The organism is Nocardioides sp., from assembly GCF_035503875.1.
Lineage (GTDB): Bacteria > Actinomycetota > Actinomycetes > Propionibacteriales > Nocardioidaceae > Nocardioides.
Genome location: NZ_DATJTA010000091.1, coordinates 1 through 54,058 on the forward strand (window position 1 = coordinate 1; position 54,058 = coordinate 54,058).

The window sequence follows — 54,058 nt, forward strand, 5'->3', positions numbered from 1 at the left end:
CGGGTCGGCACCACACTCACGCCGGGTCGGCGGGAGGGTGGGTCAGCCGAGCTCGGTGACCTCGTCGGCCCACTTCCCCAGCAGCTGGGGAGAGAGGCGCTGGCGCAGCTTGCCGAGCTCCTCGCTGACCGCGGCCAGCACCTCGACCATGCCGATCGACCCGTCGCGGGCGGCGGCGAGGTGGGCGGCGGTCAGGGCCGCGTTGCGGATCGAGCCACCGGAGAGCTCGAAGCCGTTCGCGACGTGGTCGAGGTCGAGGTCGCCGATCGGGGCGCCGGCGAGGCTGCGCGTCCAGATCCGCGCACGGTCCTCCGGCCCCGGCATCGGGAACGAGATGGTCGCGTGGATCCGGCGCAGGAACGCGTCGTCGATGTTGCCCTGGAAGTTCGAGGTGAGGACGACGAAGCCGTCGTACGTCTCGAGGCGCTGGAGGAGGTAGGACACCTCCATGTTGGCGTAGCGGTCGCGCGAGTCGGAGACCTCGGAGCGGCTGCCGAACAACGAGTCCGCCTCGTCGAAGAGCAGCAGGTAGTCGCCGGAGTGGGCCGCGGAGAAGATCTCCTCGAGGTTCTTCTCCGTCTCGCCGATGTACTTGCTCACCAGCGCCGAGAGGTCGACGCGGAACAGGTCGACGCCGAGCTCGTGGGCGATCACCTCCGCGCTGGTGGTCTTGCCGGTGCCCGAGGAGCCCGAGAAAAGCGCGACGATGCCGGGGGAGGGGTAGAGCGGCAGGCCCCAGCCGGAGTGCACGACGTCGCGGTTGCGGTAGCGGTCGACGAGGGAGCGCAGCCGGCGCTCCTGGGCCGGCGGCAGCACCAGGTCGTCCCAGGTCGCGCGCGCCTCGACCCGGCGCGCGTGCCGCAGCAGCGAGCCGGACGCGAGCCGGCGCAGGGCCTGGATCGGGTCGGGTACGTCGAGAACCCGCATGGCGTCGACCTGGTCGGCCGTCGGGCGCCGGGCGGTCGGGGGTGCGTCGCCGTACGCCCGGGTCCACTCGTCCTCGGTCACCGGCGACGCTGCGGCTCGCACTTCGGTCCAGGACTGATGGCTGAGCGACTCCAGCGCCAGCGGGTCGGCCGAGCAGAGGGCGATCGGCAGGTGTGCCGCCCGCTCCAGCCACCGGCGGCCGGTGGTGCCGAGCGGCGCCGGGCGCTCCGGGTCGGGGGCGGGCACGTCCAGCACCAGCCCGACGCCGGCCGTGGTCGCCTGGGAGACGACGGCGACCCAGGCCCGGTCGGTCGCGGGCAGCGCGGTGACCAGGAAGCCGAGGCCGGCGGTCGCTGCTGCTGCCGCCTGGGTACGGCGGACCCGGTCGGCGCCGACGACCAGCACCCGCATCGAGCCGTCGGGGTCGTCGGACATGATCGCGTCCGCCGCTGGGGGCAGGTCCGGGTCGAGGGACAGGTCGCCGAGCAGCGCCCAGGCGGTACGCCGCGTCAGCTGCACCCGGGCGCCCCCGAGTGAGCCGGTCGGCTCGAGCTCGATCAGCGCCGCCGAGCGGAGCTGACCGTCGTCGGCCAGCGCGGCGGCGCCGGCGTCGCCGAGCATGCGCCGTACGGCGCTGAGGGTGAGCGGCTGCCGCAGCAGCGCCGCGGCCTGGTCGTCCAGCTCAGCGGTCGCCACGATGGCGAGGACGGCGGCGGAGGTGTCGGTCAGGCCGGCGTACCGGGTGATCCGGGCGAACGGGGAGGTGCCGTCCAGGTCGACGACCAGCGCGGCGTGCGCCTTCTCGATCGCCTCCTCGAAGGCGGAGGCGACCGCCTCCGGTGACGCGGACGGGGAGCCGGGACGACCGGTCAGCGAGCCGATCTCGGCCGGCGAGAGGAGGCCGGCTCCTGGGGCGGGGTCGAGGGCGGCGACGAGGGCGGACCGCTCGACGACCAGGCGCCCGTAGCGCTCCCAGCCCTCCATCTCAGCGCTTGCCGCCCCTGCCTCGTCCGGCGACGGCGCGCTTGCCGACGACCAGGTTGACCGCCTGGGTCATCAGCAGGGCAGCCGCCTTGTCCACCGCCGCGCCCACCATGGGCGCCTTCAGGGCCGCCGTCATCGACGACTTGCCGGGACCGTTGACGAAGTTGACGAACATCTGCACCGCGGCGCGCACCTCGTCGGGGGACATCTCGTGGTCCTGGAAGCCGCCGACCAGGGCGGACTCCAGACTGTGGTTCCAGCTGCTGGAGAGGTTGTCGCTCAGCGCCTTGCGGACCGCGTCGTCCTTGCAGTCGGCGAGCTTGGCGGTCAACGTCTCGGTGGTGATCTTGTTCGCCGTCCCGAGGTTCGCGAACTGGAGGTTCTGCAGCTGGGTCCGCAGCTTCGGACGACCCGTGATCTCGGCGCCGCCGACCTTCTCCCGCCGGGCGGTGCTGCCGTCCCACTTGTCGACCAGCTGCCCGGCCTGGTCGGCTGCCCGGATCGCGTCCTGCACCTTGAGGAACCGGGTCACGGTGGCGGCGATCTCCGCGGGGCTCAGCAGCCCGGTCAGCGCGGCCTTGATCGACTCGGGTGAGATCTGCAGCAGCCGCTCGGCGAACGGACGGTCGATGGACTCGGGCATCCCGCGGTAGTTGTGGGCCCCGAGCTGGGCGCCGTCCTCGTGGGTGGTCCCGGTGAAGTCGGCGCCGAACGCCATGTCCAGGTCGATGCCGGTGACGCCGGTGACGGCGCCCGTCTGCTGGTCGGTCTCGATGAAGTAGTTGCCGGAGTGCCGGTCGAGCTGACCGGCGATGACGTCGAGGATCTGCAGCTTGTTGATGGAGCGCTGGAGCACCTCGTCGTCCAGGTTCACCGCCCCCGGCCCCATCGCCTTGGTGTGCTCGGTGCCGAACCCGTAGGTGAGCTTCGAGGCGGCCGTGCCCTTCGCCTTCTCCAGCACGGTGCCCATCTTGGCCTTGCCCTGAGGGTCGGTGTGGACGGCGAACTCGGCGCGGGCCGTCACGTCGGCGCCGAGTAGCTGGTCGAGGCGGTAGAGCGCCACGGACCGGGCGCCGTAGTTGGGGTCGGCGCGCTGGATGCCGCTGTCGATCTCGTGCAGCTGGGCGAGGCCGTTGTACCCGTGGTCCTCCTTGAAGAAGCCCGAGAACGCGACGTCGTCGCCGCCGTGAGCGCTGCCCTCCACGGTGTAGTTGAGCTCCTGGACGGTGTTGACCCCGCCGCGGTCCTGCTCGCCCGAGGAGGTCAGCTTGCCGTCGGAGAGTCCCAGGCTGGCCGTCCAGGCTGCGGAGTCGGAGGACGTGAGCAGGTTGATCTCGTTGCCGATCCGGGGGGCCAGCATGGCGACCGCCTGGCGCCGGCCGGCCTTCGTCCGGTTGTCGGTGTCGTAGGCCGACGAGCTCTTCTGCTTGGCGTTCTGCTTGTCGTCGTCGTTGCTCGAGCGCCACTCCGCGATGTGCGCCTGGACCTTGGTGAGGATCTTCAGCAGGCCCTGCTTGGCCTGCATGAGCGTGGCTGCGCCGGGATTCTTCCCGGAGTTGAGCAGTACCGCCTCGGACGCCTCGTACGCCTTCACCCCGGCGACGATCTTGTCCCAGTTGGTCAGCTTCCCGACGAGCTTGCGAACGCCGCCGCTAGTGGTGCCGCCGCCCTGCGACTCCAAGGCCTGAGCGGTACCGCGCAGCTTGCGTCGTACGCCGCCGTCTTGGCGCGTGTGTGCGATCTCGTGGGCGAGCACGCGCTTGCCCTCGGTCGTGCCGGGGGAGAACTCGCCCTTGTCGAAGAAGATGTCGCGCCCGGTCGTGAAGGCCCGTGCCGACATCTGCCGGCTCAGCCCGGCGGCCCGCTCGTCGGTGTGGATGCGGACGTCGGCGAGGCTGTGGCCGAAGCCCGCCTCCATCTCGCGGCGGATGCCGGCCGGCAGGACCGATCCGCCGCCGCGAGCGCCCTCGATGGCCGCCGACGAGCTCGAGTCGAGGTCGCCTCCGGCCGCGCCGACCACCTGCCCCGCTCCGGGAGTACGACGGACGCCGCGGTCCGCCTCGTGCTCGGCGCACTCGTGCTCGGCGCCCTCGGACTCCGCCTCGTGGCCCGCCAGACGGGCGAGGACCCGGTCGGCGACCCGGTCGGCGTCCAGCTCCTCGCGGTCGTCGACCGCCCCGACCCGCAGACCACCGGAGGCCGGCTGCTCGTACTCGGAGCTCTCGTGCTCGGAGGTCTCGTGCTCGAGGGAGGAGTCCTCGACGAGCCGGCGGAGGGGATCCCCCAGAAGCGGTCGCGCGTACTGGGTCCGGGGCATGGGGATCCCTCCTTCTCCCGAGACTGTCGGAACGCTAGCGAAAGGTCGCAGGCTCGGGGTGGGCTTTTCGCGGACTTTTACCCGGCGCGGGCGCGGCGCCGTTTTCGGCCCTGGGGGCTCGGGCACAGTTCCTGGCATGCATCTCGGGCGTCACCTGTTCCTGTCCCTCCTCGCCCTGGCGGTCGCCGGCGGCGTCCTCGCGCCCGCCGGCCCCGCGTCCGCGGCGACACCCACGACGCTGGCCGTGTCGGCCGCCGCCCGGCCCGCCGACGCGGACGCCGTCGTGCAGCTCGACCTCCGGACCTCCGCGGGCGCTCCGGTGCCGGGCGCGACGCTGGCCGTGGAGCGCCAGGTCCGGGGCGCGTGGCAGCCGGTCGGGACGCTGGTCACCGACGCCGCTGGCCACGCCCAGGTGTCCGCCCGGGTCAGCCGGGTGGCCGCCGACAACCTGTTCCGGGCGTCGTACGCGGGCGACCCGACGTACGACCCCGCGACGGGGAGCGGCGCGATCCCGATCACCCGGCGCCCGACCCGGCTGCTGCTGGACGCTCCGCGGCGGGTCGTCGACGGGCGGGCCGTCGCGGTCCGGACCCGGTGGCGCACCACCGACGGGAAGCCCGTGGTCGGGGGCCGGATCACGCTGCTGCGCAAGGCCCCGGGCCAGCGGCGGTGGCGGCGCGCGGCGACCCTGACGGCCGACGCGCAGGGCCGCGCGAAGCTCCGGGTCCGGCCGCGCGCGGACTCCGTGTGGATCGCGAAGGGCGCGACCAACGACTGGGTGCGCGGCGACACCAGTCCCCGGCGTCGCATCGACAACCGCCCGCCGGGCCGCCGGGTCTCCCTGCCGAAGGGCGCTCCCCGACCCCGGGTGAGCCTGCCGCGCCAGCAGCGCGCCGCCGGCCGCGGCCCGAACGTGTCGATCTCCCCGCTCTCCGACGCCGTGTGGAGCTCGATGACCGGCCGCTCCTGGCACGCCGGCTGCCCGGTGGGGCGCGCGGGGCTGCGCCTGGTGCGCGTCAACTACTGGGGGTACGACGGCTACCGCTACCGCGGTGAGGTGGTCGCCGCGACCGACGCCGCCGACAACATGGCCGGCGCCCTGGCGGAGATGTACCGGCGCAAGCTGCCGATCCGCGCGATGTACCGCGTCGACCGCTTCGGCTGGTCCGGCCGGCTCGGCGGCGCCGACGACTACCGCTCGATGGCGGCCGGCAACACCTCCGCGTTCAACTGCCGCTCGGTCGTCGGCCGGCCCGGGGTGCGCTCGCCGCACTCCTATGGCCGCTCGCTCGACGTCAACCCGTGGGAGAACCCGTACCACTCCCGCCAGGGCGTCGTCCCCAACCGCTGGTGGGTCGGTCACGCGCACCCGCTGGTGGCCTGGCGGTCGCGTTCGCACGCCGTCGTCCAGGTGATGGCCCGGCACGGGCTGCGCTGGACCTACGGCACCCGCGACGCCCATCACTTCGACGTGGTCGGATCCGCCCGTCGGGCCGTCAGCCCCGAGCTCAGCCCGCGGCTGCTGCATCCGCAGTGCGAGGGTTTCGTCTGCGACTAGGTGGGGATCTTAGAGCGGGCGGGGAGCGACCCCGCCCGCTCCTCGGAAGGTCTCCATGCCACGTACGCCCGGCCGGCTCCCAGCCGCCCTCCTCGCCATCGTCACCACCCTGCTCGTCGCCGCCGGCCTGCTGGTCGCCTCACCCGCGAGTGCCGACACCCCCGGCTGGGTGACCGGGCGCGTCGTCGACGAGGCCGGCCAGCCGGTGGCCGGTGCCTCCGTGTCGTTCCGCGAGTCGGAGATGGCGGGAGGCTACGGCGTCACCACCGACGCCGACGGCCGCTTCGACAGCCGGGACAGCCCGTATCTCGACCTGGTCCCGGGGGACTACATCGTCAGCGCCTCGCTGTGGGGCATCGATCTCGACGACCCCGTCTACTACAACCAGGACACCGTGGTCTCGGTCACGGCCGGCGCGGGCACCACCCACAACGTGACCCTCGTCGAGCGGCCCTCGGTCGTGGTCACGGTCCTGGACGCCGCTGGCGACCCGCTGGTCCGCGCCCCCATCGGGCTGCAGGTCCGGAGGCCCGACTTCATGAACGGGTGGTGGGGACCACCCCAGTTCGGCCCGAACGAGACCGATGAGACCGGCCGCTACCGCATCACCGACTCGTTCAGCGAGGTGAAGGTGTCCGCCGGTCTGCCCGATGGGCACGGCGGCCCCGAGGTCGAGGAGTGGTACGACGGCACGTACGCCGTCGCCGAGGCCACGACGTTCACCTTCCCCGCGGGCGTCGCCAAGCGCCGCGACGTGACCATCCGGCTCGGTGCCGCTCCGACCGCCGTCCAGACCGCCACCCCCACCGTCACCGGCGTGGCCCGCGTCGGCCGCCGCCTCACGGCCGCGCCGGGCGCCTGGGGACCGACCGGTGTCGCGCTGTCGTACCAGTGGCTCGACCGCGGCTTCGAGATCGAGGGCGCGACCGGTCCGACGCTCACCGTCCCCGCGTCCGTCGAGGGCGGACGTCTCTCGGTGCGGATCACCGGCAAGGTCCCGGGGCAGCCCGCGATCGAGCGCACGAGCACCGAGACGGCCGTGGTGCTTCCCTCGGACGGATCCACGGACCCCGAGCCGGAGCCGGAGCCCGAGCCCGAGCCCGAGCCCGAGCCGGAGCCCGAGCCGGACCCGGAGGTCGTCGCCGGCACCCCGCAGATCTCCGGTACGCCGCGCGCGGGCCGGGTCCTGACCGCGGTGCCGGGCGCCTGGGGACCCACCGGCGTGGTGCTGGGCTACACCTGGACCGCGGGTGGCGTCCGCGTCGGGACGGGCCGCACCCTGGCCGTCACCAACGCCCTCGCCGGCCGGCCGGTCACGCTCACCGTGCGCGGTGACCTCGGCGGCGCGAGCGCGGTGCGCTCCTCGGCCCCGACCGCGGCCGTCCGCGGCGTGTTGAGCACCGCCAAGCCGCGGGTCGCCGGGAAGGCCAAGGTCGGACGCACGCTCCGCGCCCGCGCCGGGTCCTGGGGCCCGGGCAAGGTGAAGCTGCGGCTGACCTGGTTCCGCAACGGCACCAAGGTGAAGACCGGCACGTCGTACCGCCTCACCCGCAAGGACGCCGGCAAGCGCATCAGCGTCCGGGTGACCGGCACCCGCCAGCACTTCGACACGGTCACGGTGCGCAGCGCCAAGACCGCGCGGGTGCGTCGCTAGCCTGACCGGATGGCCTGCGTCTTCTGCTCCATCGTGGCGGGGGAGACCGATGCCGACCTGGTCTGGGAGGACGACGACCTCGTCGCCTTCCTGGACCAGCGGCCGGTCTTCAAGGGTCACGTCCTGCTCGTCCCGCGCGAGCACGTGGTCACCCTGCCCGACCTGCCCGCCGGGCTGCGCGACGGCTTCCTGGCCGTCGCGCAGCGGCTGGCGACCGCGGTCGTCGAGGGTCTCGGCGCGCAGGGCAGCTTCGTGGCGATGAACAACGTCGTCAGCCAGTCCGTGCCCCATCTGCACCTGCACGTCGTCCCCCGCACCAAGGGCGACGGGCTGCGCGGCTTCTTCTGGCCGCGGACGTCGTACGCCGACCTCGCCGAGCGGGGGGAGTACGCCGCCCGGCTCCGTGGAGTCCTCCGCAGCTGATCCCGTCCTCTAGAGTGGCGGGCGCTGCCGGCCAGCCACCATCCTCAGGAGGAGCTCACATGGGTCGATTCGACGGACGCGTCGCGGTCATCACGGGTGCCGCGCGCGGCATCGGCTTCGGCACCGCCACCCGGTTCTCCGAGGAGGGCGCGGCGGTCGCGATCATCGATCTCGACGAGAGCGCCGCGGCCGAGGCCGCGGCGAAGCTCCCGGGGAAGGCCGTCGGCATCGGTGCCGACGTCAGCAACGCGGAGTCGGTCGACGCTGCGGTCGCGCGGGTCGTCGAGGAGCTCGGCGGGATCCACATCCTCGTCAACAACGCCGGGATCACCCGCGACAACCTGCTGTTCAAGATGACCGAGACCGACTGGGACCTGGTCATGGGCGTCCACCTCAAGGGTGCGTTCCTGATGACCAAGGCGGCCCAGAAGCACTTCGTCGAGCAGCGCTACGGCAAGATCCTCAACCTCTCCAGCATCTCCGCGCTGGGCAACCGGGGCCAGGCCAACTACTCCGCGGCCAAGATGGGCATCCAGGGCTTCACCCGGACCCTCGGCATCGAGCTCGGCCCGTTCGGCATCAACGCCAACGCGATCGCGCCCGGCTTCATCGCCACCGAGATGACCGACGCCACCGCGGCCCGGCTGAAGATGGACGTCGAGGAGTTCCGCAAGCTCAACGCGGACGCGAACCCGGTCAAGCGGGTCGGCTTCCCCGAGGACATCGCGGCCGCGGCCGCCTTCCTGTGCAGCGACGAGGCGTCGTACATCACCGGCCAGACGCTGTACGTCGACGGCGGCTCCTCGCTCGGCTGAGGCGCGCCTCCCCCCACGCGGCCCGGTCGCGCCGCACACTCGAAATCGACCACACCCCCGACACCCACCTCGCTACGAACGGAGCGTCCCGTGCGCCGTGCCCGCCTGCTCGCCTCGACCCTGGTCGCCGCCAGCCTCGTCCTCTCCGCCTGCGGCGGCGACGACAAGAAGTCCGACGAGGACGGTCCCGAGGCCCAGGAGATCGCGAGCGGCTCGGTGCTGGACTCCACCTGGCCGCTCACCGGCCTGCCGGTCGAGGGTGACGACAGCGCCGCCCAGGACCACCCGGTGATCGTGGCGAAGATCGACAACACCGCCTCCAGCTCCCCGCAGCAGGGCCTCGGCAGCGCCGACCTGGTCGTGGAGGAGCTGGTCGAGGGCGGCGTGACCCGGCTCGCGGTGATGTTCTTCTCGAAGATCCCGGGCGAGGTCGGCCCGGTCCGCTCGATGCGCGCCAGCGACATCGGCATCGTCAAGCCCGCCGGCGCCACGGTGGTCACCAGCGGCGCGGCCGGGGTGACGATCGACCGGATCAACAAGGCCGGCATCAAGTTCATCCAGGAGGGCGGCCCCGGGTTCTTCCGCAACAGCTCGCGCAGCGCGCCGTACAACCTGTTCGCGGACCTGAAGAAGACCGTCAAGTCGACCGAGCGCGACGAGGCGGCCCGTCCCGACGACTACCTGCCGTGGGGCGACGCGGCCGACCTGCCGCAGGGCCAGCCCGCGACGACGCTGGCCGCGTCCTTCGGCAGCCACACCACCAACTGGTCGTACGACGCCCAGAAGAAGAAGTACGTCAACGAGAACACGTTCGCCGCGAAGGGCGACGAGTTCCCGGCCGACAGCGTCCTCGTGCTGCGCGTGAAGGTCGGCGACGCCGGCTACACCGATCCCGCTGGCAACCCGGTGCCCGAGTCCAAGTTCGAGGGGCGCGGCCAGGCCATGCTCTTCCACGACGGCCGGCTGATCCGCGGTACCTGGACCAAGAAGGGCCTGGGTGACTCGCTCACGCTGGCGACCAAGGCCGGCGAGCTGGTCGTGCCGGCCGGGCGCACCTGGGTCGAGCTGGTCCCGGTCGACGCCGCCAACGGCTCGGTGACCGTCGGCAAGTAGCCGACAGGATCCTCAGGCCTCGTCCTCGGGGCCGGCCGTCGGCAGGTCGACGCCCGCGTCGGCGAGCGCCTGGAAGCCCTGCAGGATGAACGCGATCGCGATCTCGACGCGCTGGGCCGCCTCGATGGGGTCCTCGGCGCTGGCGACCGACTCGCCGGCCGAGGACATCGCGCCGAGGAAGATCCGCGAGAAGGTCTGCAGCATGTCCTCCTCCAGCTCCCAGGTGCCGGCGGAGATGACCGAGCGCACGATCTCCAGGACATTGGCGAACGTCGAGCGCTCCTCCTGCTCGCGGTAGCGCTCGTAACCGAGCACGGCCGGCCCTTCCTGGATGACGACCCGGCGGTAGCGCGGCTGCTGGACGACGGCGAGGAAGGCGCGCAGACCCGCCAGGGCCTTCTCCCAGGGGTCCTCGTGGCTGCCCAGGGCCTCCTGGATGGCCTTCGACGCATCGGTCTCGACCCGGTCGAAGACCGCCTCGAAGAGCGCCTGCTTGCCGCTGAAGTGGTGGTAGAGCGCGCCCTTGGTGACCCGCGCCCCCGCGACGATCGCGTCGAGTGAGGTGGCGGCGTACCCGTGCTCGGTGAACAGCTCCTCGGCGACGTCGACGAGCGCCTTCTTGGTGGAGGCGGAGTACTGCTGACGGCGGCTGGCGCCCGGCTCGCCCGAGGCTGCCGGCTCGGGCTGGGCGGTCGACTTCGGCATCCCGACAGCATAGAACCGACCGTCGGTACGGCGTGGTGGCCGTCACTCCTCCGATCACTTGCATACCGAAAGTATGTGAGCGTACTCTGAGTACGTACTCACAGTATGTGAGCCACCTTCGAGGAGCTGACCATGACCCTGAAGACCCTTCCGGCCCGCAGCGAGACCCTGCGCGCCGTCATCGCCGAGGCCGACCGACGCCTCGACGGCCACCTGCCCATGGACGTCGAGGGCGTCGCCGAGAACTTCGGTGACGAGCTGACCCTCCTCGGCGCCTTCCTGCTCCGCTGGCACGCCCGGCTCTCCGGCCGGATCGAGCGCGAGATCCTGCTCGACGAGTCCGCGGACCTCGAGTCCGCCGTCGTGACGGCCTGGCGTGCCGCCGCCGCGGACCTGCCCGGCGTCCGGGCCGTCCTCGACCGCTACCGCGAGCTCCCCCTGGAGCCGGCGCTGGCCGCCGCGGTCGCGCGGGGGACGATCAACGAGCACGCGATGCTCGCGGTCACTGCCGGGCTCGCCGCGCCGCACGACGCCTCGGCGGCCCGGATCGGTGCCCGGCTCGAGGCCCAGGCGCGGGCGACGTACGCCGTGCCGCCGCGGGAGCGCACCCGTCGACGGGCGTCGTTCCTGGGCCGCCTCCGCTCCGCCCTCGCCGTCTGATCGCGGCCCGTCGTCCTCGTGCCGCTCGCCAGGGCGGTGCGAGGATGGGGCCATGACCGAGCCGGCGGTGGGGATGCTCCTGGTGGCGACCCCTGCGCTGCTGGACCCCAACTTCGCCGACACGGTCGTGCTGATCCTCGACGCCGATGCCGACGGCGCCCTCGGCGTCGTGCTCAACCGGCCCTCGCCGGTGCCCGTGTCCGAGGTGCTGACCCCGTGGGACGACGTGGTCAGCGAGCCCGAGGTCCTCTTCTTCGGCGGTCCGGTCAGCACCGAGGGTGCGCTCGCCGTCGCCCTGCTCCGTGACGACGACGCGCCGGTGGGCTTCCGGGAGATCGTCGGGCGCCTCGGCCTGCTCGACCTCGACACCCCGCCGGAGCTCGTCGACGGCACGGTCGACCAGCTCCGCATCTTCGCCGGGTACGCCGGCTGGGGCGCGGGCCAGCTCGAGGGGGAGATCGAGGAGGGCGCCTGGTACGTCGTCCCCGCGCTGGTGCCGGACGTCTTCCGCCGCGACCCCGCCGAGCTGTGGCGCGACGTCCTGCGGCGCCAGCCCGGCGACCTCGCGATGCACTCCACCCGCCCGAGTGATCCCGGCCTCAACTGACGCTGGTTGAGGTGCGAAGGACGAAGTCCTGAGCCTCGAAACCCGGTGAGTCGTACGTCGGCCTCGATCGAGGCCGACTCGCGGCAAGACGGGTTTCGAGGCTCGGGCCTGGCGGCCCTGGCGCCTCAACCGGCGTCGGATGGAGGTTCGGAGGCATGGTCGATCTGCCGTACCCTGACCCCGTGAGCACCATCGGATTCGGAACCGGCACGGCCGTCGACGAGCGAGTCCGGGAGGACCGTCGTACCGTCCCCACGGACGACGGCGACCACGAGCGGTTCTCGCACTACGTCGACAAGGACAAGCTCACCGAGGCGATGGTCATGGGGACCCCCGTGGTCGCGCTGTGCGGCAAGGTGTGGGTGCCCAGCCGCGCGCCCGAGAAGTACCCGGTCTGCCCGGAGTGCAAGGAAGTCTGGGAGTCCATGAACGACGACAACGGCTCGGGTCCCGCGGAGTGACCGGGCGTCACGAGGACGCCGCCGACCCCCAGCCCACCGCGCTCACCCCGGCCTGGCCGGAGCGCGCGGCGTGGGGCACGGCCGGCTCGCTGCGTGCCTGGCAGGCCGCGGCGATGAAGAAGTACTTCGACGAGCACCCGCGCGACTTCCTCGCGGTGGCGACGCCGGGCGCGGGCAAGACCACGTTCGCCCTGTCGGTGGCCGCCGAGCTGCTCGGCCGGCGGATCGTCGACCGGCTGATCGTGGTGGCGCCCACCGAGCACCTCAAGACCCAGTGGGCCGAGGCGGCCGCGCGCGCGGGCATCCCGATCGACCCCACCTTCTCCGCGGGCCAGGGCAAGACCTCGGCCGACTTCGTCGGCGTCGCCGTGACGTACGCCGGTGTCGCGGTCAACCCGCTCGCCATGCGCATCCGCACCGAGCGGTTCAAGACGCTGGTCATCCTCGACGAGGTGCACCACGCCGGCGACGCGCTGTCGTGGGGCGAGGGCGTGCGCGAGGCGTTCGAGCCGGCTGCCCGCCGGCTCTGCCTGACCGGCACGCCGTTCCGTTCCGACATCAACCCGATCCCGTTCGTCACCTACGTGCCCGGCCCCGACGGCATCCCGCGCTCGGACGCGGACTACTCCTACGGGTACGCCGACGCGCTCGCCGACCACGTCGTCCGCCCGGTGCTGTTCATGGCCTACTCGGGCGACATGAGCTGGCGCACCCGTGCCGGGGACGAGATCTCGGCCCGGCTCGGCGAGCCGCTGACCAAGGACCTGACCAACCAGGCGCTGCGTACCGCGCTCGACCCGAAGGGGTCCTGGATCCCCTCGGTGCTGGCCGCCGCCGACAGCCGGCTCACCGAGGTACGGCGCCACGTCCCGGACGCGGGCGGCCTGGTGATCGCCACCGACCAGGAGTCCGCCCGCGCGTACGCCGGCACGCTGAAGCAGATCACCGGCGAGTCGCCCACCATCGTGCTGTCCGACGAGAAGCTGGCCTCGAAGCGGATCGCCGAGTTCAGCGGGAACGACAAGCGCTGGATGGTCGCGGTGCGGATGGTGTCCGAGGGCGTCGACGTACCCCGCCTCGCGGTGGGGGTCTACGCGACGACCACCTCGACCCCGCTGTTCTTCGCCCAGGCCGTCGGCCGCTTCGTGCGGTCGCGCTCGCGCGGCGAGACGGCCTCGGTGTTCCTGCCGAGCGTGCCGAACCTGCTCGGCTTCGCCTCCGAGATGGAGGTGCAGCGCGACCACGTGCTCGGCAAGAAGGTGCGCGACGAGGACGACATCTTCGCGGCCGAGGACCGGCTGCTGGAGCAGGCCAACCAGGGCGAGTCGGCCTCCGACGAGCTCAACGCCTCCTTCGAGGCGCTCGAGTCGGAGGCGCGCTTCGACCGGGTGCTCTTCGACGGCGGCGAGTTCGGCCACGCGGGGGAGGTGCACGTCGGCTCGGAGGAGGAGATGGACTTCCTCGGCATCCCCGGCCTGCTGGAGCCCGACCAGATGCGCGAGCTGCTGCAGCAGCGTCAGCACGACCGGGCGCGCAAGCAGCAGTCCGCCATGTCCGCGCGGGCCAAGGAGGCCAAGGCGGTCGTCGACGAGGTCGCCGAGGTCGCGACCCACGAGCAGCTGGCCGTGCTGCGCCGCGAGCTCAACGGGCTGGTCGCCGCGTGGTACCACCGCACCGGCACCCCGCACGGCATGACCCATGCCCGGCTGCGCAAGGAGTGCGGCGGTCCGGCCGCGGCGGTCGCCAACGCGCAGCAGCTCGCCACCCGGATCGACCGCGTGCGGGAGTGGGCGATCAAGAAGACCTCCTGACGCGTCGGTCGTGAGGAGTTGTCTTGGTCCTCGGGAAGACCTGATTTCCGGCTGCGGCGATACCGACGGTATGTCAGAATCGGGCCATGGCCGCCGAGACCTCACAGACTCTCGACCGCGGACTTCGGGTGCTCACCGTGCTCGCCGGGTCGCCCGGCGGCCTGACCGTCACCGAGCTCGCCGGCCGCCTCGAGGTCAACCGCACGGTGGTCTACCGCCTGGTCAGCACGCTCGAGCAGCACGCCCTGGTCCGCAAGGACCTCCGCGGCCGCCTGCACGTCGGCCTCGGCGTCCTGCACCTCGCCTCGGCCGTCCAGCCGGCGCTGCGCGACGTCGCCGTCCCGGTGCTGCGCCGACTCGCCGAGGAGGTCGGCTGCACCGCCCACCTCACGGTCGCCGAGGGCGAGGAGGCGCTCGCGCTGGCCGTCGTCGAGCCGTCCTGGACCGACTTCCACGTCAGCTACCGCGTCGGCGCACGGCACCCGCTCGTGCAGGGCGCGGCCGGCAAGGCGATCCTCGCCGGCCGCGACGGCGCCATCGGCGGCTCCCGCGAGAGCGGGTTCGTCGTCACCAGCGGTGAGCTCCAGCCCGGCGCCCGCGGCATCGCCGCCCCCGTGCGCGGCATGGACGGCTTCGAGGCGAGCGTCGGCGTCGTCACGCTCGGCGACCTCGACCCGGACGCCGTCGGCGCCCGGATCCTCACCGCCGCCGCGGACCTGTCGGATCAGCTCGCGTCCGCCTGACCCGGCCGGCCCGCCTGGCGGGCCAGCGGCAGCACCCGGTAGCCCACCTGGGTGGCCAGCGCGATCACGGTCGAGGACCGCACGATCGCCACGTCGGAGAGCACCTGGTCGATGACCCGCTGCAGGTCGGTGTTGCTGCGGGCCACCACGCGGACCCACAGGTCGCCCGCGCCGGTGATCGTGTGCGCCTCCAGCACCTCGGGGATCCGGGCCAGGTGGGCGCCGACCGCCTCGTGCCCGCCCCCACCCGCGGTGTCCTGGCGGATCTCCAGGGTCAGGAACGCCGTCACCGGGTAGCCCAGCGCCTCGGGCGAGAGGTCGGGTCCCCAGCCGGTGACCACGCCGGTCGCCGCGAGCCGGTCCAGCCGCGCCTGCACGGTGCCGCGTGCGACGCCGAGCCGGCGGGACGCCTCGAGGACGCCGACCCGGGGCTCGCTCGCGAACAGCTCGATCAGGCGAGCATCCAGATCGTCCACCTCACGCCCTCCGGTCGCGTCTGCTGCTGGACAGGTTGACCAGCGGTTCGTCGTACTGTTGCACAGGCTGTGTGGCGCGAGCCACGCTGCGCGCATGACGCTGACCCCCGAGGAGCTCCAGGCCGACCTCACGCTCGAGCAGCTGCGCCAGCTGGTCGGGCTCGTCGAGTACGACGCGGCGAACGACGTCTTCCCGGTGACCGGGTGGGACGCGATCGTCTTCGTCGTCGGCAACGCCACCCAGGCCGCGCACTACTACCAGGCCGCGTGGGGCATGGAGCTGGTCGCGTACGCCGGCCCGGAGACCGGGCAGCGCGACCACAAGTCGTTCGTGCTGCGCTCGGGCTCGATCACCTTCGTGCTGAACGGCGCCGTGGACCCCGACAGCCCGCTGGCCGACCACCACCGCCGGCACGGCGACGGGGTCGTCGACATCGCGCTCGAGGTGCCCGACGTGGACCGCTGCATCGCGCAGGCCCGCCGCGCCGGTGCGACCGTCACCCGCGAGCCGGAGGACGTCACCGACGAGCACGGGACCGTCCGGATCGCCGCGATCGCGACGTACGGCGAGACCGTGCACACCCTCGTCGACCGGAGCCGGTACGACGGCCCGTACCTGCCCGGCTACGTCGCCCGGACCAGCACGCTGGAGCGCCGCGCGGGCCAGCCGACGCGGATCTTTCAGGCGCTCGACCACATCGTCGGCAACGTCGAGCTCGGCCGGATGGACGAGTGGGTGCGGTTCTACAACCGGGTGATGGGCTTCGTGAACATGGCGGAGTTCATCGGCGACGACATCGCGACCGACTACTCCGCGCTGATGAGCAAGGTCGTCGCGAACGGCAACCACCGGGTGAAGTTCCCGCTCAACGAGCCGGCGATCGCCAAGAAGCGCTCGCAGATCGACGAGTACCTCGAGTTCTACCGCGGCGCCGGCGCCCAGCACCTCGCCGTCGCCACGGGCGACATCCTGGCGTCCGTCGACGCGCTGCGCGCCAACGGCGTGGAGTTCCTGACGACGCCGGACTCCTACTACGAGGACCCCGAGCTGCGCGCCCGGATCGGCGAGGTCCGGGTCCCGATCGAGGAGCTGCAGCGGCGCGGCATCCTGGTCGACCGCGACGAGGACGGCTACCTGCTGCAGATCTTCACCAAGCCGCTCGGCGACCGGCCGACGGTGTTCTTCGAGCTGATCGAGCGGCACGGGTCGCTCGGCTTCGGCAAGGGCAACTTCAAGGCCCTCTTCGAGGCGATCGAGCGCGAGCAGGAGCGTCGCGGAAACCTGTGAGCCCGTCGTGCCCCTGAGCGCGCGCCCGGCCGCGCGCTCGGGGGCACGACCCGCTCAGGCCAGGAAGCGGGCGTCCACCGTCGCGGACACCGCGATGTCCTCCGGCGTGAACGACAGTCCGCCCGGCTCCTCGGCCTGACCCGCCCGGGAGTACGCCGCCGCGGTGATCCCGCCCTGGGCGCTGCTGTGGTCGCCGAGCATCCCGGGGTCCGCGAGGGCGACGCAGCGCACCGGGCCGAGGCCGAGCGCGTCGGCGTACACCTGGGCCTTGCGGCGGGCCTCCTCGACTGCACGGGCGCGCACTCCCTCGACGACGTTGCGCTTCGTCTGCTCGGTGAGCGCCCACTCGATGCCGGACACGCTGACGCCGGGGTGGCCGGCCGCGGCCTCGACCCAGCGCGCCAGGTCCTCGAAGTCGCGGAACTTGGCGCGGGTCTTGGTCTGCGCGTGGTGCACGAGCGGCCGCTGCTCGCCCTTGTCGTGGAACGGCCGGGTCGACCAGACCCGGAGCCGGTCGGTGGCGTGCCAGGTCACCGGCCCGGCCTCGGGGTGGTGCCGGTCGGCGATGCCGGCCACCAGCGCGGCCGTCCCGGACGTGGTGCGCGTGACGACCTGGCCGCGGTCGGCTCCCTCGAAGCCGACCGCGACCGTGACGGTGGCGCGCTCCGCGGGGTGGAACGCGTCGTAGCTGCCCTGGACGGTGATCACGGTCTCCGACATGGGCACAGTCTGCCCGCTCAGCCGAGCTCCACGGTCGAGCCCGGCGGCAGTGCCTGCACCAGGCGCAGCCGGGCCAGGGCCGGGTGCTCGTCGAGCAGCTTCGCGCCGTTGGCGAGGGACCGCAGCGCGGCGGTCTCCGCGCGGGCGGCCTCCAGCTGCGCGAGGCCGCGGGTGCGGGCGGCGACCAGGTCGGCGTACGCCGCACGCAGCTCCCCGGGCAGCAGCACGTCCTTGATGACGACCGAGCGGACCCCGATGCCGACCTCGGCACCGGCGGCCCGGGCCGCCTCGGTGAGCTGCTCGGCCAGCCCGGTCCGGGCCAGGTGCACGGCGTCCTCGGCCGGGGTGCCGACGAGGGCGTCGCGGAGGGCGACCTGCACGGCCAGGTAGACCACGGCCGAGGCGTCCACGGTCGCCTCCTCGAACGCCCGGGGGTCGTCGACGCCCCAGCGGACGGCCGCGCTCACCCGGACGCTCACGCCGTCGGAGGTCGGGACCTCCTGCGGGGCGACGGTCTCGATGCGGTCCGCGACCAGCACGAGCTCGTACTCGGCACGCCGGCGGGGCCGGTGCCGGCCAGGCCCGAGGACCCGGGTGAGGGCGCCGTCGACGTACTCCAGCAGGCGGAACTGGGAGCGGACGGTGGTGGTGCTGCGGAACAGGGACATGGCGTCCTCCTCTCGGGAGACGGGTGCTGCGGTGGGTTGGTCGGGACGGGTCGACGGACGGGCGGGGGCGCGGGACCAGGCGGGGTGACGGACGTCGTGCTGACCGTCCGGACCGCTGGCGTGGCCCCGGTGGGTGCCCCCGCCCGCCCGTCGGGTGAAGGAGTCGAACCTTCGCGCCACGAGCGCTGATACCGAAGGGACAAGGGCGAGGTACGACGCGCAGGACCGGCCACTGGCACACCGAGCCGGCTGCTGATCTCGCCCGGGTCGAGGGTAGGCGGCGTCCCGGGCCGGACGCGACGCATTTAGCGCCGGACGCACGACGGGCCGGCACCCCCGAAGGTGCCGGCCCGTCGTGCGGTGCAGGTGGTCGTCAGCGCTGGCGTACCTGGAAGGCCACGCGGGTGGCCGGCGACCAGCCGGCGGTGTTCTGGGCCGTCACCGTCACGACGTGCCGCCCGGTGCGCAGCTTCGCGCGGGCCACGGCGAGCGAGCGCTGGTTGCCGCGGACCGTGCGGTCGACCAGCACCTTGCTGCCGCGCTTGACCACGATCCGGTAGGCCCGGACCGGCGCTCCGCCGGTGGTCCGGGGCGCCGTCCAGCGGACGGTACGGCGGGCCGCGGCGCGGCTGCCGGAGACCTTGACCGTGCCGATCCGGCCCGGGACCTTGACCGCGGGCGTGGGCGGCGTCGGCTCCGTCGTGGGCGGCTCGGTCGGCTCCGGGACGAGCGGCGTGCCGCTCTCGTCGACGGTGCGGACCGTCTTGGTGCCGTCGGCCTTCTTGGTGATGGTGACGCCGTCGTGGAAGGTGCCGTCGGCCCGGCGGGCCTCGTAGCGGATCTTGTCGCCGTCGACGTCGATGAGCTGGTAGAGCTGCGTGCCCTCGTCGGTCTTCTCCAGCTCGGCGCCGTTGCCGGTCCAGTTCTCGCCGGCGTTCAGGTCGTACATCTTCTGGCCGGAGACCGACACGACGTACACCGTGCCGTTGTGGACGCCCGAGACGCCCGACGAGGCGTTCTTCATGTTGCCGCGGCCGTAGGTGTGGTCGTGGCCCTGCAGCACCAGGTCGACGCCGTGCTTCTCGAAGATCGGGTTCCACAGGTCGCGGACCAGCTGGTTGTTGCGGGTGCCGGTCATCGCGTAGACGGGGTGGTGGAAGGTCACCACGCTCCACTGACCGGGGTTCTCCTCCAGCGCCTGGTCGAGGAAGTCGGCCTGGGCCTGGATCATCTCCTGGTTGCTGCTGAAGTTGGAGTTGAGACCGATGAAGCGGACCCCCTGGTAGTCGGTGAAGTACGCCGTCTCCGGATGGGCCGCGTCGAGGGCCGTCGGGCCGTTCTTCGGGAACTCGAACTGCTTGTCCCAGTACGGCGAGAGCGCGCCGCTGCGGTACTCGTGGTTGCCGGGGACCGCGATGCTGTTCACGCCACCGTTGATCCAGCCGGCCGCGTCGAACCACTCGCCCCACTCGTTGTCGCGGTCCGCGACGTCGACCAGGTCGCCGGCGTGCACGATCAGGTCGGCCTGCGGGCGGTCGGAGAAGGCGCGACGGAAGACGCGCGAGACGTGCTCGTGGACGTAGTTCTGCGCGTCGCCGTAGTAGATGAACGAGAAGGGGTCGGCCTTGTCCGAGGCCGTCTCGAACTCGTACCAGGCGCTCCAGTTGACGCCGTCGCCGACGCGGTAGAGGTACTCGGTGTCGGGGGCGAGGTCACCGAAGGTGACGGTGTGGAACTTCACCGGGAAGCCGAGGTCGGCCTGGACGGCGTCCACCGCGGGGGCCATGGTGGTGGTCGCGGTGGCCTCGAAGCCGGGGCCGGGGGACATCGGCGCGATCTGGGCCTGGGCCGTGGACACCTCGCTGCTGGTGCGCCAGGAGACGGACTGCGAGGTGGCGGGGGTCGCCGTGGGGGTCAGGATGACGCGGTCGGGCAGCGCGGACGGCGCGTGCCGCTCGGCGTCGGGGTAGAGGACCGGCGCGTCACTGGTGGCCTGGGTGGCCAGGCCGACGCTGAGGGCGCCGACGCCGACGACGGCGGCGGTGACCTGGGCCGCGAGCCGCTTGGTGGGCTGCGGTCGAGGGAGCTTCATGGAGGGGGGATTCCTTCCCGATCGATGAGGGTTGATCCGTTTCAACCTCACCGGGGACGGCTGAATGGACGGGGCACTCCAGCCACGGGAAGGTAAAGAGATTCCGAACTTCGGGGGGCGGACCAGACCACCCCAGGTGTTCATCTCGCGGTCGGCCACTCGTCGCCCGGGGCTTGCCCGAGGCGGCCCTCGGGCGCGTCTCATGCGGGGGTGCTCGACTCTCGAACCCGCCGCCGGGCCGGCGCCGCCCTGCTCACCCTCGTCGCCGCGGGAGGGACCCTGCTCCTGCCGGGACCGACCGCGCAGGCGCATCCGTTCGGCCCGCCGCTGACCGCCCACCTCGTCCCCGACGACCGGCGGCCGACGCTGGCCTGGCACGGCGCCGAGGACGACTGGATCGCCCTCGGCGAGGCGCTCGGGGTCTTCGCGGAGCCCGACCCCGAGCGGACCGGCGCGGAGGTGCTGACCGACTCCGAGGAGGTGCAGGGCTACCTCGCCGAGACCGTGCGGCTGCGCCAGGGCGACGCCGACTGCCGGAGCATGGCGGAGCCCGGCGCGGACGTCGTCGAGGACGGCATGACGATCACCTTCGACTGCCCGCTGCCGCCGTCCGACGACGACCGGGTCGAGCTGACCCTGGAGTCGATGATCGACCTGAACCCGGCGTACCGCACGGTGCTGACGGTCGAGGGCTCCGACGCCAAGACCATGTTCACCGGCGAGGAGCCGACCCAGGCCGTGTCCGTCGCCGGCGGCGGTGTCGCGACCGCGGCGGTCGCCCTGGGCGGTGGTGCCGTGGCGGTCGCGGCCTGCTCCGGGTGGTTCCTGCTGCGCCGCCGGAGGTCGTGATGGACGGCACGACCGGGGTGGAGGGTGCCCTCGTCCGGATGTTCGACTCCGAGGGCTACCAGCTGCTGGCGGCCCTGCTCGCGCTGGGCGTGGGCGCGCTGCACGCGGTCGCTCCGGGACACGGGAAGAGCATCACGGCGGCGTACCTCGTCGGCGCCCGCGGCACCTACAAGGACGCCGCGGGGCTGGGGCTGGTGGTCGCCGGGATGCACAGCTTCTCCGCCGTGATCCTGGCCTCGGCCTGGGTGGCCCTCGACGCGTTCGCCGGGCTGGGCACGGAGAACGTCACCGGGGTGCTGCAGCTGCTGGCCGGCGTGGTCGTGGTCGGGGTCGGGATCGGGCTGGTGCGCCGTCGGCGCGGCGGGCACGGACACGGGCATGGCCACGGCCACGGCCATGGGCACGGCCACGGACACGGTCATGGGCACGGCCACGGGCACGTCGACGTCCTGGAGGCGGTCGAGCAGGACGCGAGCCCGTCCCCGTGGAGCCGCCGGGGAATGGTCGCGCTCGGCCTCTCGGGCGGGCTGGTGCCGTCGCCGACGGTCTTCCTGATCCTGGTGACCGGTCTGCTGACCGGCCGGACGGCGTTCGCGGTCGTCCTGGTGCTGCTCTTCGGGATCGGGATGGCGGTGACCCTCACCCTGGTCGGCGCGGTGACGATCCGGGGCGTGCAGCTGGCCGGCCGGGTGTCGCGGAGCTCGGTCGCGCTGGAGCGCGCGCACGCCCTGCTGCCGGTGGCGGCCGCGTGGACGGTGCTCGCGCTGGGCTGCGTGTACGTCGGGCTGGCGGTGCTGGCTCTGCGATGATCGTCGCGTGGCGACGTGGATCGGGTTCCTGAGGGCGATCAACCTGGGCGCCAAGCGCAAGTTCCCGAAGGCCGACATCGTGGCCGCGGTCGAGGACGCCGGCTTCACCGACGTCGAGACCTACATCAACACCGGCAACGTCCGCTTCGACACGGCCATGCGTTCGCGGGCTCGCATCGAGACCGCGCTGGAGAAGGCGTTCGTGGAGCGTGCCGGCTTTTCGGTGCCGACGATCTGCTTCACGACGGCCGAGCTGCGCGAGATCGCCGAGCACGCCGAGTCCTTCGGGCACGGCGGTCGGCACTACGTCTCACTGCTGAAGCAGGAGCCGTCCGCGGCTGCGATCGCCGCCATCGAGGAGAGCAGCACCGCCGAGGAGGTCGCCAAGGTGGGCGGCCGGGCCGTGCACCTGCTGCTCGGGGAGAACTACCACGAGGCGCGACTGACCAACGCCGCGGTGGAGCGGAGGCTGGGCGTCTCGACCAACCGCAACCTGACCGTCATCCGGGCACTGGCGCAGAAGTGGTGCTCGGACTGACCGGGACCCGGGGCAGCGTCCGCACCGAGCGCGACAGCAGCGTCGCGAGGGCGATCACGAGGTAGACGATCCCGGCCACGACGAGCACGCGTCGTACGCCGAGCGCTGCCGCCAGCGGGCCGAACGCGAGCTGGCCGACGGGGATGGCGACGAACGACCCGAGCATGTCGTAGGAGTACACGCGCGAGAGCATCTCGGCCGGCACGTGCTCCTGCATGGCGAGGTTCCACCCGAGCCCGAACAGCTCGATCCCCATGCCGGCCAGGACGGCGGCGAGCATCACGGGGAGCGTGTGCGGGTGGGCGCCCAGCACCACGATCGGCAGCCCGAAGAGCGCGACGCCGAGCATCCCCCACAGCAACGGTCGCTGGAGCGTGAACCGCATCAGCAGCAGGGTCATCGCGAACAGGCCGACCGCCTCGGCCGACATGATCAGCCCCCAGCCGTGCTCGCCGATGGCCGAGCTCTTCGCGAGCACCGGCCCGAGGGTCAGCAGGGCGCCCGCGTGGATCGCGTTCAGCACGCCGAAGGCCAGCACGACCACCCACAGCCAGGTCGTGCTCCGGAAGTACGTCCAGCCCTCGCGCAGCTCGGTCACCACCGACGTCGGCTCGCCCGAGCCCACCCGCGGGGGGATCCGGATCGGCAGGAGCAGGACGGCGGAGACGGCCCAGGTGGCCGCGTCGACGGCGAGCGCCCAGCCGGGGCCGACGGTGACGACGAGCGTCGCGGCGACGCTCGGCCCGAGGATCGCCAGGGCGTTGCGGGACATCGAGGTCAGCACGTTGGCCGGCTGCAGCTGCTCGCGGGGGACCAGCTGCGGGACCAGCCCCGCGAGGGCCGGAAGGCTGGCGGCCGACACCGTGCCGTTGAACGCCGAGAGCGCCACGAAGTGCCACAGCTCCGCGTGCCCGGTCAGCAGCAGGGTCGCGAGGACGCCCTGGCTGAGTGCGGAGAGCAGGTTGGACCCCTGGATCACCAGCGCGCGGCCGAACCGGTCGGCGATGACGCCGCCCGCCAGCACGAAGGCGACCATCGGGATGCTGTGCGCCGCGAGGACCAGGCCGAGGTCGCCGGGGGAGTCGCTGATCTCGAGCACCGCGAAGGCGAGGGCGACGGGCGCCATCGTCGTACCGCAGAGGTTGACGACGCGGGAGAGGAAGTACCACCGGAAGTTCGGCTCCCGCAGCGGCGCGAGGGCGGCGGCGCGGCTCACGGCTGCATCCCGAAGGCGGCGATCGAGAGGTTGGCGCGGCGGGTGCCCTCGGCCCGGGGCGGGCGGGCGCCGTCGTGGACCAGGCGCCCGGCCTCCTCCACGAGTGCGAGCGCCCGCGCCCAGGTCTCGTCGTCGACCCAGAGCTCGGCGTCGCAGTAGTAGGCCCGGCCGGGGGAGGTGTCGCGCTCGTCGTAGCGGCGGACCAGCTCCTGGCCCATGGCACGCACGTGCAGCCCGAGGTCCCGCGGGCCGCGGTCCTGCTCGGCCCACGGGTGTCGGTAGCGCTTGGCGACCCCGCCCCGGACCTTCTCCTCGCCCGCCTCGACCACCTCGCCGGCCCGGGCCAGCACCCGCAGGTGGTACGACGCGTTCGCGTGCGTGAGGTGGAGCTCGCGGGCGATCTCCGCCGCGCTCATCGCGGTCCCGGTCAGCAGCGACAGGATCCGCAGCCGCACCGGGTGTGCCCCCGCCCGCAGTCCGCGGACGTCGTCGTCCTTCGCCATGCGCGCCACCTCCCAATGGTCATTGGGGAGTGTGCCGCGCCGAAGGCGCGACCGTCAAGGGGTTGTTGGGGAGTTGCCGGGGTGTGCTCGGTCAGCGACCGTGGAAGACCGGGCGTCGGCGCTCGGCGAACGCGGCGACGCCCTCGGCGACGTCGGAGGTGCGGAACAGCAGCTCCTGGCCCGATCGCTCGCGCTCCAGCGCGGCGTCCAGGCCCGGGAGGGTCGCGGCGTTGATCGCGCGCTTCGTGGCGGCGTACGAGAGCGGCGGGCCGGAGGCCAGGCGGCCGGCCAGCTTGTCGACGAGCGAGGCGAAGTCGTCGTCGGACGCGAGGTGGGAGATCAGCCCGGCGTCGTACGCCTCCTGCGCGGTGAGGGGCTCGGCGAGCAGGGCCATCCGCATCGCGCGCGCCCGGCCGACCGAGGCGGCGACCGTCGCCGACGAGCCGCCGTCGGGCATCAGGCCGACCCGGCTGAAGGCGAGCAGGAACGACGCCGACCCGGCCGCGACCTGGAGGTCGGCGGCCAGGGCGAGGGAGCAGCCGATCCCGGCGGCGACGCCGTTGACGGCGGCGAGCACCGGCTTGTCGCAGGAGACGACGGCGCGCACCATCCGGTTGGCGGTCGGCATCGTCTCCGCGTCGAAGGCCGCGCCGCCCGAGATGTCGGCCCCGGTCGAGAACGCCGCGCCGGTGCCGGTCAGCACCACCGCCCGGACGTCCTCACGGTGGTGGGCGGCCTCCAGCTCGGCGGCGAAGGCCAGCGCCATGTCGCGCGAGAAGGCGTTGAAGACCTCCGGCCGGTTCAGCCGCAGCCGCAGGACACCGTCGGCCAGGTCCACCTCGAGCTCAGGCAACGCCGGCCCCCGCGTCGATCATCTCGGCCATCGCCGCCTCGCTCGTCTCGGGCGCGACTCCGGCGCACAGGCCGGGCAGCAGCCGGACCTCGAAGCCCTCCCGCACCGCGTCCAGGACCGTGGCGCGCACGCAGTGGTCGGTCGCGATCCCGCACACGTCGACCTGGGTGACCCGGCGCTCGCGCAGCCAGTCGGCGAGCGGCACGCCGTCCGTCGTCCTGCCCTCGAAGCCGGAGTACGCCGCCGCGTGGTCGCCCTTGAGGAAGATCGCGTCGAACGGCTGCGGGTCGAGGTTGGGGTGGAAGGCCTCCCCGTCGGTGCCGACCCGGCAGTGGACCGGCCAGGAGTCGACGAAGTCGGGCTCGCGCGACCAGTGCGGACCCGGGTCGATGTGGTGGTCCTTGGTGGCGACGACGTGGGTGTAGTCCGGGGCGCCGGGCAGGCCCTCCTGCCACTGGCGCACGAGCCGGTTGACGTCGTGGGCGACCTGCGCGCCCCCGGCCACCGGCAGCGAGCCACCCTCGCAGAAGTCGTTCTGCACGTCGACGACGATCAATGCACGCGTCATGCGCTCGACCCTAGAGGACCCTTCGCCGGGCTCAAGGCTGTCAGCGGTGCTCGGCCCGGTCCTCGACCTCGTCGTGCCGATCCGGGCGCTCCACGATGAGGAGATCGGTGCTGACCCGCGTCACCTGCTCGTCGAGGTAGCGCAGCACCACGGCCGCGACGGCCGCGACCGGGACCGCGAGGAACGCGCCGACGATGCCGAACAGGGTGCCGCCGAGGGTCACCGAGAGCAGCACGACGACGGGGTGCAGCTGCATGCTCTTGGACTGCAGCCACGGCGAGAGGACGTTGCCCTCGAGCTGCTGGACGGCGAGCACGATGCCGAGCACGATCAGGGCACCGGTCAGGCCGTCGGACACCAGCGCGACCAGGACCGCGAGGGTGCCCGCGACGAAGGCGCCGACGATCGGGATGAAGCCGCCGATGAAGGTCAGGATCGCGAGGGGCACGGCGAGCGGCACCCCGACGATCAGCAGGCCGATGCCGATGAACACGGCGTCGATCAGACTGACCAGGGCCTGCGTGCGGATGTAGCCGCCGAGGGTGCTCCACGACCGGCCGAGCACCGCCACCAGGTGGTCGCCCGCCCGGGGACCGGCGAGCCGCGCGGTCCAGGGCAGGAAGCGGCGGCCGTCCTTGAGGAAGAAGAAGATCAGCACCAGCGTCACCACGAAGGTGACCACCGCGTTCGTGACCGCGCCGACGCCGGTGAGCACGCCGCTCGCGATCTGGTCCCCGCTGCTGGAGAGCCGGTCCTGGATGCCCTCGATCGCCGCGTCGATCTGGTCGCGGGTGATGAAGTCGGTGGACTGCACCCAGTCCTGCAGCTGCTGGAGACCGGCGGAGGCGTCGGAGACGATGTCGCCGGCCTGGCCGGCGACCACGGGGGCGAGCGCGAAGCCGAGCCCGATCAGCGCGGCGAACGAGCCCACCAGGACCGTCACCGCGGCCAGCGCGGGCGGCATCCGCAGCCGCGACTCCAGCGCCCGGGCCGGCGGCTCGAGCACCGTCGTGACGATCAGGGCGAAGACGACCGGGAGGAGGATCGGCCAGATCTCACGGACCAGGAGGCCCACGAGGACGGCTCCGACGAAGACCAGGATCCAGCGGCCGCTCCAGGTGCTGATCGACACCAGGCCGCGTGAGATCACCGCACCGCGGGTCCTGCTCGTCCCGTCCGGCCGCCGGTACTGCCCGCCCTCGTCGTTGTCCACCAGGTCACCCTGTCAGCCGGGTGGCTGCCTGAGCGACCTCAGACGTGGACCGTCGGGATGACGGGCTCGCCGCGCGACATCGACTGGGCGGCGACGGGCAGCTCGGCGCGGGCGAGGAAATGCCGCTCGCGGGCGGTGTCGAGGAGCTCGCGGCCGACGACCTCGCCGTCGCGGACCAGCGGCACCAGCAGGGCGCGGTCGTCGCCGTCGTCGGTGGGCGGCGCGCCGATGCCGACGACCTCCGCCTCCGCGACGCCCGCGGGAGTACGCCGCCGCAGCGCCCACTTGCGGCCGCCGACCGAGCCCTTGTCCTTGCTCTTCTTCGCCACCGACACCAGCTCGCCGTCGTCGCCCTCGCGGGCCACCAGCTTGTAGACGAAGCCGCAGGTCGGGTGGCCGCTGCCGGTGACGAGCTCGGTGCCGACGCCGTACCCGTCGACCGGCGCGGCCGCCAGCGCCGCGATGGCGAACTCGTCCAGGTCGCTGGTGACGATCACCCGGGTCGAGGTCGCCCCGAGGTCGTCGAGCTGCGCGCGCACCTCGTGGGCGAGGACGCCGAGGTCGCCGGAGTCCAGGCGCACCGCGCCCAGCTCCGGGCCGGCGATCTCGACCCCGAGCCGGACCGCCTCGCGGATGTCGTAGGTGTCCACGAGCAGCGTCGTACCGCGTCCCAGCGAGGTGACCTGGGCGCGGAACGCGTCGGCCTCCGTGTCGTGGAGCAGGGTGAAGCTGTGCGCGCTGGTGCCGGTGGTCGGGACGCCGTACCGCTGGCGCGCGGCGAGGTTCGAGGAGCTCGCGAAGCCGGCGACGTACGCCGCCCGGGCCGCCGCGACCGCCGCCTCCTCGTGCGTACGGCGCGAGCCCATCTCGATGCACGGCCGGTCGCCGGCGGCGGCGGTCATCCTCGAGGCGGCCGACGCGATCGCGCTGTCGTGGTTGTAGATCGAGAGCAGCAGCGTCTCCAGCAGCACCGCCTCGGCGAAGCTCGCCTCGACGACCAGCAGCGGGGAGTAGGGCAGGTAGACCTCGCCCTCCGGGTAGCCCCACACGTCGCCCGAGAAGCGGTACGACGCGAGCCAGTCCAGCGTCGGACGGTCGACGACGTCGGCCAGGACCTCCAGCACGGGCTCGTCGAAGCGGAAGGCCTCGATCGCGTCGAGGGCCCGCCCGACGCCCGCGACGACGCCGTACCGACGGCCCTCGGGGAGGCGGCGCGGGAACAGCTCGAAGACCGAGCGGCGCCGGGCGCTGCCGGCGGCGAGCGCGGCCTGAAGCATCGTCAGCTCGTAGTGGTCGGTCAGCAGGGCGGTGCTGGCCTGGGTGCTGGTGGTGGCGCTGGAGATCGGCACCCGCCCAGTGTGCCAACATGGGGTCGTGTCCTCCGCCCCCGTCGAGGTCGAGCCGACCCTCACCCCGGACGAGATCACCCTCCGTGCCACGCCGTGGGTGACGATCGTGTGGAACGACCCGGTGAACCTGATGTCGTACGTCACCTACGTCTTCCGCAAGTACTTCGGCTACGACAAGACCAAGGCCGAGAAGCTGATGATGGAGGTCCACGAGGACGGCAAGTCCGTGGTCAGCAGCGGCTCGCGCGAGGAGATGGAGCGCGACGTCCAGGCGATGCACGAGTACGGCCTGTGGGCCACGATGGAGAAGCAGGAGTGACCCCGGCTTGAGTGGTTTCCACCGGCACCGGCGCAGCCAGCGGATCATCGCGACGTTCTCGGGTCTCGAGGCCGACCTGCTGCGCACCCTGGCCTCGCAGCTGGTCGAGCTGCTGCGCAACGAGGCGGCCGTACCGACCGACGACCGCGACCCGTTCGAGGCGCTGATGGACTTCAGCGGCCCGACGACCGAGCCCGAGGACCCGGTGCTCGCGCGGCTCTTCCCGACGGCGTACCCCCACGACGAGGAGGCGGCCTCCGAGTTCCGCCGCTTCACCGAGGGCGGGCTGCGCGACGGCAAGGCCGCCGCGGCGGTCGCGATCATCGACGGGCTCGAGGAGGCCGGCCTGCCGCCGGAGCTCACCGAGGACGGCCTGATGATCGACCTGGAGCTGGACGAGCCCGAGGCCGAGGCCTGGATGCGCTCCTTCACCGACCTGCGCCTCGCCCTCGCCACCCGCCTCGGGGTCGAGGAGGGCGACGAGGAGTTCTGGTACTCCCTGCCCGACGAGGACCCCCGCGCCCAGATCCACGACATCTACGAGTGGATCGGGCACCTTCAGGAGACGCTGGTCCTGGCCCTCAGCGGAGACTGACAGCCCGCCGAGGGGTCAGGCAGGGGTCAGACCACGCCCTGGGCGAGCATGGCGTCGGCGACCCGGAGGAAGCTGGCGATGTTGGCGCCGGCGACGTAGTTGCCGGGAACGCCGTACTCGTCGGCGGCGGTGGCGCAGCCCTCGTGCAGGTTGACCATGATGTCGTGCAGCCGGGCCTCGGTGTGCTCGAAGCTCCACGAGTCCCGCGAGGCGTTCTGCTGCATCTCCAGGGCGCTGGTCGCGACGCCGCCGGCGTTGGCGGCCTTGCCGGGCGCGAAGAGCACGCCGGCCTCCTGGAAGACCCGCACGGCGTCGGGGGTGCAGGGCATGTTGGCGCCCTCGGCGACCGCGCGGACGCCGTTCGCGACGAGGACCTTGGCGGCGTCGCCGTCGAGCTCGTTCTGGGTGGCGCACGGCAGCGCGACGTCGCACGCGACGTCCCACACGCGCCCGCCCGGGACGTACGACGCGCTCCCGCGCTGCTCGGCGTACGACGTGAGCCGGGCGCGCTCGACCTCCTTGACCTGCTTGAGCAGGTCGAGGTCCAGGCCCGCCTCGTCGACGACGTACCCGGAGGAGTCGGAGCAGGCGATGACCTGGGCGCCGAGCTGGGCGGCCTTCTGGGCGGCGTAGATCGCGACGTTGCCGGAGCCCGACACGATGACCCGCTGACCCGAGAGCGAGGAGTTGGCCGTGGCCAGCATCTGCTCGGTGAAGAACACCGTGCCGTAGCCGGTGGCCTCGGTGCGCACCTGCGAGCCGCCGTACGACAGGCCCTTGCCGGTGAGTACGCCGGACTCGTAGCGGTTGGTGATCCGCTTGTACTGCCCGAACAGGTAGCCGATCTCGCGGCCGCCGACGCCGATGTCGCCTGCGGGGACGTCGGTGTACTCGCCGAGGTGGCGGTAGAGCTCGGTCATCAGCGACTGGCAGAAGCGCATGACCTCCGCGTCGCTGCGACCCTTGGGGTCGAAGTCGGACCCGCCCTTGCCGCCGCCGATCGGCAGGCCGGTGAGGGCGTTCTTGAAGATCTGCTCGAAGCCGAGGAACTTCACGATGCCGAGGTAGACCGACGGGTGGAAGCGCAGCCCGCCCTTGAACGGGCCGAGGGCGGAGTTGAACTCGACGCGGAAGGCGCGGTTGATCTGCACCTGGTTGTTGTCGTCGGTCCACGGCACCCGGAAGATCAGCTGGCGCTCGGGCTCGCAGATCCGCTCGATGACGGCGTGGTGCAGGTACTCGGGGTGCCGTCGTACGACGGGGCCCAGGGACTCCAGCACCTCGGCGACGGCCTGGTGGAACTCCGTCTCGCCGGCGTTGCGGGCCAGCACGGTCTCGTAGTGGCTCTCGAGGAGCGGGTCGATGAAGGCCATGGCCGTCAGGTTAAGTGGCGACCGTCACCGGCTCGCGGGCGGGCCGACCGGACGGGTCCCCGAATGTGACCTGGGTCCGACACTAGGGTGAGAGGCATGCCGATCCCGCCGTTCGTCGTCGAGCTCCGCAAGCTGGTGGGAAGCCACGAGCTGTGGCTCCCGGCGGTGACCGCCGTGGTGGTGCGCGACGGGCAGGTCCTGCTCACCCTGCGCTCCGACAACGGGCAGTGGGCGCCGATCACCGGGATCGTCGACCCGGGGGAGGAGCCCGGCGTCGCCGCCCGCCGCGAGGCGCTGGAGGAGACCGGGGTCGAGATCTCGGTCGACCGCCTGGCCTCGGTGAGCGTCAGTCCCCAGATCACGCACACCAACGGCGACCTCGGCGTCTACCTCGACCTGACCTTCGCCTGCTCGTGGCTGTCCGGTGAGCCGTACGCCGCCGACGACGAGAACACCGACGTGCGCTGGTGGCCGGTCGACGACCTGCCGCCGATGAGCGACTTCCTGCTGCCGCGGCTCGAGGCCGCGCTCTCGGGCGAGGTCGCGCCGCGCTTCGCCGTTTGATCTGTCAAACAGTTTGGTCGACAAACTGTTTGCTACCGTCGAGACATGGAGACCGAGCGCCTCGACCTGTCCTTCCTGCTGAACCAGTCGGCGTACGCCTTCGCGGCCCAGCTCGGCGGCGCGCTGAGCGGGCTGGGCCTGTCCGTTCGCGAGTTCTGCGTGCTGATGAAGGCGGCCGAGGGGGAGCGCACCCAGAACGTCGTCGCCGAGCTGGCCGCTCTCGACAAGACGACCATGGTCTCGACCCTGGACGGTCTGGAGAAGGCGGGCCTGGCCGAACGGCGGGTCTCGAGCTCCGACCGGCGGGCCCGGGTCGTCGCGGTCACGCCGAAGGGCCGCAAGCTGCTGCAGAAGGCGTACGCCGTGGTCGACGAGGCGGTCGAGCAGTCGCTGTCGGTGCTCGACGACGCGACCCGCGGTACGTTCCTCGAGGCGCTGACGGTGCTGGTCGCGGGGCCGTGGGCCACGCCGTCGCACACGGCACCCCAGCGGCGACGCCAGCCGAAGGCCGCCAACGCATAAGTCCAAAGAAGATAGTTTTATAACAAACGATCTGTTACGGTCGGTTTCATGAATCGAAACCGACCCTGGGCGCTGGCCGTCCTCGCGACCACCCAGCTGATGGTGATCCTCGACGGCACGATCGTGAACGTCGCCCTCCCCGCGATCCGCCGCGACCTCGGCTACTCCGACGCCGGGCTGGCCTGGGTCGTCAACGGGTTCTTCGTGGCCTTCGCGGTCCTGCTGCTGCCCGCCGGCCGGCTGGGTGACCTGATCGGCCCGCGCCGGGTGTTCCTCTCCGGAGTCGCGCTGTTCACGCTCGCCTCCGTCGCCTGCGGCCTGGCCTGGAGTCCGGCGACCCTGGTGGGCGCTCGGGTCCTGCAGGGCGCCGGGGGAGCGCTCAGCACCGCGGTCGTCCTCGGCCTGATCGCGCGCCTGTACGACGACCCGGCCGCGCGCGGACGTGCGTTCGGGATGCTGGCCTTCGTCGGGGCCGCGGGCGCCTCGGTCGGCGTGGTCGCCGGCGGCGTGCTGACCGAGCTGGCCGGCTGGCGCTGGGTCTTCCTCGTCAACGCGCCGTTCGGCCTGGCCGTGCTGCTCGCCGGACTGCGGTTCGTCGAGGAGTACCCCGGCCCCGGGCTGCGTGCCGGCCTCGCCGCGCGGGTTCCGCTCGTGCCGCGGCGGGTGCTCGCCGACCGGCGGTTCCTGATCGCCAACGCGGTGCTGTTCACGATGACGGTCGCCGGCTTCAGCTTCCAGTTCCTCAGTGGCCTCTACCTGCAGGACGTGCTCGGCTACCCGCCGCTGCGCACCGGTCTGTCGTACCTGACCGTCACCGCGGCCATCGCGATCTCCTCCCTGCTGGTCTCCTCCCGCCTCGCCGAGAGGTACGGCGCGGAGCGCGTGCTCACCGGCGGGCTGGTCGCGTTCGTGGCCGGCCTCGCGGTGCTCGCCCGGTTCCCCGAGGGCGGCCACTACTGGATCGACGTCGCGCCCGCCCTCTTCGTGGCGGGGACCGGCTTCGGTCTGGCGATGCCGCAGGTGACCGGCATCGCCATGGCCGCCGCCGGCGCCGGCGACACGGGCGCGGCCAGCGGCCTGGTGAGCACCACGCAGCAGCTCGGGGGAGCGGTCGGCCTGGCCGTCGTCGCGGCGGTCGCGGCGGCCACCGGGCACAGTGCCGGGCTGCTGCTCGCCACCGCGGTGCTGGCGGTCGGGACGGTCGCGTCGACGTACCTCGTCGCGCGTCGTCCGCACACCGGGCCACTGCCCGCCGAGGCCCTGCCAGCGCCTAGTCTGGAGCGGTGCTGACCATCTCCCAGGCGACCGTCGATGCGATCATCGCGCACGCCAAGCGCGACCACCCCGACGAGGCCTGCGGGATCGTCGCCGGCCCCGAGGGCAGCGACCGGCCGGAGCGGTTCATCGAGATGGTCAACGCCGCCGGCAGCCCGACGTTCTACGAGTTCGACTCGACCGACCTGCTCCAGCTCTACAAGGACATGGACGCGAACGACGAGGAGCCGGTGGTCGTCTACCACTCGCACACCGCGACCGAGGCCTACCCCAGCCGCACCGACATCGGGCTGGCGAGCGAGCCGAACGCGCACTACGTGCTGGTCAGCACCCGCGAGCACGGGAATAACGAGGGTCCCGTGGAGTTCAGGTCCTACAGAATCGTCGACGGCGAGGTGACCGAGGAAGAGGTCGTCGTCGTCCCCGAGCTCAGCGCCCGCTGAGCAGAGCTAACCGAGGAGCACCCACGTCATGGCCATCGAGGTCCGGATCCCGACCATCCTGCGCACCTACACCGGCGGCGAGAAGGCCGTCAACGGCGACGGCGCCAGCCTGAGCGCCCTCATCGACGACCTCGAGGCCAACCACCCCGGCATCAAGGACCGCCTGATCGACAACGGCGACCTGCGCCGGTTCGTCAACGTCTACATCAACGACGAGGACGTCCGCTTCATCGGCGGCCTCGAGGCCAGCCTGAGCGACGGCGACCAGGTCGTCGTCCTGCCCGCCGTCGCTGGCGGTTGCTGACCACATGAGCGGTGCCGAGCGTCGTACGTTCGTCCTCGTCGACGGCGAGAACATCGACGCGACGCTCGGCAACTCCCTGCTGGGCCGCCGTCCCACGCCGGACGAGCGACCCCGCTGGGAGCGGGTCACGTCGTTCGCGGCCCAGGTGCTCCAGCAGCCCGTCACCGGGCTGTTCTTCCTCAACGCCTCCAGCGGCTCGCTGCCGCACTCGTTCGTGCAGGCGCTGCTGGCGATGGACTACCGCCCGATCCCGCTGTCGGGCTCGGGCGACGAGAAGGTGGTCGACGTCGGCATCCAGCGCACTCTGGAGGCGCTGGCCGGTCACGACGACGCCGACGTGCTGCTGGCCAGCCACGACGCCGACTTCGTCAAGCAGGTCGCCGGGCTGATCGACGGCCACCGCCGGGTCGGCCTGATCGGGCTGCGCGAGTACATGAGCACCCAGCTCACCGCGCTCGGCATCCCGATGTACGACCTCGAGGACGACGTCAACGCCTTCACCCAGCCGCTGCCGCGGGTCCGGATCATCCCGCTCGCCGACTTCGACCCCGAGTACTTCCTGCGCTGAGCCGAGTCGGCAGAAGTTCACGTCAGACCTGACGGCAAGTTCTGCCGACTCGACGCGCAACTTCTGCCGACTCGGCCATGCTGGCGCGGGCGTCAGGCGTAGAGGCCCTCGCGGAGCACGATCCCGTGCTCGAGCCAGGCCTTCAGCGCGGTGAGCATCCCGGTCCATCCCTCGCAGTTGCCGAAGGCGCCGCGGGCGCCGTCCGGAGTGGGTTGCCAGGCCGACTCCGTGATCGTCACGAGGGTACGGCGCCCTGCGTCGATCGCCTCGAACTCGAAGACCGTCGTGGTCTCCGGCTCGACGCCGGCCTCGCTCTCCCAGCGGATCGCGAGCCGGGACGGCGGCACTGCCTCGACGACGGTGACCGGGAACCGGCCCGGGTGGTCGGCGAAGTCCCAGCTGACGTCGGCGCCCGCCTCGAGCCGGCCACGGGCGCCACCCGTCGTGAAGTAGCGCGAAAGCTGCTCCGGGTCGGCGACGGCGTCGTACACCTCGGCGACGGGGCGGGCGACACGGCCGGAGACGGTGAAGGAGAGGAACGTGAGCTCGGATTTCATGTTGTAGTTTTACAACATGTCTGTGACGGAGGACAAGGACGCCGAGGACGACGACGCGGTCTTCAAGGCGCTCGCGTCGTCGCTGCGACGCCGGATGCTGGACGCGCTCCGGGAGGCGCCGCGCACCACGGGCGCCCTGTGCGAGCTCTTCCCGGAGGTCGACCGGACGACCGTGCTGCAGCACCTGCGGGTCCTGGAGCGGGCCGAGCTGGTGACCGGACGCAAGGTCGGCCGGGAGCGGCACCTCGCCCTGGCGCCGCTGCCGATCAAGCGCATCCACGACCGCTGGATCGGCGAGTACACGCGGGCCGCGGTCACCCTGCTCGACGAGCTCGACCGCTCCCAGGATCGCCGAGTCGGCAGAAGTTCACCTCAGACCTGACGGCAAGTTCTGCCGACTCGACGCGCAACTTCTGCCGACTCGGCGATCAGCCGCCCAGGATGCCGCGCTCGTAGGCCGTGGCGACGGCGGCGGCGCGGTCGGCGACGCCGAGCTTCTCGTAGACGTGCACGAGGTGGGTCTTGACGGTCGCCTCGCTGACGAAGAGCCCCTCGGCGATGGCGCGGTTGGACGTGCCGCGGGCGACCAGGGCGAGGACCTCGCGCTCGCGGGCGCTGAGGGCGGCGCCGCCGGCGGGGCGGCGTACATGGGAGGCCAGACGGGCGACGACGGCGGGGGAGAGGACCGTCTCGCCGGCGGCGGTCGCGCGCACCGCCTCGAAGATCCGCTCGGCGGGGGTGTCCTTGAGCAGGTAGCCGGTCGCGCCCGCCTCGATGGCGGCGATGGTGTCCGAGTCGGTGTCGTACGTCGTCAGCACCAGGACCGCCGCGCGCGATCCCCGGCGGCGCAGCTCGCGGACCGCGTCGACGCCGCCCCCGCCGGGCATCCGCAGGTCCATCACGACGACGTCCGGGTCGCACTCGCCCACGCGGACGACGGCCTCCGGGCCGCTCGCCGCCTCGCCGACGACCTCGAAGTCGGGGACGCCGCCGAGCATGCTGCGGATCCCGTCGCGCACCACGGGGTGGTCGTCGACCACCACGATCCGGATCGGCGTGCTCATGCGGCCTCCCTGATCAGCGCGGGCAGGCGGAGCGACACCGCGGTGCCGCCGCCCGGACGCGACTCGAGGGTGAGGTCGCCGGCGAGCCGCTCAGCGCGCTGGCGCATGCCCCGCAGGCCGAACGAGCTGGCCGGGGCCTCCGCGTCGAGGTCGAACCCGGAGCCGTCGTCCCGGACGTCGAGCACGACCTCGTCGCCGTCGTACGACAGCGTGACGCCGACCCGGCCGGCGCCGGCGTGCTTGGCGACGTTGGCGAGCGACTCCTCGGCGATGCGCAGCACGGTCGCCTCCACCTCGGGGTGCAGCGGCTCGGGATCGCCGACGACGACCAGGTCGGCACGGACCTCGCGTCCCTCCGCCCAGGCGCGGAGAACGGCGCCGAGCGCCTCGGACAGGGTCGCGTCCTCCAGCCGCGCCGGCGACAGGTCGAGGACCGAGCGGCGTGCCTCGGCGAGGGCGTCGCGCGCCAGGCCGAGGGCGCGCTCGGTGCGCTCGCCTCCGGTGGCGGCCTCGAGCTGGGTCACGATGCCCGCGAGGCTCTGCGCGATGGTGTCGTGGATCTCGCGCGCCAGCCGCTGCCGTTCGTCCTGGACGCCGGCGAGGTGCGCCTGGGCGACGACCGTCTGCTGCAGGGCCTCGTTGCGGGCCACGGTCTCCTCCAGGGCGGCGTTCACGCGCTCCAGCTCGGTGATCGCGACCGCGCGCTCGTCGCTGGTCTGCTCGACGTGCAGGGCGTAGCGGCCCATCGCGCCCGCGAGCCCGAAGTTCAGGCCGAAGAGCGCCGCGAACAGCGCGAGGTGCCCGGGTGAGCCGGTCGGCAGGCCGCCGGACTGGCCGGTGGCCATGACGACCGCGGTCGCGGCGAGCCCCAGCCAGGCGGCGCGCCCACGGAAGACGTCCATCGCGTCGGCGAAGCCGATCCAGGCGAAGACGCAGAAGAGCGGGTTGAGCACGGTGAGCGCGAAGGCGAGCACCGTGCGCAGCCCGAACCGGGCCGGGCTGCCGCCCGCTGTCGGGCCGTACGCCCACCAGGCCAGCAGCGCCGCGGTCACGACGGCCAGGGCGAGCTGGGCGCTCAACCGCCAGGCCGGCGACGTCCCCCCGGTCGCCGGTCCGACCGCGAGCGCAGCGACCACGGCCACGCCGAGCAGCACCAGCGGCAGGTGGCGCATCCAGGGCAGCCCCGGAGTCGGCGCCGGTGCGGTGGTGCTCACGCGTCGTACCTTCTCACTCCCAGCGGAACCGACGGACCGCGACCAGCGCGAGCACCGCCGCCCACGCCGCGACCACGAGCAGGTGCCGCAGGTCGGGGAAGTCGCCGGCCATCGCGTCGGTCATCGCCTCCGCCGCGGCGCTGAGCGGCGTGTAGCCGAGCCCCTCGCGCAGCGGGTCGGGCAGCGCCTGGACCGGGATGTAGACCCCGGCGGTGAACATCGCGGGGAAGAACACGATGGTGCCGACCGCCGTACCGACCCGGGCGTTGGGGGAGAGGGCCATGACCACCGCGCCGACGGAGAAGCTGGCGAGCAGGGCGAGCAGGTACGCCAGCCCGTAGCCCGCGAGCGACTCGGGGAGCGCGATGTCGAAGGCCACCCGGCCCACCAGCAGGGCGAGCAGGGAGGAGGCGACCACGGCCGCGGCGTGCACCAGGACCTGCGCTCCCAGGACCGCGCCCGGCCCGACCGGGGTCGTGGCGAGGCGACGCAGGACGCCGCTCTCGCGGTAGGCGAAGATCGCCGGAGGCATCGCCATGAGCGACGCCATGATCATCGAGAGCAGGATGGCGGTCGGCAGGTAGACGTCCACCGTGCGCAGCCCGTCCAGCGCGTCCTGGGGCTCGCGGAACGACGGGATCGCCCCGAGCAGGCACAGCAGCGCGGTCGGGAAGACCAGGATCCAGAACACCGACGCGGGCTCGCGACCGAAGAGTCGCGCCTCGGTGCGGAGCACGGCGGCGGTGCTGGGACTGACGATCGTGCTCACGCGGTCTCCTCGGTGGGGCGGGCGGTCAGGTCGAGGTAGGCGCTGTCCAGGGAGCCGGACGTCACCTGCAGCCTCCGGGGCACCACGTCCCGGGCCGCGAGCGCGGCCATCACGGGTACGGCGACGTCCTCCTCGCCGGTGACGACGACGCGGCCCTCCAGCGCCTCGACCGCGCGGACCCCCGGCAGCTGCCTCAGCGTCTCCAGGTCGGTCGGTGCGGACGGGACGAAGGTCATCACGGTCGCCTCGCCGGCCGCCCGGATCAGCCCCTCGGGGGTGTCCAGGGCGCTGATCCGGCCCCGGTCGATGATCGCGATCCGGTCGCACAGCTCCTGGGCCTCCTCCATGGAGTGCGTCACCAGCAGCACGGTCACCCCCGAGGCGCGCAGGTCGCGGACGATCGCCCACACGTCGCGGCGGGCGCGGGGATCCAGGCCGGTGCTGAGCTCGTCGAGGACGACGACCTGCGGGTTCGCGACCAGCGCCAGGGCGATCGAGAGCCGCTGCTGCTGGCCCCCGCTGAGCTTGGCGAAGCGCCGGTCCAGGTGCTCGGTGAGCCCGAGGCGTACGGCGACCTCGGGCCACGGCGCCGGCTCGTCGTACAGCGTCGACCACAGCTGCAGGGCCTCCCGCACCGTGATCTTCGCCTGCAGGCGGCTCTCCTGGAGCTGGATCGACAGCGTCCGGGTCAGGGCGTCGCGCTCGGTCCAGGGGTCGATGCCGAGGACCCGCACCGAGCCCGCGTCGCCCGTGCGCAGCCCGGCGATCATCTCGACCGTGGTGGTCTTGCCGGCGCCGTTGGGCCCGAGGATGCCGAAGACCTCCCCGCGCTCGACGGTGAAGCCGACGTCGGCGACGGCGACCTTCTCGCCGTACGTCTTGCGGAGGCCGTCGACGACGACGGCGGGTTCGGGGGGTGCGAGTGGCATGGCTCCAGCCTCGTGGCGCGCGACGTCTCGCACATCGGGCAACCGGCGGCGAACGGGGTCAACCGATCGGTGGATGTCATGCTGGGGACATGCGCTTCGACAACCTGCTCGCGTCGGTCGGCGGTACGCCGCTGGTCGGTCTGCCGCGGCTCTCGCCGAGCCCCGACGTCCGGCTGTGGGCGAAGCTCGAGGACCGCAACCCCACCGGCTCGATCAAGGACCGCCCGGCCCTGAAGATGATCGAGGAGGCCGAGAAGGACGGCACCCTGCGTCCCGGCTGCACGATCCTGGAGCCGACCTCGGGCAACACCGGCATCTCGCTGGCGATGGCGGCCAAGCTCAAGGGCTACCGGATCGTCTGCGTGATGCCGGAGAACACCTCCGAGGAGCGCCGCCAGCTGCTGCGGATGTGGGGTGCGGAGATCATCTCCTCGCCCGCCGCGGGCGGCTCCAACGAGGCCGTCCGGGTCGCCAAGCAGGTCGCCGCGGAGCACCCCGACTGGGTGATGCTCTACCAGTACGGCAACACCGCCAACGCCCTCGCGCACGAGGAGGGGACCGGCCCGGAGCTGCTCGCCGACCTGCCCTCGATCACGCACTTCGTCGCCGGCCTCGGCACCACCGGCACCCTGATGGGCGTCTCCCGCTACTTCCGCGCCGCCAAGCCCGAGGTGCGCATCGTCGCCGCCGAGCCGCGGTACGGCGAGCTGGTCTACGGCCTGCGCAACCTCGACGAGGGCTTCGTCCCCGAGCTGTACGACGCCGACCTGATCGACGCCCGCTTCTCGGTCGGCCCCCGCGACGCCGTCCGCCGGGTCCGCGAGCTGTTGGAGCTCGAGGGCATCTTCGCCGGCATCTCCACCGGCGCGATCCTGCACGCCGCGCTCGGGCAGGCGGCCAAGGCCGTGAAGGCCGGCGAGAGCGCCGACATCGCGTTCGTGGTCGCCGACGGTGGTTGGAAGTACCTCTCCACCGGGGCCTACGAAGGCACGGTCGACGAGGCCGAGGACCGGCTCGAAGGGCAGCTGTGGGCCTGAGAGCAGCCCTCGCCGCGATCGCCCTGGTCCTCGCCGGGGCGCTGCTCCCCGCCGCGCCCGCGAGCGCGGCCCCCGTCAGCACCAGCCCGCCGGTGGTCACCGGGCAGGCGGCGTACGACGAGGTGCTGGTGGCGCAGACCGGCGGCTGGACGCCGGCGCCCGCGTCGTACTCCTTCCAGTGGCTGCGTGACGGCGGCCCGATCGCCGGCGCCACCGGGCGGCGCTACCGCACCGGGCTCGACGACGTCGGGACCAGGCTGTCGGTGACGGTGACCGCCACCGACGCGTCGGGCTCCACCTCCGTCACGTCGGTCCCGACCGCCCGCGTCGCCCGGGCCACCATCCGCAACCGCACGCGGCCCGCCGTCACCGGCACGCTGCGCTTCGGCCGCACCGTCCGCGCCGACGCCGGCCGCTGGTCGACCCGGCCGACCCGGGTGCGCTACCAGTGGCTGCGCGGCGGCCGACCGATCCCCGGCGCGACGGGGCGCCGCTACGAGATCTCCTGGCGTGACGTCGGCCGTCCGCTGCGGGTGCGCGTGCAGGTCCGCGCCCCCGGCCACGCCTGGGCGAAGGCCGGCTCCCGCCCGCGCGGGCGCGTCGACCACCGGGTCGGCGTACGCCGCACGGTGACCTACCACGTCGAGACCCGCGGCCGGGTCACCGCGAGCCTGAAGACCTTCCGCCGCCTGGTCCAGCAGACGTACGACGACCCGCGCGGCTGGCGCGGCGGTGGGGTCCGCTTCCGCCAGGTCAGGAGCGGCGGGACGTTCACCGTCGTCCTGGCCGAGGCGAGCCGGGTGCCGGGCTTCTCGCCGGTCTGCAGCGCCGAGTGGAGCTGCCGGGTGGGCCGCTACGTCGTGATCAACCAGACCCGCTGGCAGCACGCCTCGCCGGCGTGGAACGCCGCGAAGGGCTCGCTGCGCGGCTACCGGCACATGGTCGTCAACCACGAGACCGGGCACTGGCTGGGCTTCGGCCACGCGGGCTGCCCCGGCGGCGGCCGGCTGGCGCCGGTGATGCAGCAGCAGTCCAAGGGACTCGCGGGCTGCCGGTTCAACCCCTTCCCGACCGCGGCCGAGCTCGGCCGGGTGCGCTGACCCGGTGCGCGCGGTCGTCCAGCGGGTGCGCAGCGCCCGCGTGCGGGTCGACGGCGAGGTCGTCGGCGCCATCGAGGAGCCGGGGCTGCTGGTCTACGTCGGCGTGACCCACGACGACGGCCCGGAGCAGGTCGCGTGGCTGGCCCGCAAGACCTGGGAGCTGCGGATCATGCGCGACGAGGCCTCCGCCTCCGACCTGGGCGCGCCGGTGCTGGCGGTCAGCCAGTTCACCCTGTACGCCGACGCCCGCAAGGGCCGCCGTCCCACCTGGCAGCAGGCCGCGCCCCGTCCCGTCAGCGAGCCGCTGTACGACGCCTTCTGCGCCGAGCTCGCCCGGCTCGGCGCGCGCGTCGAGCGCGGTGTCTTCGGCGCGGACATGCAGGTCGAGTCGGTCAACGACGGACCCGTCACGCTCCTGCTGGAGACGCCGGCCTGAGCGTCGCGGCTCAGCGCACCACCAGGTCGTGCCCGTCGTCGAACTCGCTGCCGGGCACCGGCCGCAGGCCGAGGAGGTCGGTGACCAGGTTGGCCAGGTCGCCGTTGCGGACCGGCTGGCGGCGCGCGGCGTACGACGGACGCCCGCTGCCCGGGTCGGCCCGCTGGGGGTTCAGCGCGTAGAGGTCGCCGGCGGTGACCCCGCGCCCCCAGACGACGAACGGCACCCGGAAGTTGTCCAGCCGGGTCCGGTCGCCGTGGTCGGCGCCGCGGCCGCCGTGGTCGGCCGTGAGGATCAGGGTGAGGTGCTCGGCCAGGGCGGGGGTGCGCTCGACGGTCCGGACCACCCGGCCCAGCAGCCGGTCCGTGCGGGCGACCTCGTCGAGGTAGCGGGCGGACATGAACCCCACCTCGTGGCCGGCCTTGTCGGGCAGGGCGAGGTGCAGGAAGGTCAGCTCGCGCCCCGCGCGGCGCAGGTCGGCCCGGGCCGCCCGCACCAGTGCGACCGGGTCGGTGGCGATCGTCGACCGGTCGACCGCGGCCGGCCAGGAGCGGTCGAACAGGCTGAACTTGCTCTTGCCCGCGAAGACCGCGGACTCGCCGCCGGCGCGGGCGACGACGCTGAAGACCGAGGAGACCCGACGGCCGGCGGCGCGGTGCACGGTGGTGCCGGCGCGGTCGTCGTTCCAGGTGACGCCGTGGCCACCGGAGCTCCGGGCGATCCGGCGCCCGGTGACCATGCTGGTGTGGTTGGGCAGGGTGATCGTCAGCTCCCGCGACGCCCGGGCGTTCAGGGTCGAGGCGCCCTCGCGGACGAGCCGGGTCAGCACCGGTGCGCGCGTCGGTCCCAGCCGCCGGATCGCCGCGGGGTTGAGGCCGTCGACCGAGATCGCCAGCACCCGCGCGCCGCCGTCGACGCGGGCGCGGGCGGGTGCCGGCGTCGACGGGCTCTGCGACGTCTCGGGCCGGTCCGGCTCGGGGATCGCGACGGCCGGTCCGGACGTCGCCGTCCCTCCGGTCAGGACGAGGGCGGCGGCCAGGGCGAGGGCTGCGGAGGAGCGCACCCGTCCCACGGTACGACGCCCGGCGGCGCGCCGTCGCTGTTACAGCCCGGCGTCGCGCAGGGCGTCGGCGAGCGGGGTGGTGGGCCGGCCGATCAGGCGCGACAGCGTGCCACTGCGGTCCTCCAGGTCGCCGGCGGCGATGCCGACGTCGGAGCCGGCGAGCAGCTGCGCGAACGGCGCGGGGACGCCGGCGGACTCCAGCGCGGCGGCGTACTCCTCGGCCGGCAGGTCGGTGTAGGCGATCTCCTGACCGGTCGCGGCGCCCAGGGCGGCGGCGTACTCGGCCATCGTGAACGCGTCGTCGCCGGCGAGCTCGTAGACCGCGCCCGCGTGCTCGCCCTCGGCGAGGACGACCGCGGCGGCCTCGGCGAAGTCGCGCCGGGTCGCGGCGCTGATCCGGCCCTCGCCCGCCGCGCCGAGGACCTGGCCGGACGCGAGCGCGGCGGCGGTGTTCTCGGTGTAGTTCTCGGTGTACCAGCCGTTGCGGAGCAGGGTGAACGGCACGCCGCTCTGCTTCAGCGCGTCCTCGGTGGCGAGGTGGTCGGCGGCGAGGCCGAGGCTGCTGGTGTCCGCGCGGAGCACGCTGGTGTAGGCGAGCAGCGCGACGTCCGCGCGGGCCGCGGCGTCGATGACGTTGCGGTGGTGCTCCAGGCGCGCGCCGACCGCGTTGGAGGAGACCAGCAGCACCCGGTCGACGCCGGCGAGGGCGGCGTCGAGGGAGGCGGGGTCGCCGTAGTCCGCGCGGCGGGTCTGCACGCCCCGCTCGGCCAGGTCGGCGATCGCGGTGAGGTCGCGGGCGGTCGCGACGATCTCGCTGGCCGGGACGCCGCGGTCGAGGAGCGCGAGGACGGTGAGGCGGCCGAGGTGGCCGGAGGTGCCGGTGACGAGCACGGTCATGAGGATGCCTTTCGGAGAGGGTGTCACCCGCCCCAACGAGCCGCCCCGGCCAATGCTTCCCGTGAGTTAGTACCCACTTTGAAGTAAGGTACTGGCATGGCAGTAAGCACCTCCGGCCCCCTCACGTCCGTCTTCCCCGACCAGGCGTTCACCCGCGACTGCCCGACGCGGGTCGTGCTCGACCACGTGATGAGCAAGTGGGCGCCGCTGGTGCTGGCCGCGCTCTCCGACGGCGAGCCGCTGCGCTGGAGCGAGCTGCGGCGCCGGGCCGAGGGGGTCAGCGAGAAGATGCTCGCCCAGACCCTGCGCGCCCTCGAGCAGGACGGCCTCGTCCGGCGCGACGCGCGGCCGGTCGTGCCCCCGCACGTGGAGTACTCGCTCACGCCGCTCGGGCAGGGACTCGTCGAGCGGCTCGTGCCCCTGATGGCGTGGATCGCCGAGCACGCCGAGGAGATGCTCGCCCGGAGTGACGACCGGAGTGACGACCAGCACGCGTGACGTGGGTCGCCGTCTCGTGCACGTGGGTGTGCGTTCGCCTAACGTTGCCCAGGTGCTCGCCTTGACCGCTGCCGCGACCCACGCCGGGGGACCCGCGTGAGGCTCACCGTCGTCGGCTGCTCGGGGTCCTATCCCGGGCCGGACTCGCCCGCGAGCTGCTACCTGCTCGAGGCCGAGCACGACGACGGCACCGGTCTCCGCACCTGGCGGGTGCTGCTCGACCTGGGCAGCGGCGCCCTCGGCGCCCTGCACCGGTACGTCGACCCGCTGAGCATCGACGCGGTCCTGCTGAGCCACCTGCACGCCGACCACTGCCTGGACCTGGCGGGCTACTACGTGCTCCGCAAGTACCACCCCTCCGGTGCGCAGCCCCGGATCCCGGTCTGGGGTCCGGTCGGCACCGCGGACCGGCTGGCCCGCGCCTACGACCTGCCGCTCGACCCGGGCATGAACGACGAGTTCGACTTCCGCGAGTGGGTCGGCCCGATCGAGGTCGGCCCGTTCTCCGTGCTGCCGGTCGCGGTCGACCACCCGGTGCCGGCGTACGCCCTGCGGGTCTCCGTCGACGGCGTCGTCGTCGGCTACAGCGGCGACACCGGGCCGTGCCCCGAGCTGGACGAGGTCGCCGCCGGGGCGGACCTGATGCTCGCCGAGGCGTCGTTCCGGGTGGGCGCCGACAACCCGCCCCACCTGCACCTCACCGGCGCCGAGTGCGGCCAGCTCGCGACCCGGGCGGGGGTACGCCGGCTGGTGCTCACCCACGTCCCGCCGTGGCACGACGCCCAGGACGCGCTCGACGAGGCCCGCCCGGAGTACGCCGGCCCGCTGGAGCTCGCGCGTGCCGGCGCGACGTACGAGCTGCACGCGATCGGTGGGCAGGTCTGAGTCGCACGCCAAGTGAGGCTAGCCTTACCCGTCGTGCCTGAACTGAGTGTCGTGCCCCGGTCGGCGGCCGCGCTCTACCGCCGCACCCTGAAGCGCCAGCGTGGCCGGGTGCTGCGCTGCGTCGGCCTGCTCGCGATCTGGCAGGTCTGCGAGGCGCTCGTGCCGGTCCTGATCGGCCAGGTCGTCGACGACGCCGTGGCGACGGGGGACGGCAGCCGACTGCTGTGGTGGTTCGCCGGCTTCGCCCTGCTGTTCCTGGTGCTCTCGTCGGGCTACCGCTACGGCTCGCGCGCCGGCTTCGCGGCCGTGCAGCACGAGAGCCACCTGCTGCGGGGCGAGATCGTGCGCCGGGTCCTCGACCCGCGCGGCACCACGAAGCGGCGGCTGCCGGGGGAGACCCTCTCGGTCGCGACCTCGGACGCCGACCTCGCCGCCGAGACGATCCGGATGGCCGGGTACGCCGTCGCCGCGGTCGGGTCGATCGCGGTGGCCGCGGTCTACCTGCTCAACGTGGACCCGCTGGTCGGGCTGACGGTGCTGCTCGGCGTACCCCTCGTGCTCGGGGTGGTGCAGCTGCTCGCGCCGCGGATGTCGCGGCACGCCGGGGAGCAGCAGGGCCGGATCGCCCGGGCCAGCGGCCTGGCGGCCGACCTGGTCGCCGGCCTGCGGGTGCTCAAGGGCGTCGGCGGGGAGGCCGCGGCCGCCCGGACGTACGTCGACGCCAGCGAGCGCGCGGTCGGCGCGGGCATCCTGGCGGCCCGCTCCACCGGCATGATGAACGGCACCACGACGGCACTCAGCGGGGTCTTCCTCGCGGCGGTCACGCTGCTCGCGGGGCACCGCGCGCTGGACGGCGACATCACGGTCGGCCAGTTCATCGCCGTCGTCGGCCTGGCGCAGTTCCTCGCCGAGCCGCTCCGCACGCTCGGCGAGGTCGCCGCGCACACCGCCACCTGCTGGGCATCGGGCAAGCGCGTCGTCGAGATGCTCGCCGAGCCGTACGCCGTCGCGGACGCCGGCGCTCCCGCCGTCGCTCCCGGCGCGCTCGAGATCCCCGGGCTGCTGCGCGCCGAGCCCGGGGAGCTGGTCGGCGTGGTCCTGGAGGACCCGGCCGAGGGCGACCGGCTGCTCGACGAGCTCGCGGGGGTGCTGCCCGCTCCGGGCGTGCGGGTCGGCTGCGTCGAGCTCGACGACGTCACGCTCGACGCCCGGCGCGCGCACGTGCTCGTGGTGCGTCACCACGTCGACGTCTTCGAGGGCACCCTGCGGTCCAACGTCCGCACGCACGAGGAGCCGGACTGGCCGGGCGTCCTCGCCGCCTCCGCGCTCGACGACGTCGTCGCCCTCGACCCCGACGGGCTGGACCGGGCCGTCGCGGCCGGCGGTACGTCGCTCTCCGGCGGTCAGCGGCAGCGGCTCGCCCTCGCCCGCGCGCTCGCCGCGCGGCCGCCCGTCCTGGTCCTCCAGGACCCCACCACCGCGGTCGACGCGGTCACCGAGCACGACATCGCCGCCGGGCTGCGCGCCGCGCTGCCGGTCGACGGCATCGCGGTCGTGCTGACCAGCAGTCCCGCGCTGCTCGCCGCCGCGGACCGGGTCGTGCACGTCGCGACCGACGGGTCCAGCCGCACCGGCACGCACGCCGAGCTGCTGACCGAGCAGGCGTCGTACCGGACGGCGGTGCTGCGATGACCACCCGGCCCCGCGACCTGCTCCCCGTCGCGACCGCGCGCGAGTCGGCGGTCCACCTGCTGCGGCTGATGCTGCGCCGACCGGTGCTGCTCGGCAGCGCGGTCGTCGCGTTCCTCGCGGCGTCGGCGACCGGCCTGCTGGCGCCGTACGTCCTCGGGCGGCTGGTCGACCGGCTCCTCGACGGCGGCGCCGGCACGGGCGAGGCGTTGACGAATGCGTTCTGGCTGATCGCCGGCGCGGCCGTGCTGGGCGGGCTGCTGTCGGCGGTCTCGGTCGAGCTGCTGTCGCGGGCGGTCGAGCCGGCGCTGGCCACGCTGCGCCAGGAGGTGCTGGCGCGGGCGCTGACCCTCGACGCGGCGCGGGTCGAGGCCTCCGGCTCCGGCGACCTGCTCGCCCGGGTCGGCGACGACGCCCGGGTGGTCGCACGCGCGGTCAGTCAGTTCGTGCCGCTGGTCCTGGCCTCGCTCACCACCATCCTGCTGACGTCCGTCGGCCTGTTCACCCTGGACTGGCGGCTCGGCCTGGCCGGCCTCGTGACGGTGCCGTTCTACGTGCATGCGCTGCGCTGGTACCTGCCGCGCTCGGCGCCGTACTACGCCCGCGAGCGGGTCGCGACGGGGGAGCGCGCGCAGGCGCTGGTGAGCGCGCTGCGGGGGCTGCCCACGCTGCGCTCGTTCCGCATCGAGGAGCCGGCCGCCGCCGAGGTCGACGCGCGCTCGGCCGACACGCTGCGGATCTCGCTCGACGTGTTCCACCTCTACGGCCGCTTCGGCGGGCGCACGAACCGCACGGAGTGCATCGGCCTCGTCGTGATCCTCGGCGTCGGCTTCCTCGCCGTCGACAGCGGCGCGGTCAGCGTCGGCCAGGTCACCACGGCGGCGCTGTTCTTCCATCGGCTCTTCAACCCGATCGGCGTGCTGCTGTTCCTCTTCGACGACCTGCAGGTCACCGCCGCGTCGCTGACCCGGCTGGTCGGCGTCGCCGCGCTGCCCGCCCCGTCGTACGACGACCCGGCGGAGCCGGCCGCGGGGCGGCTGGTGCTCCGCGGGATCGGCCACCACTACCAGCCGGGGCGCCCGGTGCTGGACGGCGTTGACCTGGTGGTGGAACCCGGTCAGCGGGTGGCCCTGGTCGGTGCGAGCGGGGCCGGCAAGACCACCCTCGCGGCGATCGCGGCCGGGGTGCTCGCGCCCACGGCCGGCTCGGTGCGGCTGGGACCGGTCGACCTCGGCACCCTCGACCCGGCGCTGCTGCGCCGGCAGGTGGGCCTGGTCAGCCAGGAGGTCCACGTCTTCGCCGGCACCGTGCGCGAGAACCTGCTGCTCGCCGCCGTCGAGCCCGCCGCCCTCGTCGACGAGGCCCTGACCGAGGCGCTGGCCGCGGTGTCCGCCAGCGGCTGGGTCGCGGCCCTGCCCGACGGGCTGGACACCGTCCTCGGCGAGGACGGGCACGCGCTCACCCCCGCGCAGGCCCAGCAGCTGGCCCTCGCCCGGGTGCTGCTGGTCGACCCCGCGGTCGTCGTACTCGACGAGGCGACGGCGGAGGCCGGCTCGCTCGGCGCCCGCGAGCTCGACACCGCCGCCGACGCCGTCACCCGCGGCCGGGCCGCCCTCGTCGTCGCCCACCGGCTCAGCCAGGCCCACCGCTCCGACCTGATCCTGGTCCTCGACCACGGCCGGGTCGTCGAGGCGGGCACGCACGACGACCTCGTCGCCGCCGGCGGCCGGTACGCCGACCTGTGGGCGGCCTGGGAGAGCCCGGTCGGGTAGTCCCTGGGGGTATCTCGTCGGGGTAGTCCGTCACACCAGGGGGAGTTCCCAGCGGCTGGACCCCCGCCGTGTGACGGACTACCCCAGCGCAAGCGCCTCAGGCCAGCCCGGCCTCGTGCACGCAGATCGCGATCTGGACCCGGTTGGTCACGGCCAGCTTGTCGAAGAGCCGGGAGACGTGCGCCTTGACGGTCGGCACCGACAGGTGCAGCTCGCGCGCGATCTCGGCGTTGCTGAGCCCGCGACCGACGGCGAAGGCGACCTCGCGCTCGCGGTCGGTGAGCAGGCCCAGCCGGACCGTGGCGGCGGCGGCGCGCTCGCCGTCCGGCCCGGTGCGCAGCCGGTCGATGAGGGTGCGGGTGACCGAGGGGGAGAGCATCGGGTCGCCGCCCGCGACCTTGCGGATCGCGTCGAGGATCTGTCCGGGCGGGGTGTCCTTGAGCAGGAACCCGTCCGCGCCCGCCCCGAGCGCCTCCACCACGTGGTCGTCGGCGTCGAAGGTCGTCAGCACGATCACGTGAGGCGGGTCGGGGCGGCGATGCAGCTCGCGGGTCGCGGTCAGCCCGTCGAGGACCGGCATCCGGATGTCCATCAGGACCACGTCGGGTCGCAGCGACGCCGCGAGGGCGAGCCCGTCGCGGCCGTTCGGGGCCTCGCCGACGACCTCGACGTCGGACGGGCCGCCGAGCATCAGGCCGAGGGCGGATCGGACGAGCGGGTCGTCGTCGACGACCAGGACGCGGATGCTCACGTCGCCCACGGTATCCAGGCGTGCAGGACGAACATCGACCCGTCGCGCCCGTGGGTCAGGTGGCCGCCGCGCAGCTCGGCCCGCTCCGCGAGCCCCACGAGGCCCAGCCCCGACCCGGGCGTCCGGCTCGGGCCGAAGCCCACGGGATTGCGCAGCATGACGTCCACCCCGTCCTCCGGACTGCCGCTCACGCGGATCGCCAGCAGCGCTCCCGGGGCGTGCTTGCGCGCGTTGGTGATGCCCTCCTGGACGATCCGGTAGAGCGTCCGCCCGACGACGGCCGGCATCGGATCGGTGTCCGGGACCAGGTCGTCGTACTCCAGCCGCAGGCCGGCCGAGCGCGCCTCGTCGACGAGGGCCGCGAGGTCGTCGTACGTCGGCTGCGGGGCGCTGGTGAGCTCGCCGGTCTCGTGGTCGCGCAGCACGCCGAGGACGCCGCGCAGGTCGGTGAGCGCCTCGTGCGCGGTCGCCTGGATGACGCCCGCGCTGGTCCGCATCTCCTCGGCGGTGAGGTCCTCGCGGAAGCCCAGCGCGCCGGCGTGCATCGAGATCTGCGAGATCCGGTGGGCCAGCACGTCGTGCATCTCCCGGGCGATCCGGGCGCGCTCGTTGTCGCGGGCGTGGGTGGCGCGCAGCTCCTGCTCGGCCTCGGCCCGCTCGGCCCGGTTGCGCAGCGTCCAGAGCAGCTCCCGGCGGGAGCCGAGGTACATGCCCCAGGCGGTGACCGCCGCGATGAACACGAGGTTGGTGGACCCGGTCAGCCACCACGGCTCGTCGGTCTCGGGCGGATTGACGACCGCGAAGAGCTGGGCGGAGGCGAAGGCGAGCGCGGCGAGCGGGATCACCTGCTTCCAGCGGCGACCCGTGGCCAGCGAGACCAGCGCCAGGGACGACGGGCCGGCTGCCGTCGAGGAGACGGTCGCCAGCAGGTTCGTCGTGACCGCCACCCCGAGCGGCCACCGGCGCCGGAAGAACACGACGACGTACGACACCAGGCCGAGCGCGAGGTCGACGACGAAGAGCAGCTCGGACTGCTGGTCGACGACGGTCACCCAGATCAGGGCGCTGATCCCGAGCATGACCAGGAGCCGCCAGAGGTGTCCCCAGGCCGACAGCTGCGGCTGGTACTCCTCGGGGGTCGGGCGGTCCACGCAGCCAGGCTAGGGGCGCCGTACGCCGGGCACAGGCGTCGGGGGTCGCCGTACGCCCCCTTCCTAGGTAGGGGGTCCGCATCGCCGCGCGTCCGATGCGTGGGAGAGCCACGGTCGGGCAGGGTGGGGTCATGATCAACGTCGAAGGACTCACCAGAACGTACGGCGCGTTCACCGCCGTCGACGACGTGAGCTTCGTCTGCCAACCCGGAAGGGTCACCGGATTCCTCGGACCCAACGGCGCGGGCAAGACGACGACCATGCGCGTCATGGTCGGGCTCACGCCGCCCTCACGGGGCCGCGTCACCATCGGTGGCCACCTCTACCGAGACATCCCCAACCCCGGACGTCACGTCGGGGTGCTGCTCGACGCCTCCGCCCAGCACGTCGGCCGGACCGGCCGCGAGATCCTCACCATCGGCGCGGAGACCATGGGTCTGCCGAAGTCGCGGGTCGACGAGATGCTCGCGCTGGTCTCGCTCACCGGCGGGGAGGCCGATCGCCGGCTGCGCAACTACAGCCTCGGCATGAAGCAGCGCCTCGGCATCGCCCACGCGCTGCTCGGCGACCCGTCGGTGCTGATCCTCGACGAGCCCGCCAACGGCCTCGACCCCGCCGGCATCCGCTGGATGCGCGGCCTGCTCAAGGGGTACGCCGAGCGCGGCGGCACCGTCCTGCTCTCCAGCCACCTGCTGCACGAGGTCGAGCAGATCGCCGACGAGATGATCCTCATCGGGCGCGGCAAGATCGTCGCCCAGGGCGACAAGAAGTCGCTGCTGGCCGGGGGTGCCGAGAAGGCGCTGGTCACGGCGCTCGACAACGCACAGCTGAGCTCGGCCCTCCAGGCCAAGGGCTTCGCCGTGTCGGCCGCCGGCGAGGGTCTCAGCGTCGAGGCCGCTCCCGTCGACGTCGGGCGGGTCGCCGCCGAGCACCAGATCGTCTTGACCGACCTCCGCTCGGGTGGTGCCGGCCTGGAGGACCTGTTCCTCCAGCTCACCGCCGACACGCAGCGCGAGGGCCACCCCGAGGCCGCCACCCAGCAGCCCGCCCAGGCAGGAGGCCCGGCATGAGCGCCACCGTCCCCACCCTCGACATCTCGGGGACCAGCCAGGTCCCCCTCGGCCGACTCGTCAAGGTCGAGACCCGCAAGGCCCTCGACACCCGCGCCGGTTTCTGGTTCGCGGTCTCGATCGTCGGCCTGGTCCTCGTCGTCGAGATCATCTTCGCCCTCGCCGTGGACCAGCGCGACCGGACCTTCGAGAACCACCTCGGCATCGCCGGCGCCGTGCTCGGCTACTTCCTGCCGATCCTCATCATCATGCTGGTGACGAGCGAGGCCAGCCAGCGCAACGGGCTGGTGACCTTCACCCTCGAGCCCCGTCGCCCGCGGGTGGTGCTGGCGAAGTTCCTGGCCGGGCTGGTCCTCGCGGTCGTCGTCATGGTGCTGTCGGCGGCGATGGCCGTGATCGCCATGCTGGTCGGCCGTGGCGACGACTGGAGCGTCGACGGCAACCTGATCTTCAACGGCTTCATCCTCTCCGCCTTCGTGGCGGTGCTGATCGGGTTCGCCATCGCGACGCTGCTGATGAACACCCCGGCCGCGATCGTCGGCTACTTCGCCTACACGCTGATCCTGCCGACCGCGGTGGGCATCCTGTCCGCCCTCAGCGACTGGTTCGAGGACCTGGCGCCGTGGATCGAGTTCAACACCGCCCAGACGCCGCTCTTCACGGGCGACTACACGCCGACCGGCGAGGAGTGGGCGCAGATCGCCACGAGCGGCTTCATCTGGCTCGTGATCCCGCTGGCCCTCGGCATCCGGCGACTGCTCCGGATCGAGTTCAAGTAGCGCTCGGACCCGGATCGACCCGCACGACCCACCCCGTGGCGGCAGGCACGCACCGTGCCTGCCGCCACGGTGGCGTCGGAGGTGTCGGACGCGACCACTAGCCTCGTCCGCATGACACGTGCCGACGGTCGCGCCGACGACGAGCTCCGCTCCATCAAGATCACCCGCAACTGGCTCGACCACGCCGCCGGCTCGGTCCTCGTCGAGTTCGGCCGCACCCGCGTCCTGTGCGCCGCGTCCGCCTCCGAGGGCGTGCCGCGCTGGCGCAAGGGCTCGGGCCTGGGCTGGGTGACGGCCGAGTACGCCATGCTCCCCGCCGCCACGAACACCCGCTCCGACCGCGAGTCGGTGAAGGGGCGGATCGGTGGCCGCACCCACGAGATCAGCCGGCTGATCGGCCGCTCGCTGCGCGCCGTCGTCGACTACCAGGCCCTCGGTGAGAACACCATCCAGCTCGACTGCGACGTGCTCCAGGCCGACGGCGGCACCCGCACGGCGGCCATCACGGGCGCGTACGTCGCCCTCGCCGACGCCGTCGCCCACCTGCGCTCGACCGGCGCGCTGAAGGGCGAGCCGCTGACCGGATCGGTCGCCGCCGTCAGCGTCGGCATCATCGACGGCACGCCCCGGCTCGACCTGCCCTACGAGGAGGACGTGCGCGCCGAGACCGACATGAACATCGTGATGACCGGCGAGGGCAAGTTCATCGAGGTGCAGGGCACGGCCGAGGGCGCCGCGTTCGACCGCAGCGAGCTCGACGCCCTGCTCGCCCTGGGCGAGAAGGGCTGCGCCGACCTGACCCGGCTCCAGCGTGCGGCGCTGGGCGGCTCGGTGGTCGAGTAGTGAGCGCCAGCGAACGTATCGAGACCCGGATCCACCTCGCGTCGCGCAACGCCAAGAAGCTCCGCGAGATGGAGCGGATCCTCGCCGAGCACCTGCCCGGCGCGCGCGTCGTCGGCCTCGACGACGTCCCGGCGTACGACGAGCCGGTGGAGGACGAGCCGACCTTCGAGGGCAACGCGCTGCTGAAGGCGCGCGCCGGGTTCGCGGCGACCGGGCTGCCCTCGGTCGCGGACGACAGCGGGCTCTGCGTCGACGCCCTCAACGGGATGCCGGGCGTGCTGTCGGCGCGCTGGTCGGGGCCGCCGAAGGACGACGACCGCAACAACCGGCTGCTGCTCGACCAGCTGGCCGACGTGCCCGACGAGCGCCGCGGCGCCCACTTCGTCTGCGCGGTGGCGTTCGTGCACGCCGGCGGCGAGCTCGTCGTGCACGGGCGGATGGACGGCACCGTCATCCGTGAGGTGCGGGGGAGCGGCGGCTTCGGCTACGACGTGCTGTTCGTCGCCGATGACCGTCCCGGCGTGACGACCGCGGAGCTGTCCGTCGCGGACAAGGACGCCGTCTCGCACCGGGGCAAGGCGCTCAGGGAGCTCGCACCTCTGCTGGCGCAGCAGCTCGGATCCGCCGGCTGATCAGGGCGCCCCAGGCGGCGGCGAAGACGAACATGAACACGGAGTAGACCGCCGCCGGAACGGAGATCTCGGTGCTGTCGAGGACCTCGACGGCCACGTAGATCGCGAGGGTGCCGTTGTGCACGCCGATCTCCATCGACGACGCGATGGCCTGCTCCTCACGGATGCCGGCCGCGCGCGGGACGACGTACCCGATGACGAGGCTGGCGGCGCAGAAGAGCGCGGCGGCCAGCCCGACGTCGGCGAGGTAGTCGCCGACGTTCTCGCGCTGGTCGAGCAGGATGCCGAGGACCAGGACGGCCAGGATGATCGCGGACCCGGTGCGGACCGGCCGGTCCATCCGGTCGGCGAACGCGGAGCGCCGGGCCTTCACCAGCATGCCGAGGGCGACCGGCACCAGCACCACGGCGAACACCTCGACGACCTTGGCGAACTGCAGGTCGACGCTGTCGCCCTGGTCGTAGTGGGCGATCGCGAGGTTGGTGATGACCGGCAGCGAGACGATCGCGATCACCGAGTTGATCGCGGTCAGCGTGACGTTGAGCGCGACGTCGCCGCGGAAGAGATGGCTGAACAGGTTGGCGCTGGTGCCACCGGGGGAGGCGGCGAGCAGCATCATGCCGATCGCCAGCAGCGGCGGCAGGTCGAGCAGCTTGACCAGCCCGAAGCAGAGTGCCGGCAGGAGCAGCAGCTGGCAGGCCAGCGCGACCGCCACGGCCTTCGGATGCCGCCCCACCCGCCGGAAGTCGTCGGGGGTCAGCGAGAGCCCGAGTCCGAACATGATGATGCCGAGGGCCAGCGGCAGCCCGACCGTGGTGAGCGCGGAGTCCATGGCGGGACCGTAGTGGATCAGGCGTGACCGGCGTCACAGGAACATGCCGACCGCTACCTTCTCCGGGTGAACCGACACTTCCTCCTCCGTCGTACCTTCGCGCGCGCGGCCCTGCGCCTCACCGGATGGAAGACGGTCGGCACCGTGCCCAGCAAGGGCATCCTGGTCGGCGCCCCGCACACCTCGAACTGGGACTGGGTGCTCACG

At 73.1% G+C, this 54,058-nt stretch carries 59 protein-coding genes (1 of these 59 cut by a window edge); 35 read left to right on the plus strand and 24 right to left on the minus strand.

The genetic code is table 11. The features are described from left to right. Window positions 1–42: 42 nt before the first annotated feature. Window positions 43–1,911 carry an ATP-binding protein gene (locus VMF51_RS21725; protein WP_325476565.1) on the minus strand — a complete coding sequence of 623 codons (1,869 nt, stop codon included), beginning with the start codon at window positions 1,909–1,911 and terminating at the stop codon, window positions 43–45. A gap of 1 nt (window position 1,912) precedes the next feature. Beyond that, window positions 1,913–4,228 (minus strand): DUF4157 domain-containing protein, encoded by a 2,316-nt coding sequence (locus tag VMF51_RS21730; protein WP_325476566.1) that lies wholly within the window; start codon window positions 4,226–4,228, stop codon window positions 1,913–1,915. A gap of 136 nt (window positions 4,229–4,364) precedes the next feature. On the opposite strand from VMF51_RS21730, the gene VMF51_RS21735 reads away from it, so the two are divergent. From VMF51_RS21735 to VMF51_RS21755, 5 genes are all read left to right on the plus strand, one after another. Further along, window positions 4,365–5,786: a M15 family metallopeptidase gene (locus tag VMF51_RS21735; RefSeq protein ID WP_325476567.1), complete on the plus strand. Its 1,422-nt coding sequence runs from the start codon at window positions 4,365–4,367 to the stop codon at window positions 5,784–5,786. Window positions 5,787–5,841: 55 nt separating this feature from the next. Continuing rightward, a complete protein-coding gene (locus VMF51_RS21740) occupies window positions 5,842–7,440 on the plus strand; it encodes a carboxypeptidase regulatory-like domain-containing protein (RefSeq protein WP_325476568.1) in 1,599 nt (532 codons plus the stop codon). 9 nt (window positions 7,441–7,449) lie between these two features. Further along, a complete protein-coding gene (locus VMF51_RS21745) occupies window positions 7,450–7,863 on the plus strand; it encodes an HIT family protein (RefSeq protein WP_325476569.1) in 414 nt (137 codons plus the stop codon). Between the two features lie 59 nt (window positions 7,864–7,922). Continuing rightward, entirely contained in the window at window positions 7,923–8,678 is a 756-nt protein-coding gene (locus tag VMF51_RS21750) for a glucose 1-dehydrogenase (RefSeq protein WP_325476570.1), read from the plus strand. Window positions 8,679–8,768: 90 nt separating this feature from the next. Continuing rightward, window positions 8,769–9,791 carry a DUF3048 domain-containing protein gene (locus VMF51_RS21755; RefSeq protein ID WP_325476571.1) on the plus strand — a complete coding sequence of 341 codons (1,023 nt, stop codon included), beginning with the start codon at window positions 8,769–8,771 and terminating at the stop codon, window positions 9,789–9,791. A gap of 12 nt (window positions 9,792–9,803) precedes the next feature. Here VMF51_RS21755 and VMF51_RS21760 read toward each other — a convergent pair whose 3' ends face one another. Continuing rightward, window positions 9,804–10,496 (minus strand): TetR/AcrR family transcriptional regulator, encoded by a 693-nt coding sequence (locus VMF51_RS21760; RefSeq protein WP_325476572.1) that lies wholly within the window; start codon window positions 10,494–10,496, stop codon window positions 9,804–9,806. A gap of 132 nt (window positions 10,497–10,628) precedes the next feature. Here VMF51_RS21760 and VMF51_RS21765 point away from each other — a divergent pair, with 132 nt between their 5' ends. From VMF51_RS21765 to VMF51_RS21785, 5 genes are all read left to right on the plus strand, one after another. Then, complete coding sequence (locus VMF51_RS21765) at window positions 10,629–11,156, plus strand: hypothetical protein (protein ID WP_325476573.1); 528 nt, start codon at window positions 10,629–10,631, stop codon at window positions 11,154–11,156. Between the two features lie 52 nt (window positions 11,157–11,208). Continuing rightward, complete coding sequence (locus VMF51_RS21770; protein ID WP_325476574.1) at window positions 11,209–11,763, plus strand: YqgE/AlgH family protein; 555 nt, start codon at window positions 11,209–11,211, stop codon at window positions 11,761–11,763. Window positions 11,764–11,918: 155 nt separating this feature from the next. Continuing rightward, window positions 11,919–12,224 (plus strand): DUF3039 domain-containing protein, encoded by a 306-nt coding sequence (locus VMF51_RS21775; RefSeq protein ID WP_414689494.1) that lies wholly within the window; start codon window positions 11,919–11,921, stop codon window positions 12,222–12,224. Window positions 12,225–12,337: 113 nt separating this feature from the next. Further along, window positions 12,338–14,035 carry a DEAD/DEAH box helicase gene (locus tag VMF51_RS21780; RefSeq protein ID WP_414689496.1) on the plus strand — a complete coding sequence of 566 codons (1,698 nt, stop codon included), beginning with the start codon at window positions 12,338–12,340 and terminating at the stop codon, window positions 14,033–14,035. An 86-nt stretch (window positions 14,036–14,121) separates the two neighbouring features. Continuing rightward, entirely contained in the window at window positions 14,122–14,778 is a 657-nt protein-coding gene (locus VMF51_RS21785) for an IclR family transcriptional regulator (protein WP_325476577.1), read from the plus strand. Here the strand turns inward: VMF51_RS21785 and VMF51_RS21790 are convergent. Then, on the minus strand, window positions 14,760–15,254 hold the full coding sequence (locus VMF51_RS21790; RefSeq protein WP_325476578.1) for an Lrp/AsnC family transcriptional regulator: 495 nt from the start codon (window positions 15,252–15,254) through the stop codon (window positions 14,760–14,762). The genes VMF51_RS21785 and VMF51_RS21790 overlap by 19 nt on opposite strands. A gap of 94 nt (window positions 15,255–15,348) precedes the next feature. Between VMF51_RS21790 and hppD the strand changes: the two genes are divergently transcribed. Next, window positions 15,349–16,542: a 4-hydroxyphenylpyruvate dioxygenase gene (hppD, locus tag VMF51_RS21795; protein ID WP_325476579.1), complete on the plus strand. Its 1,194-nt coding sequence runs from the start codon at window positions 15,349–15,351 to the stop codon at window positions 16,540–16,542. Window positions 16,543–16,596: 54 nt separating this feature from the next. Here the strand turns inward: hppD and VMF51_RS21800 are convergent, their stop codons facing one another. The 3 genes from VMF51_RS21800 to VMF51_RS21810 form a co-directional block, all read right to left on the minus strand. After that, complete coding sequence (locus VMF51_RS21800) at window positions 16,597–17,262, minus strand: SIMPL domain-containing protein (RefSeq protein ID WP_325476580.1); 666 nt, start codon at window positions 17,260–17,262, stop codon at window positions 16,597–16,599. Between the two features lie 17 nt (window positions 17,263–17,279). Continuing rightward, window positions 17,280–17,930: an SPFH domain-containing protein gene (locus VMF51_RS21805; RefSeq protein WP_325476581.1), complete on the minus strand. Its 651-nt coding sequence runs from the start codon at window positions 17,928–17,930 to the stop codon at window positions 17,280–17,282. 373 nt (window positions 17,931–18,303) lie between these two features. Continuing rightward, the gene (locus tag VMF51_RS21810) at window positions 18,304–20,022 is read right to left on the minus strand and encodes a metallophosphoesterase (RefSeq protein ID WP_325476582.1); all 1,719 of its coding nucleotides are present in this window, start codon (window positions 20,020–20,022) and stop codon (window positions 18,304–18,306) included. A gap of 210 nt (window positions 20,023–20,232) precedes the next feature. On the opposite strand from VMF51_RS21810, the gene VMF51_RS21815 reads away from it, so the two are divergent. From VMF51_RS21815 to VMF51_RS21825, 3 genes are read left to right on the plus strand one after another with little or no spacing between them, the layout of a single operon-like run. Beyond that, window positions 20,233–20,871, plus strand: a complete 639-nt coding sequence (locus tag VMF51_RS21815) for a hypothetical protein (protein WP_325476583.1) — start codon at window positions 20,233–20,235, stop codon at window positions 20,869–20,871. Then, window positions 20,871–21,680 (plus strand): cobalt transporter, encoded by an 810-nt coding sequence (locus VMF51_RS21820; RefSeq protein WP_325476584.1) that lies wholly within the window; start codon window positions 20,871–20,873, stop codon window positions 21,678–21,680. The genes VMF51_RS21815 and VMF51_RS21820 overlap by 1 nt, the downstream gene beginning before the upstream one ends. Before the next feature lie 7 nt (window positions 21,681–21,687). Beyond that, window positions 21,688–22,218 carry a DUF1697 domain-containing protein gene (locus VMF51_RS21825; RefSeq protein ID WP_325476585.1) on the plus strand — a complete coding sequence of 177 codons (531 nt, stop codon included), beginning with the start codon at window positions 21,688–21,690 and terminating at the stop codon, window positions 22,216–22,218. Here VMF51_RS21825 and VMF51_RS21830 read toward each other — a convergent pair. The 6 genes from VMF51_RS21830 to VMF51_RS21855 form a co-directional block, all read right to left on the minus strand. Beyond that, window positions 22,181–23,434 (minus strand): MFS transporter, encoded by a 1,254-nt coding sequence (locus VMF51_RS21830; RefSeq protein WP_325476586.1) that lies wholly within the window; start codon window positions 23,432–23,434, stop codon window positions 22,181–22,183. The two genes, VMF51_RS21825 and VMF51_RS21830, sit on opposite strands and share 38 nt — an antisense overlap. Continuing rightward, on the minus strand, window positions 23,431–23,937 hold the full coding sequence (locus tag VMF51_RS21835) for a helix-turn-helix domain-containing protein (RefSeq protein WP_325476587.1): 507 nt from the start codon (window positions 23,935–23,937) through the stop codon (window positions 23,431–23,433). The genes VMF51_RS21830 and VMF51_RS21835 overlap by 4 nt, the downstream gene beginning before the upstream one ends. A gap of 91 nt (window positions 23,938–24,028) precedes the next feature. After that, window positions 24,029–24,790: an enoyl-CoA hydratase gene (locus tag VMF51_RS21840; protein ID WP_325476588.1), complete on the minus strand. Its 762-nt coding sequence runs from the start codon at window positions 24,788–24,790 to the stop codon at window positions 24,029–24,031. Beyond that, on the minus strand, window positions 24,783–25,358 hold the full coding sequence (locus VMF51_RS21845) for an isochorismatase family protein (RefSeq protein WP_325476589.1): 576 nt from the start codon (window positions 25,356–25,358) through the stop codon (window positions 24,783–24,785). The genes VMF51_RS21840 and VMF51_RS21845 overlap by 8 nt, the downstream gene beginning before the upstream one ends. A 40-nt stretch (window positions 25,359–25,398) precedes the next feature. After that, window positions 25,399–26,571, minus strand: coding sequence for an AI-2E family transporter (locus tag VMF51_RS21850; protein ID WP_325476590.1), 1,173 nt, complete (start codon window positions 26,569–26,571; stop codon window positions 25,399–25,401). Between the two features lie 38 nt (window positions 26,572–26,609). Further along, window positions 26,610–27,920, minus strand: a complete 1,311-nt coding sequence (locus VMF51_RS21855) for a nicotinate phosphoribosyltransferase (protein ID WP_325476591.1) — start codon at window positions 27,918–27,920, stop codon at window positions 26,610–26,612. 25 nt (window positions 27,921–27,945) lie between these two features. On the opposite strand from VMF51_RS21855, the gene clpS reads away from it, so the two are divergent. Next, entirely contained in the window at window positions 27,946–28,239 is a 294-nt protein-coding gene (gene clpS / locus VMF51_RS21860; RefSeq protein ID WP_325476592.1) for an ATP-dependent Clp protease adapter ClpS, read from the plus strand. A 7-nt stretch (window positions 28,240–28,246) separates the two neighbouring features. Next, window positions 28,247–28,834, plus strand: coding sequence for a DUF2017 domain-containing protein (locus tag VMF51_RS21865; protein WP_325476593.1), 588 nt, complete (start codon window positions 28,247–28,249; stop codon window positions 28,832–28,834). Window positions 28,835–28,860: 26 nt separating this feature from the next. Here the strand turns inward: VMF51_RS21865 and gdhA are convergent, their stop codons facing one another. Beyond that, window positions 28,861–30,198: an NADP-specific glutamate dehydrogenase gene (gene gdhA / locus VMF51_RS21870; RefSeq protein WP_325476704.1), complete on the minus strand. Its 1,338-nt coding sequence runs from the start codon at window positions 30,196–30,198 to the stop codon at window positions 28,861–28,863. Window positions 30,199–30,303: 105 nt separating this feature from the next. On the opposite strand from gdhA, the gene VMF51_RS21875 reads away from it, so the two are divergent. From VMF51_RS21875 to VMF51_RS21900, 6 genes are read left to right on the plus strand one after another with little or no spacing between them, the layout of a single operon-like run. Further along, a complete protein-coding gene (locus VMF51_RS21875; RefSeq protein ID WP_325476594.1) occupies window positions 30,304–30,771 on the plus strand; it encodes an NUDIX domain-containing protein in 468 nt (155 codons plus the stop codon). Between the two features lie 45 nt (window positions 30,772–30,816). Beyond that, complete coding sequence (locus tag VMF51_RS21880) at window positions 30,817–31,293, plus strand: MarR family winged helix-turn-helix transcriptional regulator (RefSeq protein ID WP_325476595.1); 477 nt, start codon at window positions 30,817–30,819, stop codon at window positions 31,291–31,293. A 48-nt stretch (window positions 31,294–31,341) separates the two neighbouring features. After that, the gene (locus VMF51_RS21885; RefSeq protein WP_325476596.1) at window positions 31,342–32,583 is read left to right on the plus strand and encodes an MFS transporter; all 1,242 of its coding nucleotides are present in this window, start codon (window positions 31,342–31,344) and stop codon (window positions 32,581–32,583) included. Then, on the plus strand, window positions 32,577–33,011 hold the full coding sequence (locus VMF51_RS21890; protein WP_325476597.1) for a M67 family metallopeptidase: 435 nt from the start codon (window positions 32,577–32,579) through the stop codon (window positions 33,009–33,011). Before VMF51_RS21885 ends, VMF51_RS21890 begins: the two co-directional genes overlap by 7 nt. A 28-nt stretch (window positions 33,012–33,039) precedes the next feature. Then, window positions 33,040–33,315: a MoaD/ThiS family protein gene (locus VMF51_RS21895; protein ID WP_325476598.1), complete on the plus strand. Its 276-nt coding sequence runs from the start codon at window positions 33,040–33,042 to the stop codon at window positions 33,313–33,315. Between the two features lie 4 nt (window positions 33,316–33,319). Continuing rightward, window positions 33,320–33,883 (plus strand): NYN domain-containing protein, encoded by a 564-nt coding sequence (locus VMF51_RS21900; RefSeq protein WP_325476599.1) that lies wholly within the window; start codon window positions 33,320–33,322, stop codon window positions 33,881–33,883. A 92-nt stretch (window positions 33,884–33,975) separates the two neighbouring features. Here VMF51_RS21900 and VMF51_RS21905 read toward each other — a convergent pair whose 3' ends face one another. Beyond that, window positions 33,976–34,440, minus strand: a complete 465-nt coding sequence (locus VMF51_RS21905; RefSeq protein WP_325476600.1) for an SRPBCC domain-containing protein — start codon at window positions 34,438–34,440, stop codon at window positions 33,976–33,978. Window positions 34,441–34,456: 16 nt separating this feature from the next. Here VMF51_RS21905 and VMF51_RS21910 point away from each other — a divergent pair, with 16 nt between their 5' ends. Then, the gene (locus VMF51_RS21910) at window positions 34,457–34,822 is read left to right on the plus strand and encodes a metalloregulator ArsR/SmtB family transcription factor (protein WP_325476601.1); all 366 of its coding nucleotides are present in this window, start codon (window positions 34,457–34,459) and stop codon (window positions 34,820–34,822) included. A 46-nt stretch (window positions 34,823–34,868) separates the two neighbouring features. Here the strand turns inward: VMF51_RS21910 and VMF51_RS21915 are convergent, their stop codons facing one another. The 4 genes from VMF51_RS21915 to VMF51_RS21930 are packed head-to-tail and all read right to left on the minus strand — an operon-like array spanning window position 34,869 to window position 38,416. Then, window positions 34,869–35,504, minus strand: coding sequence for a response regulator transcription factor (locus tag VMF51_RS21915; protein ID WP_325476602.1), 636 nt, complete (start codon window positions 35,502–35,504; stop codon window positions 34,869–34,871). Further along, window positions 35,501–36,718: a sensor histidine kinase gene (locus VMF51_RS21920; protein ID WP_325476603.1), complete on the minus strand. Its 1,218-nt coding sequence runs from the start codon at window positions 36,716–36,718 to the stop codon at window positions 35,501–35,503. The genes VMF51_RS21915 and VMF51_RS21920 overlap by 4 nt, the downstream gene beginning before the upstream one ends. Window positions 36,719–36,731: 13 nt before the next feature. Next, window positions 36,732–37,487 carry an ABC transporter permease gene (locus VMF51_RS21925; protein ID WP_325476604.1) on the minus strand — a complete coding sequence of 252 codons (756 nt, stop codon included), beginning with the start codon at window positions 37,485–37,487 and terminating at the stop codon, window positions 36,732–36,734. Continuing rightward, entirely contained in the window at window positions 37,484–38,416 is a 933-nt protein-coding gene (locus tag VMF51_RS21930; protein WP_325476605.1) for an ABC transporter ATP-binding protein, read from the minus strand. Before VMF51_RS21930 ends, VMF51_RS21925 begins: the two co-directional genes overlap by 4 nt. A gap of 89 nt (window positions 38,417–38,505) precedes the next feature. On the opposite strand from VMF51_RS21930, the gene VMF51_RS21935 reads away from it, so the two are divergent. Genes VMF51_RS21935 through dtd form a run of 3 tightly spaced genes read left to right on the plus strand, consistent with a single transcriptional unit; the run spans window position 38,506 to window position 40,989 of the window. Then, the gene (locus tag VMF51_RS21935; protein WP_325476606.1) at window positions 38,506–39,453 is read left to right on the plus strand and encodes a PLP-dependent cysteine synthase family protein; all 948 of its coding nucleotides are present in this window, start codon (window positions 38,506–38,508) and stop codon (window positions 39,451–39,453) included. Next, window positions 39,444–40,553 carry a DUF3152 domain-containing protein gene (locus VMF51_RS21940; protein WP_325476607.1) on the plus strand — a complete coding sequence of 370 codons (1,110 nt, stop codon included), beginning with the start codon at window positions 39,444–39,446 and terminating at the stop codon, window positions 40,551–40,553. The genes VMF51_RS21935 and VMF51_RS21940 overlap by 10 nt, the downstream gene beginning before the upstream one ends. A 4-nt stretch (window positions 40,554–40,557) precedes the next feature. Beyond that, complete coding sequence (gene dtd / locus VMF51_RS21945; RefSeq protein WP_325476608.1) at window positions 40,558–40,989, plus strand: D-aminoacyl-tRNA deacylase; 432 nt, start codon at window positions 40,558–40,560, stop codon at window positions 40,987–40,989. Between the two features lie 10 nt (window positions 40,990–40,999). Here dtd and VMF51_RS21950 read toward each other — a convergent pair whose 3' ends face one another. Both VMF51_RS21950 and VMF51_RS21955 read right to left on the minus strand, forming a co-directional pair. After that, window positions 41,000–42,052: an alkaline phosphatase family protein gene (locus VMF51_RS21950; protein WP_325476609.1), complete on the minus strand. Its 1,053-nt coding sequence runs from the start codon at window positions 42,050–42,052 to the stop codon at window positions 41,000–41,002. A 39-nt stretch (window positions 42,053–42,091) separates the two neighbouring features. Continuing rightward, window positions 42,092–42,949 carry an SDR family oxidoreductase gene (locus VMF51_RS21955; protein WP_325476610.1) on the minus strand — a complete coding sequence of 286 codons (858 nt, stop codon included), beginning with the start codon at window positions 42,947–42,949 and terminating at the stop codon, window positions 42,092–42,094. Between the two features lie 96 nt (window positions 42,950–43,045). On the opposite strand from VMF51_RS21955, the gene VMF51_RS21960 reads away from it, so the two are divergent. From VMF51_RS21960 to VMF51_RS21975, 4 genes are all read left to right on the plus strand, one after another. Then, window positions 43,046–43,447, plus strand: a complete 402-nt coding sequence (locus tag VMF51_RS21960; protein WP_325476611.1) for a helix-turn-helix domain-containing protein — start codon at window positions 43,046–43,048, stop codon at window positions 43,445–43,447. Window positions 43,448–43,543: 96 nt separating this feature from the next. After that, a complete protein-coding gene (locus tag VMF51_RS21965; protein WP_325476612.1) occupies window positions 43,544–44,332 on the plus strand; it encodes an MBL fold metallo-hydrolase in 789 nt (262 codons plus the stop codon). A gap of 33 nt (window positions 44,333–44,365) precedes the next feature. Then, window positions 44,366–46,024: an ABC transporter ATP-binding protein gene (locus tag VMF51_RS21970; RefSeq protein WP_325476613.1), complete on the plus strand. Its 1,659-nt coding sequence runs from the start codon at window positions 44,366–44,368 to the stop codon at window positions 46,022–46,024. After that, window positions 46,021–47,793 (plus strand): ABC transporter ATP-binding protein, encoded by a 1,773-nt coding sequence (locus tag VMF51_RS21975; RefSeq protein ID WP_325476614.1) that lies wholly within the window; start codon window positions 46,021–46,023, stop codon window positions 47,791–47,793. The genes VMF51_RS21970 and VMF51_RS21975 overlap by 4 nt, the downstream gene beginning before the upstream one ends. A 97-nt stretch (window positions 47,794–47,890) precedes the next feature. On the opposite strand, the gene VMF51_RS21980 is transcribed toward VMF51_RS21975, so the two are convergent. Together VMF51_RS21980 and VMF51_RS21985 are read right to left on the minus strand one after the other, a co-directional pair. After that, complete coding sequence (locus VMF51_RS21980) at window positions 47,891–48,544, minus strand: response regulator transcription factor (RefSeq protein WP_325476615.1); 654 nt, start codon at window positions 48,542–48,544, stop codon at window positions 47,891–47,893. Then, complete coding sequence (locus tag VMF51_RS21985; protein ID WP_325476616.1) at window positions 48,541–49,695, minus strand: sensor histidine kinase; 1,155 nt, start codon at window positions 49,693–49,695, stop codon at window positions 48,541–48,543. Before VMF51_RS21985 ends, VMF51_RS21980 begins: the two co-directional genes overlap by 4 nt. 131 nt (window positions 49,696–49,826) lie before the next feature. On the opposite strand from VMF51_RS21985, the gene VMF51_RS21990 reads away from it, so the two are divergent. The 4 genes from VMF51_RS21990 (at window position 49,827) to VMF51_RS22005 (ending at window position 53,019) form a co-directional block, all read left to right on the plus strand. Next, window positions 49,827–50,765 (plus strand): ABC transporter ATP-binding protein, encoded by a 939-nt coding sequence (locus VMF51_RS21990; protein WP_325476617.1) that lies wholly within the window; start codon window positions 49,827–49,829, stop codon window positions 50,763–50,765. Beyond that, window positions 50,762–51,544 carry an ABC transporter permease gene (locus tag VMF51_RS21995; protein ID WP_325476618.1) on the plus strand — a complete coding sequence of 261 codons (783 nt, stop codon included), beginning with the start codon at window positions 50,762–50,764 and terminating at the stop codon, window positions 51,542–51,544. The genes VMF51_RS21990 and VMF51_RS21995 overlap by 4 nt, the downstream gene beginning before the upstream one ends. 111 nt (window positions 51,545–51,655) lie before the next feature. Then, the gene (rph, locus tag VMF51_RS22000) at window positions 51,656–52,387 is read left to right on the plus strand and encodes a ribonuclease PH (RefSeq protein WP_325476619.1); all 732 of its coding nucleotides are present in this window, start codon (window positions 51,656–51,658) and stop codon (window positions 52,385–52,387) included. A gap of 68 nt (window positions 52,388–52,455) precedes the next feature. Continuing rightward, on the plus strand, window positions 52,456–53,019 hold the full coding sequence (locus VMF51_RS22005; RefSeq protein ID WP_325476705.1) for a non-canonical purine NTP pyrophosphatase: 564 nt from the start codon (window positions 52,456–52,458) through the stop codon (window positions 53,017–53,019). On the opposite strand, the gene VMF51_RS22010 is transcribed toward VMF51_RS22005, so the two are convergent. Next, entirely contained in the window at window positions 52,970–53,851 is an 882-nt protein-coding gene (locus tag VMF51_RS22010; protein ID WP_325476620.1) for a bile acid:sodium symporter family protein, read from the minus strand. The two genes, VMF51_RS22005 and VMF51_RS22010, sit on opposite strands and share 50 nt — an antisense overlap. A gap of 66 nt (window positions 53,852–53,917) precedes the next feature. On the opposite strand from VMF51_RS22010, the gene VMF51_RS22015 reads away from it, so the two are divergent. Further along, window positions 53,918–54,058, plus strand: partial view of a lysophospholipid acyltransferase family protein gene (locus tag VMF51_RS22015; protein WP_325476621.1) — the start only. Its footprint extends 447 nt past the window's final position; 141 of the gene's 588 nt are visible here — the first part of the coding sequence; the start codon lies at window positions 53,918–53,920; its stop codon lies beyond the right edge, outside the window.

What these genes read in the sequence shown, in the direction of transcription:
- VMF51_RS21885 (WP_325476596.1), top strand. Translation starts at nt 31,342, where the DNA reads ATGAATCGAAACCGACCCTGGGCGCTGGCCGTCCTCGCGACCACCCAG.
- VMF51_RS21880 (WP_325476595.1), top strand. Translation starts at nt 30,817, where the DNA reads ATGGAGACCGAGCGCCTCGACCTGTCCTTCCTGCTGAACCAGTCGGCG.
- VMF51_RS21845 (WP_325476589.1), bottom strand. Translation starts at nt 25,358, where the DNA reads ATGACGCGTGCATTGATCGTCGTCGACGTGCAGAACGACTTCTGCGAG.
- VMF51_RS21960 (WP_325476611.1), top strand. Translation starts at nt 43,046, where the DNA reads ATGGCAGTAAGCACCTCCGGCCCCCTCACGTCCGTCTTCCCCGACCAG.
- VMF51_RS21895 (WP_325476598.1), top strand. Translation starts at nt 33,040, where the DNA reads ATGGCCATCGAGGTCCGGATCCCGACCATCCTGCGCACCTACACCGGC.
- VMF51_RS21930 (WP_325476605.1), bottom strand. Translation starts at nt 38,416, where the DNA reads ATGCCACTCGCACCCCCCGAACCCGCCGTCGTCGTCGACGGCCTCCGC.
- VMF51_RS21905 (WP_325476600.1), bottom strand. Translation starts at nt 34,440, where the DNA reads ATGAAATCCGAGCTCACGTTCCTCTCCTTCACCGTCTCCGGCCGTGTC.
- VMF51_RS21770 (WP_325476574.1), top strand. Translation starts at nt 11,209, where the DNA reads ATGACCGAGCCGGCGGTGGGGATGCTCCTGGTGGCGACCCCTGCGCTG.
- VMF51_RS21900 (WP_325476599.1), top strand. Translation starts at nt 33,320, where the DNA reads ATGAGCGGTGCCGAGCGTCGTACGTTCGTCCTCGTCGACGGCGAGAAC.
- VMF51_RS21750 (WP_325476570.1), top strand. Translation starts at nt 7,923, where the DNA reads ATGGGTCGATTCGACGGACGCGTCGCGGTCATCACGGGTGCCGCGCGC.
- VMF51_RS21760 (WP_325476572.1), bottom strand. Translation starts at nt 10,496, where the DNA reads ATGCCGAAGTCGACCGCCCAGCCCGAGCCGGCAGCCTCGGGCGAGCCG.
- VMF51_RS22010 (WP_325476620.1), bottom strand. Translation starts at nt 53,851, where the DNA reads ATGGACTCCGCGCTCACCACGGTCGGGCTGCCGCTGGCCCTCGGCATC.
- VMF51_RS21800 (WP_325476580.1), bottom strand. Translation starts at nt 17,262, where the DNA reads ATGTCGGAGACCGTGATCACCGTCCAGGGCAGCTACGACGCGTTCCAC.
- VMF51_RS21955 (WP_325476610.1), bottom strand. Translation starts at nt 42,949, where the DNA reads ATGACCGTGCTCGTCACCGGCACCTCCGGCCACCTCGGCCGCCTCACC.
- VMF51_RS22005 (WP_325476705.1), top strand. Translation starts at nt 52,456, where the DNA reads ATGGAGCGGATCCTCGCCGAGCACCTGCCCGGCGCGCGCGTCGTCGGC.
- VMF51_RS21875 (WP_325476594.1), top strand. Translation starts at nt 30,304, where the DNA reads ATGCCGATCCCGCCGTTCGTCGTCGAGCTCCGCAAGCTGGTGGGAAGC.
- VMF51_RS21740 (WP_325476568.1), top strand. Translation starts at nt 5,842, where the DNA reads ATGCCACGTACGCCCGGCCGGCTCCCAGCCGCCCTCCTCGCCATCGTC.
- hppD (WP_325476579.1), top strand. Translation starts at nt 15,349, where the DNA reads ATGACGCTGACCCCCGAGGAGCTCCAGGCCGACCTCACGCTCGAGCAG.
- VMF51_RS21810 (WP_325476582.1), bottom strand. Translation starts at nt 20,022, where the DNA reads ATGAAGCTCCCTCGACCGCAGCCCACCAAGCGGCTCGCGGCCCAGGTC.
- VMF51_RS21935 (WP_325476606.1), top strand. Translation starts at nt 38,506, where the DNA reads ATGCGCTTCGACAACCTGCTCGCGTCGGTCGGCGGTACGCCGCTGGTC.
- VMF51_RS21820 (WP_325476584.1), top strand. Translation starts at nt 20,871, where the DNA reads ATGGACGGCACGACCGGGGTGGAGGGTGCCCTCGTCCGGATGTTCGAC.
- VMF51_RS21780 (WP_414689496.1), top strand. Translation starts at nt 12,338, where the DNA reads ATGAAGAAGTACTTCGACGAGCACCCGCGCGACTTCCTCGCGGTGGCG.
- VMF51_RS21725 (WP_325476565.1), bottom strand. Translation starts at nt 1,911, where the DNA reads ATGGAGGGCTGGGAGCGCTACGGGCGCCTGGTCGTCGAGCGGTCCGCC.
- VMF51_RS21975 (WP_325476614.1), top strand. Translation starts at nt 46,021, where the DNA reads ATGACCACCCGGCCCCGCGACCTGCTCCCCGTCGCGACCGCGCGCGAG.
- VMF51_RS21995 (WP_325476618.1), top strand. Translation starts at nt 50,762, where the DNA reads ATGAGCGCCACCGTCCCCACCCTCGACATCTCGGGGACCAGCCAGGTC.
- VMF51_RS21915 (WP_325476602.1), bottom strand. Translation starts at nt 35,504, where the DNA reads ATGAGCACGCCGATCCGGATCGTGGTGGTCGACGACCACCCCGTGGTG.
- VMF51_RS21735 (WP_325476567.1), top strand. Translation starts at nt 4,365, where the DNA reads ATGCATCTCGGGCGTCACCTGTTCCTGTCCCTCCTCGCCCTGGCGGTC.
- VMF51_RS21910 (WP_325476601.1), top strand. Translation starts at nt 34,457, where the DNA reads ATGTCTGTGACGGAGGACAAGGACGCCGAGGACGACGACGCGGTCTTC.
- VMF51_RS21990 (WP_325476617.1), top strand. Translation starts at nt 49,827, where the DNA reads ATGATCAACGTCGAAGGACTCACCAGAACGTACGGCGCGTTCACCGCC.
- rph (WP_325476619.1), top strand. Translation starts at nt 51,656, where the DNA reads ATGACACGTGCCGACGGTCGCGCCGACGACGAGCTCCGCTCCATCAAG.
- VMF51_RS21805 (WP_325476581.1), bottom strand. Translation starts at nt 17,930, where the DNA reads ATGTCCCTGTTCCGCAGCACCACCACCGTCCGCTCCCAGTTCCGCCTG.
- VMF51_RS21745 (WP_325476569.1), top strand. Translation starts at nt 7,450, where the DNA reads ATGGCCTGCGTCTTCTGCTCCATCGTGGCGGGGGAGACCGATGCCGAC.
- VMF51_RS21730 (WP_325476566.1), bottom strand. Translation starts at nt 4,228, where the DNA reads ATGCCCCGGACCCAGTACGCGCGACCGCTTCTGGGGGATCCCCTCCGC.
- VMF51_RS21775 (WP_414689494.1), top strand. Translation starts at nt 11,919, where the DNA reads ATGGTCGATCTGCCGTACCCTGACCCCGTGAGCACCATCGGATTCGGA.
- VMF51_RS21785 (WP_325476577.1), top strand. Translation starts at nt 14,122, where the DNA reads ATGGCCGCCGAGACCTCACAGACTCTCGACCGCGGACTTCGGGTGCTC.
- VMF51_RS21765 (WP_325476573.1), top strand. Translation starts at nt 10,629, where the DNA reads ATGACCCTGAAGACCCTTCCGGCCCGCAGCGAGACCCTGCGCGCCGTC.
- VMF51_RS21835 (WP_325476587.1), bottom strand. Translation starts at nt 23,937, where the DNA reads ATGGCGAAGGACGACGACGTCCGCGGACTGCGGGCGGGGGCACACCCG.